Here is a 57,155-nt window from a genome sequence, read left to right on the forward strand (position 1 = left end):
CCAACGCCGGCGAGACGACCGAGCATCTGCGCGAGGACACGTCCATCGTGCCCGACCCGGCCGACCGCGCGACGATAGAAGAAGAACACGCGCTCGAGCTGCGCACGCGCGACCGCGAGCGCAAGCTGCTCAAGAAGGTCATGCAGTCGCTCGCGCGCCTCGACAGCGGCGAGTACGGCTACTGCGACGAGACCGGCGAGCCGATCGGCCTCGGCCGCCTGATCGCGCGCCCGACCGCGACGCTTTCGCTCGAGGCGCAGCAGCGCCGCGAGCTCAAGCAGAAGATGTTCGGGGACTGACCGTCCCGACCACCAGGCCAGCAACGATACGCAGCGCATGAGCGACAAGGACGGCAAGAACGAGAGCTTCTTCCGCAAGGTCGCGCGCTTCGTCGCGAACCCGACGACGGACTGGGCCGAGATCAACTCGCGCCAGGACGACCCGGAGAGCGACCTCGCCAAGGCCGAGCTGCGCGCGATGGTCGAGCGCAAGCGGCGCAACGACATCGTGCGCAAGCGCGAGCTCGACATGCTGCGCCGCATCCGCCGCGAGGGCCTGACGCCCGAGCAGCTCGCGGCCCTGTCCTCGTCGCCGTCCAAGATGGGCGATGACGAGCGCATCAGCGAGACCAGTTCCAAGCTCGACCTCGGCGTGAAGGCCAAGATCGACGAGATCGAGCAGCAGATGGTGGGCGAGAGCTTTGCGACGACGCAGGCCGTGCCCAAGCATCAGCCCGGCTTCTTCGAGACCAGCACGCGGCCCGTGGCCTTCTCCGCGACCGGCACGGCGCCGCTGCCCGTCGACTCGGCCAGCGGGCGTGTCAGCGAGTTCTCCACGCTGCGCGAGGTCCAGCGCCTTCAGGCGCCCACGCCGCCAGCCGCCGTGACCATGGGGGCGGCGCTCCCGCCGCTGTCCGACTCACCGCCCAGCCGCCTGCCCGATCTGCCGGCGCTGGACCTGCCGCTGTCCTTCACGCTGGCCGAGTCCACGCCAGAGGTCGAGGTGCAGGAGGTCGTGCACGACCCCGAGCTGGACGAGGCCGTCATCGCCTTCGCCAATGCCGACTACGAGACCAGCGAACGCGCGCTGACCGAGCTCGTGCGGCCCGGCGGCAGCCGCAACCTGCACGGCGAAACCTGGCTGGTGCTGTTCGACCATTACCGCGCCACCGGCGCCCAGGGCCGGTTCGAGGCGTTGGCCGTCGAGTACGCCCAGCAGTTCGGCCTGTCCGCACCGCAATGGTTTTCCATGCCCAAGCTGGTGGCCGAATCGGCGCGCCAGTCCGGCCGCTCGCCCATGGCCAAGGCCAGCGAGGTGAGCTGGACCGCGCCGGGCCTGCTGACGGCGGAGGACGTGGCCGTGCTGCAGAAGCGCTGCGAGACCTTGCCCATGCCCTGGGCCTTTGACTGGGGTGCGCTGGACGCCGTCGAGATCGAGGCGGCCATCCGATTGCGCCAGTTGTTCCGCACCTGGGCCCAGCAGCAGATCGACCAGCGCTGGATCGCAGGCGACCGCTTCCTGGGCCAGCTCAAGGAGATCGCCCCGGTCGGCGAGCGCGACACCGACCCCGCGCTGTGGATGCTGCGCCTGGAGGCGCTGCGCCTGGCCAACCGCCCCGACCAGTTCGACGAGGCCGCCATCGACTACTGCGTGACCTACGAGGTTTCGCCGCCGTCCTGGGAGCGCGCCAAATGCCGCGTTCGCATCGGCAGCGAGGGCATGTCGACGAACAGCTCGGTCACGAGCACCATGCCGAGCGAGGCCCAGTCCACCTTCCTGGACACCGGCCTGCCCGATCCGGCCAGCGTTGCGGCCCAGCTCGAGTTGATGGGCCAGCTCAACGGCGACATCTCCGACACGCTGCGTGCCATGGGCGGCGAGGTCGGCGAGTCCAGCCTCATCAACATCTCCTGCACCAAGCTGATCCGCCTGGACTTCATGGCCGCGGGCGACCTGCTGAACTGGGTGCTGCAACGCCGCAGCGAGAACCGCGCGGTGGTCTTCACCGATGCCCACCGTCTCGTCGCGCTGTTCTTTGGCGCGATGGGCATCAACGAGCACGCGAAGGTAAAAGTGCGGATCAACTGATCTTGCACCGCGGCTCCCGGCCCTTATCTGGAGCCTCTATGTCCTCTGATTCCTCTTCCGCCGTCTACCACGGCACCACCATCATCTCGGTGCGCCGCCAGACGGCTGCCGGCTGGCAGGTCGCCATCGGCGGCGATGGCCAGGTGACGCTGGGCAATACCGTCGTCAAGGCCAGCGCGCGCAAGGTGCGCAAGCTCTACCGCGACCAGGTGCTGGCCGGCTTCGCGGGCGCCACGGCCGACGCTTTCACGCTGTTCGAGCGCTTCGAGGCCAAGCTGGAGAAGCACCAGGGCCACCTGGTGCGCGCCGCCGTCGAGCTGACTCGCGACTGGCGCACCGACCGCGTGCTGCGCCGCCTGGAGGCCATGCTGGCCGTGGCCGACCGCAGCGCGTCGCTCATCATCACCGGTAACGGCGACGTGCTGGAGCCCGAGCAGGGCATCGTGGCCATCGGCTCGGGCGGGGCCTATGCGCAGGCCGCGGCCAAGGCGCTGCTGAACCACACCGAGCTGGGCGCGGCAGACATCGTCAAGCGTTCGCTGGAGATCGCCGGCGAGATCTGCATCTACACCAATCAGAACCACACGCTGGAAGTGCTGGAGCCCTGAGGCGGCGATGTGTTCAGCGATCGGATCCGGGCTGCGCCGTCAGGCTGACCCGCACGGCGTCGCCGTAGCTGAGGTCCGGCGCGGCCAGCGCGCCCGCGCCGGTGCCGATCAACGTGCCCCACAGCATGCCGGCAACGACGTTGAGGCTGGACATGATTTTGTGGCCGCTCTTGTTGTCCCGCTCGCGCTGGCGGTCGCCCACCGCGGCGCCCGCGAGGGCACCCACACCCGCGCCGATCAGCATGTTGCCGGCCCGGCTGCTGCGCGGCTCCACGACGGCCTCGCCCGCCCACTGCTTGTCGGCGCTCGTGCAGCGCAGCAGCAGCGGCTGGCTGTCCACGACCAACTGCACCGCGCCGGGCGCTGTCAGCTGCCATTCGCCGCTGCCGTTGCGCAACGTGCAGCTGGCGGCGTCCAGCGCTGCCCCCTTGTCGGTGACGACGCTGACCCTCAGCGTCTGCAGCTTGGCTGGCGCCGACAGCGTGGCGCAGGCGCTCAAGGCCGTGGCGACGGCGAGCATCGGCGCCAGGCGGCGCGCAATCCTGGCAATGCGAAGCATCGGAACTCCCTGAAATCCTTGTTCGAGCATCGGCGCCCGGTCGGGTGCGTGGGTCGGTGTTGTACCGGCAGGCTCGATCTCGATCTTCCACGAATACCCTAATGCCATGAGTAATATGACCCCCCAGGAAATCGTCTCCGAGCTGGACCGCCACATCGTCGGCCAGCAGGCCGCCAAGCGCGCCGTCGCCATCGCCATGCGCAATCGCTGGCGGCGCCAGCGGGTCGATGAGAAGCTGCGCGCGGAGATCACGCCCAAGAACATCCTGATGATCGGTCCGACCGGCGTCGGCAAGACCGAGATCGCCCGCCGCCTGGCCCGGCTGGCCGGCGCACCCTTCATCAAGGTCGAGGCGACCAAGTTCACCGAGGTGGGCTATGTCGGCAAGGACGTGGACTCCATCATCCGCGACCTCATCGAGGTGGCTGTCAAGCAGGAGCGCGAGGCAGCCATGCAGCGCTGCCAGACGCGCGCCGAGGATGCCGCCGAGGAGCGCATCCTCGATGTGCTGCTGCCCGGCTCCCGCACCGACAAGGACAGCGACAACCCGACGCGCCAGGCCTTCCGCAAGCGCCTGCGCGAGGGCCAGCTGGATGACAAGGACATCGAGCTGGACCTGCTCGCGCCCAGGCCCAGCCTGGAGGTGCTGACGCCCTTTGGCAACCAGCCCGGCATGGAGGACATGGCCGAGCAGCTCAAGGGCATGTTCAGCCAGTTCGGCGGCAACCAGAAGAAGACGCGCAAGCTCAAGATCGCGGAGGCAATGAAGCTGCTCATCGACGAGGAAGCCGCCAAGCTCGTCAACGAGGAGGAGATCCGCGCGACGGCGCTGACCAATGCTCAGGAGATGGGCATCGTCTTCATCGACGAGATCGACAAGGTCGCGTCACGCCAGGAGAACGGCGGGGCCGAGGTGTCGCGCCAGGGCGTGCAGCGCGACCTGCTGCCTCTGGTCGAGGGCACGACGGTGTCGACGAAGTACGGCCTCGTGAAGACCGATCACATCCTCTTCATCGCCAGTGGCGCCTTCCACCTCAGCAAACCCAGCGACCTCATCCCCGAGCTGCAGGGCCGGTTGCCTATACGCGTCGAGCTGGACTCGCTGTCCGTCGCCGACTTCGAGGCCATCCTGACGAGCACGCATGCCAGCCTCGTCAAGCAGTACCAGGCCCTGCTCGCGACCGAGGGTGTCACGCTGGACCTGCAGCCCGAGGCGATACGCCGCCTCGCGCAGATCGCCTTCGAGGTCAACGAGCGCACCGAGAACATCGGTGCGCGGCGGCTGGCGACGGTGATGGAGCGGCTGCTCGACGAGATCAGCTTCGACGCGCCGCGCAGCTCGGGCCAGACCGTGTCGCTGGACGCGGCGGCCGTGGATGCCAAGCTGGGCGCGCTGGCGGCCAACGAAGACCTGAGCCGCTTCATCCTCTGACGCGCCGCCCGGCGCGCGGCCGGATCAGGCCCGCGCCGAATGGATGGCCAGCAGGCCGTCGAAGATCAGCCCCTCGATCAGCTCGTGCGGCGCGTCCAGCGCCGGCGCCACCTTCCAGCCGGCACCGCCCGTCATCAGCACCAGCGGCTCGCGCCCCTCGCGCTTGGCCAGCAGCCGGTGCATGCGCTCGATGGCGCCGGTGATGGCGAAGGTGCCGCCGGTGGTGAGTGCGTCACTGGTGTTGGTGGGGAAGTCGCGCACCTCGCCAGTGGGCACGCGCAGGCCGGCCGTGCCGCCCTCCAGCGCGCGCAGCATGATGCCGTGGCCGGGCAGGATCAGGCCGCCGAGGAACTGGCCGTCGCCGGAGAGCGCGTCCACCGTCACCGCCGTGCCTACCATGACGGTCAGCACCGGCCCGTCGAAGCCGCGCTTGCGGGCATGGGCATGGGCGCCGATGACGGCCACCCAGCGGTCGGCGCCCAGGCGGGTCGGGTGGTCGTAGCCATTCCTGACGCCGGCGCACTCGGCGTCCGGCACGACCCAGCGGGCACTGAGGTCCCAATGCTCCATCTGCTCCTCGACGCGGCGGCGCACCGCATCGCCGGCGACGTTGCTGCCCAGGATGCGCACCGGCGCGGCCAGGCCCTGCCAGTCCTCGTCGGACAGGCGGTCGATGTTCTCCAGGAAGACGGCGCCATGCTGCTGCGGCTGGGTGCCGGGCTGGGCGTCGTCCGCGTAGACGGCCCACTTGAGCCGGGTGTTGCCGATGTCGATGGCCAGAAAGCTCATGGGGGGCTGTGGCGTGAACGATGCCGCGAGCCTACCAGCGCATTGGGATCTGCCCGTGCGGGTTTGTGCTTCGTCGGCCGACGACTGCCGGCCCCTTTCCACCAGGAGAAACTCACACCGCGACGCCTGCGACCGGCCGCAGCGGCCTGCGCTGGCAAGTAGACTGGGTTGCCCCTCTGCTCGATACCCTCCTCGCATGCAGTTTCAATGGCTGGCCCTGGCGGCATTTCTCCTCGTGATGATCGCGGACCACTTCATCGTGTGGCCTGCCTTCTCCCGCAGTGTCGAGCTCGACGGCGTGAGGGCTCGGCGCGCGCTCTGGGCGCGGTGGATGCTGATGTTGTGGGGCGCTTCCGCGCTCGTGCTGTGGCTGTGGATAGGCGGCGGCGTGCCGATGGCCTCGGTCGGTCTCGCGTGGCCCACGGGATGGCGGTTGTGGGCTCCTCTGGGCCTGGGCGCAGCGGTCATCGCGCTGCAGGTCCATGGCGCGATGAAGATCATCCGTCAACCCGAAAGGTCCGCGCAGTTGCGCGAACAGCTCGGTAGCACCGCGGCTGTTCTGCCCCATTTGGCGTCTGAGCTTCCGTGGTGGTTCGCTGCGTCGGTGACTGCCGGGTTCTGCGAGGAATTGCTGTTCCGCGGATTCCTGGTCTGGCTGCTGCAGCCGATGGTCGGCATATGGGTGGCGGCGATCCTCTCGGTCCTCGTATTCGTGCTGGGTCACGCGTACCAGGGCCGCGAGGGCATGCTTCGCACCGGGCTGCTCGGGCTCATCTTCACGGCGATCGTCCTGGTGACGGGATCGCTCTGGGTCGCCATCCTGCTGCACGCGGCCATCGATGTGATGGGTGGGCTGATCGGCTGGCTGATCCAGCGGGAACCCCCGTCGTCGATCGCCAGGCCCGCAGCGTCGACGCCCTGACTGCGACCGGCCCTGCGGGCGCTCTGCCGGATCGGCGCCGGGCGGATGACGTGGCTGCGGCGCCGGCAGGCGTGCGCCAGCGGCAAGCGCAGCCCCGGCCAGGAAAGCGGCAGGGGCGTGGTCATGCCCCAGGGGCCACGCTACCGGCGTGCCGTCAACCCACCTTCAGCGGCAGGTGCAACTCCACGGTGCCCGGCTGGCCTGGCGCGGACGTCGTCAGGTAGCGCGCATAGGGCGGTAGCTGCGGGTGCGGCTGGCGCTGCTCGACGCGCAGGCGCTGCATGGCCTGGTACCAGGCCATTTCCAGTGATTCGGGTGGGCCGTCCATGCGCACCAAGTAAGCGGCATGGGGCGGCTGTTCATACGGCTTGAGGCCAGCGGGCAGATCGATGGCTGCGGGCAGTTCTACGCCGACGCGGCACTCGACGGTGCGCAGCTTCAGGTGCGTCTTCAGGTAGTGGGCGACCGCCGTGCCGTCCGCCGGCAGGGCGGCACGGGCCAGTTCAGCGCGCACCTCGGCGATGCGCGGCGGCAGCTCGGCGGCCAGCGAGTCCAGCGGGCCGCGGTAGGGCTGCTGGGCGTACCGGCGCGCGGGCTGGTCCTGCACGCCGAGGTAGGCGAGGGCGTAGGGCGCCGGGTCGGCCTGCAGTGCCTCGGCCAGGCGGTCCAGGCCGAAGCGCAGGTCCAGCTGCGTCGCGCCCTGCACGGTCGCCGCAAACGCGCGCAGCGTGAAGGCGACGCGGCCCTTGAAGCGCCAGGTGACCTGGGTGCCGCCAGGCGCGGGGTCGAAGCGCCAGTCCGAGCGGCCCTTGCAGGCGAACGGCAGCCAGAACCGCAATCGTTGTCGCAGCGCCTGCGGTGCCGGCGCCTTCAGCGCGTGCACCTGGCCGCGGCCGACCTGGGGCATGTCCCAGGCCAGCGTGTCGCCCTCGACCGTGGCGCGGGCCTCGCGCGCGTGTTCGAGCCAGGGATTCCAGGCCTGCCACTGGGCGAGGTCGGCCACGCGGGCCCGCACGGCGTCGGGCGGCGCCGCGATGAAGCGCGTCGCCTCGGCGCGCACGCGGCCGCTGTAGCGGCCCATGTAGACCAGCAGCACCACCAGCAGCAAGGCCAGCGCGAAGAAGAGGGGGCTCATCGGTGAATGTCCAGATGGAAGAAAGCCCGGCCGAGGCCGGGCTTGGGAGAGGCGCTCAGGCGCGTATCAGAGCATGCCCATCATCTTGGGCACGACCAGCGTCAGCCATGGCCAGTAGGTGACGATGACGAGGAAGACGATCATCGTCAGCAGCCAGGGCATGACGGCCTTGGTCAGCTCCGTGATGCCGAGCTTGGAGATGCCCGACGCGACGTAGAGGTTCAGGCCCACCGGCGGGTGGCACAGGCCCACTTCCATGTTCACGTCGATCAGGATGCCGAAGTGAACCGGGTTCACGCCCAGCTGCATGGCGGCCGGGAAGAAGATCGGCGCCATGATCAGGATGATGGACGACGGGTCCATGAAGTTGCCGGCGCCCAGCAGCACCAGGTTGACGACGAACAGGAAGCCGTTCTGGCCCAGGTTCATCGACAGCAGCCAGTCGGCCAACTGGTGCGGCAGGTTCTCGTTGGTCAGCACGAAGGAGAACAGCACCGCGTTCGTGATGATGTAGAGCAGCATCGCGGACATGTTGGCCGAGTCCTTCAGCACCTTGGGCACGTCGCGCAGCTTCAGGTCCTTGTAGACGAAGATCGCCACGAAGAACGAGTACACCGCAGCCATCGCCGCCGCCTCGGTCGCCGTGAAGGCGCCCGACCAGATGCCGCCGACGATGATGACGACCAGCAGCAGGCCCCAGAAGCTCTTGCGGAAGGCGTGGAAACGGGCCATCCAGCCGGCCCTGGCCAGGCGCGGGTAGTTGTTCTTGCGGGCGATCCACCAGGTCACGGCGGCCAGCATCAGCGCCAGCATGATGCCGGGCAGCAGACCGGCGACGAACAGCGCACCGATGGAGGTGTTGGTCGAGATCGCGTAGATGACCTTCGGGATGGACGGCAGCATCAGGATGCCCAGCGAGCCGGCCGTGATGATGACGCCGGCGCCGAAGCGCATCGGGTAGCCGTGGGCCACCATGGCGGGCAGCACGATGGAGCCGATGGCGACGACCGTCGCGACCGAGGAGCCACAGACCAGCGCGAACATCGAGCAGGCCAGGATGGACGCCAGCGCCAGGCCGCCGTGGAAGTGCCCCACCATGCTGGTCGCGAAGTTGATCATCCGCCGCGCGACACCGCCGTGCGTCAGGAAGTTGCCGGCCAGGATGAAGAAGGGCACGGCCATGATTTCCCACTTCTCGATGCCCGTGAACAGCTTCAGGGCGACCGATTCGATGGGGACCTGGGTCATCGTGACGATGAAGGTCAGCACGGTCAGGCCCAGCGAGATGCTGATCGGCATGCCGGTCAGCATCAGCGCCAGCAACAGGCTGAAGATGATGAGTGCATTCATTTGCGGGCCTCCACGTCCAGCGGGGTCTGTTCATCCACGCCCTCGACGTGGGATTCGTCATGCTTGGGCAGTTCGCCGGTCTTCCAGAAGTTCCAGCAGACCTGCAGGAAGCGGTAGCACATCAGCGCCGAACCCAGCGGGATGGCGGAATAGACGATCCAGGTGGGCCATTCCAGGTCGGGCGTCGTCGGTCCCTCGAACACGTCGGGGTTGGGCTGGCCGATCAGTTGCAGGAAGGCGTAATGCGCGCCGTTGTCCCATACAAAGTTGCCGCCCATCACGGCAATGGTGCCGGTGAAGAACGCGCCGGCCAGCAGGCCGAAGATGACGAAGCGGCCGCGGTTCTTTGGCGTCATGCGGTTGATGACGACGTCCACGCCGACGTGGATGCCGGTGCGCACGCCGTAGGCGGCACCGAACTTGCACATCCAGACGAACAGGATGATGCACAGCTCCTGCGCCCAGCTCATGTGGATCTTGAGGGCGATGTCCTGGATGTAGGGTACGCCGGCTAGATAGCGGTGCACGACGGCGACAAAGATCACCAGCGTCGCCGCGGCCATCAGGAAGGAGATCAGCCACTCCTCCAGATGGTTCAGCGCTTTATTCAGCATTGTTCTTCTCCTTTCACGGGCAAAGCCGTGCCCCGCCGGAGGCCAGCGCCTCCGGGAGATGCACGGATGGTTCGTGGGTGGGGGGGGTTACTTCGGGGCGACGAAGCCGGCTGCCTTATAGGCGGCGTCGATGGTGGTCTTGCCCACGCGCGACTCCATCTCCTTGTGCACAGGCATCAGCGCCTTCTTCCACTCGTTGGTCTCGGCCGGCGTCGGCGTGTAGACGGTCACGCGGCCGCTGGCCTTGATGGCCTGCAGCGCGGTGGCGTTCTCGGTGGAGGCGATGGCGTTGGCGTAGGTCGTCGAGTCCTTGATCGCGCCTTCCAGCTGCGTGCGGATGTCGGCGGGCAGGCCGTCCCAGAACTTCTTGTTGACGATGACCGCGTAGGCCAGGTGGCCGTGGTTGGACAGCGTCATGTGCTTCTGCACTTCGTAGATCTTCTGCGTGTAGAAGTTGCTGGGCACGCCCTCGGTGCCGTCCACCACGCCGGTCTGCAGCGCCTGGTAGAGCTCGCTGAAGGCCATCACCTGCGGGATGGCACCCAGCGCGCGCATCTGCGCGTCCAGCACCTTGCTGGACTGGATGCGCATCTTCATGCCCTTGAAGTCCGCCACATGGTGCAGCGGCTTGTTGGCGCTCATGATGTGGAAGCCGTTGTCCCAGAAGGCCAGGCCCTTGATGCCCTTGGGCTCCAGCTTCTTGAACAGGTCGGCGCCGACCGGCCCGTCGGTGACGGCGCGGAAGGACTGGTCGTCCTTGAACAGATAGGGCAGGTCGAAGACCTCGAACTCCTTCACGCCCAGCGGGCCGAACTTGGCCAGCGACGGGGCCAGCATCTGGACCGAGCCCAGCTGCAGCGCCTCCATCTCTTCCTTGTCCTTGTAGAGCTGGCTGTTCGGGTAGACCTCGACCTTCACGCGGCCGTTGGTGCGCTGCTCGGCCAGTTCCTTGAAGCGCTGCGCGCCCTTGCCCTTGGGCGTGTCAGGCGCCACCACGTGGCTGAACTTGATGACGATGGGGGCCTGGGCGTGGGCGGCCAGAGGGAGCGTCAGCGCGGCGGCGAGCGCCAGTGCGGCGCGGCGGGTGAAGAGCTTCATGGTTTTTGTCTCCGTGGTTGTGAGAGCGATACGGGTTTGGATAGGGGTTGGGGCGGGCGGGATCCGCCGCGGCTCACTTCGCCGAGCCGGTGACCTGGTAGACGCGCTTCAGCAGGTCGCCGCCGATGCGGGATTCCATTTCCTTGTGCACGGGCCACAGCGTCTGGCGCCATTGCTCGCGCTCGGCGTCGGTGAGGTCGTGCACTTGCACGCGGCCGCTTTTGCGCAGCTCGGCCAGCGCGTCCTGGTTCTCCTGAGCGACCAGGTGGAACTCGTAGTCGGTGGCCTGCTTCATGGCCTCGGTCAGCGCCGCCTGGAGGTCGGCCGGCAGGCCGTCCCAGAACTTCTTGTTGACGATGGCGGCGTAGCCGGTGTGCGTGTGGTTGGTCAGCGTGATGTGCTTCTGCACCTCGTAGTACTTCTGCGAGGTGTAGCTGGACAGGACGTTCTCGGTGCCGTCGACGACGCCGGTCTGCAGCGCCTGGTAGACCTCCGAGAACGGCATGGTCTGCGGCAGCGCGCCCATCAGGCGCAGGCTGGCCTCCAGCACCTTGGAGCTGGGGATCCGCATCTTCAGGCCCTTCAGGTCCGCCGGCTTGAGCAGCGGCTTGTTGGCCGAGAACACGTGGAAGCCGCCGCTCCAGTACGCCAGCCCGTGGATGCCCTTGCTTTCCAGAGCACCCATCAGCTCCTGGCCGATCTTGCCGCCGGCGACCTGCACATACTGCTGCTCGGTCGTGAACAGGTAGGGCAGGTCGAAGATCTCGAACTGCTTGGCGCCCAGCGGCCCGAACTTGGACAGCGACGGCGCCAGCATCTGCACGGAGCCCAGCTGCAGCGCCTCCAGCTCTTCCTTGTCCTTGTAGAGCTGGCTGTTGGGGTAGACCTCGACCTTGACCCGGCCATGGCTGCGCTTCTCGGCCTCTTCCTTGAAGCGCAGCACGGCCCGGCCCTTGGGCGTGTCATTGGCCACCACGTGGCTGAACTTGATGACGATGGGCGTCTCGGCCAGGGCCGCAAAGGGCAAGGCTATTGCCGCGGCGAGCAGCAGGCGGCGGACCGCTTGGGCCATAGATCGTCTCCTAATAGGTATGCCGGAGATTTTTCCGGGCGGCAGCGGCGTGGGGTAGTTGTGGAGTTCCACATTTCTGCGCGTGCCCGCCGTTCTTAGACTCTGCCCATGACGCTGCGCGACCTGCCGTCCCGAAGTCTGTGGCTGCTGCCGCTCGGGTTATCCCTGATCTTTGTGCTGGGGGTGCTGGCCTGGGTGCGTGCCAACGAGGCCGACGAACTGGACCAGCAGCGCCAGACGCTGATCGCCGACGCGCTCAGCCTGGAGGCGCAACTGCGCGCCCGCATCGACATCGAGGCCGCGCAGCTGCGCCAGCTGGCGGCTGCGCTGGTGGGCGAGACGCCCAGCGAGGCGGCGCTGGCCGCCCATCCCGAGGTCAACGCCGGGCTGCACCGGCTGTGGCTGTCGGTCACCTGGCTGGACGCTCGCAACCGCGTGCTGGCCGAGGTGCCCAGCCGGCTGGAGGCCGGCCGCTACGAGGACGGCCTGTCGCTGCACCTGACCGCGGCGGTGGGGCACGACGAGGTGCTGGTGGTGCGCTATTCGCCCGCCGTGCTGCTCAAGCGCGGCGTGCCCTGGTGGCTGGCGCGCAAGTACGACGTGCAGTTGGTCGACAGCGCCGACCAGGTCATCGCGTCCAGCACCGAGTCGCCGCTGCGCGCCGCGCAGGCGTCGCGGCCCAGCTACCGCGTGGCGCTGCCGGGGCCGCTGCGCTCCAGCCCGCTGACGCAGCGCGCGCTGACCGACGCGGCGCTTGAGCTGACGCTGCGCGACCCCAGCGTCAACGGCACGCGCAGGCTGGGCTGGGTGCTGCTGGCCGGCTTCCTGCCGCTGATCGCCGTGGCCAGCCTGCTGATACGCCGCCAAATGCTTGCGGCCCAGCGCGCCGAGGACGCCTGGCGCACCGAGGCCGCGTGGCGTCGCGCGATGGAGGACTCCGCCGTCGTCGCGCTGCGCGCGCGCGACTTCGACGGCCGGCTGCTCTACGTCAACCGCACCTTCAGCGACATGGTGGGCCTGCCCGCCGAGCGGCTCGTGGGCCTGCTGCCGCCCATGCCCTACTGGCCGCTCGACGCGCTGGCAGAGGTGGCGGAGCGCAACCGCCGCAACCTCGCCGGCCAGGCGCCGCGCGAGGGCTACGAGACGCGCTGGCGGCACAGCTCCGGCCGCATGGTGGACGTGATGGTGTTCGAGTCGCCGCTGGTGGACGCGGGTGGCCGCCAGATCGGCTGGATGGGCTCCATCCTCGACATCACCGAGCGCAAGCGGCTCGAGGACCGCGAGCGCCGTCAGGTCGAGACGCTGGCGCACAACGCGCGGCTGACCATGCTGGGCGAGGTTGCCTCCACGCTGGCGCACGAGCTGAACCAGCCGCTGACCGCCATCGCCAGCTATGGCGCCGGCATTGCCAACTCGCTGGACAAGCTGGGCGTGCAGGACGAGCTGGTGCGCGGCGCGCTGGCGCGACTGGGCCAGCAGGCCGCGCAGGCGGGCCGCATCGTCGCGCGCATCCGTGAGTTCCTGACGCGCCGCGAGCCGCGCCACGAGCGCTGCGATCTGCACGAGGTCATCGTTGCCGCGCTGGACCTGCTGCGCCGCGACTGCCAGCGCCGCGGCGTCGCGCTGGACGTGACGCTGGCGCCCGGCGTGCCGGCCGTGACGGCCGACGCGGTGCTGATCGAGCAGGTCGTCATCAACCTGGTGCGCAACGCCGCCGACGCGCTGCAGGCGCGCGCCGACGGCCGGCGCATCGCCGTCAGCAGCCGCGTGGCGGGCGAGTTCGTGCGCGTGGACGTGCAGGACAACGGTCCCGGCCTGGTCGGCCGGCGCGTCGAGCAGCTGTGTGCACCGTTCTACTCCACCAAGGCCGACGGCATGGGCATGGGCCTGGCCATCTGCCGCTCCATCGTCGAGGCCCACCAGGGCGTGCTCGATGCCGATGAGGCGCCCGGTGGCGGCGCGCTGTTCTCGTTCAGTCTTCCCCTGACTTCGGAGTCCGCCCATGCCTGACCCCCTGCTGGGCAGCGTCCACCTCGTCGACGACGACCCCGGCGTGCGCGACGCGCTCGCCTTCCTGCTGCGCTCACGCGGCCTTGCCGTGCGTGCCTTCGATGGCGGCCCTGCGCTGCTGGCCGCACTGGACAGTGAGCCGCCGCCGCACGGCGTGTTCCTGCTGGATGTGCGCATGGAGCCCATGAGCGGCACGCGGCTGCACGACGAACTGCTGGCGCGCAGGCTGAAGAATCCGGTGCTGTTCCTGACCGGCCATGGTGACATCCCGATGGTCGTCGAGGCGCTGAAGAAGGGTGCCTTCGACTTTCTGGAGAAGCCCTATGGCGACAACGCGCTGGCCGACCGCATCGAGCAGGCGCTGGCGGTGGACGCCGCGATGCAGGCCGAGGGCGCGCAGGCGGCCGAACGCAGCGCGCGGCTGGCCAGCCTGACGGAGCGCGAGCGCGAGGTGATGACGCGCGTGGCTGCGGGCAAGCTCAACAAGGTCATCGCCGACGAACTGAACGTGTCGGTGCGGACGGTGGAGGTGCACCGGGCGCGCGTATTCGCCAAGCTGGGCGTGCGATCGGCCGCGGAGGTGGCGACCTTGCTGGCGGGCAAGCCTGGCTGAGGCCACGGCGCTGCCCCGTGCTCGGTCCGTGCGAAAGGCATGGGCCTTGGACGGAATCTCCTTCCGTTTTAGAATGGGGCCATGTTCAGCCGCGCCATCCCAGCCATGCTCGACCGCTTCGCCCAGAAGCAGGTCCTGGCTGCGCGCATGACGTCGACGCTTCAGACCGGCGATGACTGCGCCCGTCCTACGGACGCAGATTCCTAAGCCCGGCGATACCACTCCCCCTTTTTGCGCACCACTCCTATCGCCGGGCCCTCAGCTCGGCGCGACCGACGCTGCCCGCCGTCCGTGGCGGCGGCCGTCTCCAGGAGTCCCAATGCCTACCATCCTCAGCGGTGAGTTGCTACTCACCGAACTCGACCGCGCTCGTCTTCTGAAGCTCAACGGCGGCATGCTGCCCGAGTCGTTGCAGGAGCTGCTGGAGGACGCGAGCGTCGTCCCCTCGCAGGACATCCCGCAGCATGTCGTCACCATGTACAGCCAGGTCGCCGTGTCGCACAACGACGGCGATGCGTCGCAGAAGCTGACTCTCTGCTATCCCGGCGATGCGGAGCCCGTCGAAGGCTTCATCTCGGTGTTGTCTCCTGTCGGCGCGGCGCTGCTGGGCCGGGAGGCTGGCGCCACGGTCGAGTGGACCTCACCGGCTGGCGCGCGGCGGCGCATGACCATAGAAGCCATCCTGTTCCAGCCCGAGGCCACCGGCGACTACTCGACCTAGTCGCCCGGCATCCCACCTTCCCCCCGACCGTGCGGGCGCGCTCGCACGGAGGCATGGCTTCGTCTGGACCTGACCGTGACCATCAAATTTGTGCTGACCGTAGCGACGTTCTCCAGGGCATCGGAGAACGCCGTCGAGCGGGCCGCGGAGATCGCCGCCCGTCACTGCGCACTGCTCTATGTGGTGCAACGCCCTGGAGGCGATACAAGCCCTCTCGCCGATTTCGACGACCGCCTCGCGCAGCGGTCCGCGCAACTGGAGCGGCGGCATGGCATCGAAGTGCGCAACCCCGTCCTGAGTGAGCGGCAACTGCTGCAGATGCTGGAGCGGACTGCCCAGGACATCGTCGTGGTCGTCGACCGCGCGACCGCATGCCGGCTCACGGCCGGGCAGGGGTGGTTGAGCAACCTGGCCTCGGGCTTGCTCTGCGGAAGCAGCCTCCTGGACGTCCGGGCCTGTCCCATCCTGGTCGTCAACCGGCCCGGCGGAGAACCCTGCAAGGCGGCGCTGTTGCCCTACGAGACGGCGCAGGACGCCGAGCGCGCGGTGGCGCTGGCCCGGCAGATGTCGGCGGACACCGGGCGGGAGATGTTCTTCGTCGGGCCGCAGCGTGCGCCATGGCCGGCGGGCGCCTCCAGGTCCGAGCCGCTGCACCGCAGCGAATGGCCGCCGCCGGGCGCGGGCGCCTGGGCTTCGGAACGGGTCGTGCACTCGAACTACATGAGCACCCGCCAGAACCGGGCGATCGTGGCGTTCGACACCGCGAGCACGGCGCGCCGGATCCGGAACCAGGCCAGCTTCAGCGGCGCAGGCCTGGTGATCGTGCCCTATATCGGCACCACCTTCATGGAGCGGGCTCTGCGACGCTCGCTGCGCGAGCGCCTGACCCGAGAACTGGCCTGCGATCTGGCCTTCCTGCCCGACCCCGGCTGCCAGCGGACCGCCCCCATGGCCCGTGAACGCCTCGCGCGGCAGGGCCGGGTCGTCCTGCGACCCCTGGCCACCTCCCAGGAGAGCCGCCATGGCTGAGCTCGGTCGACAAACCCATGCGCAGGCGCCCGCCCTGCCCGAGGTGGCGCCATCGATGGAAGCACTTCCGCGTCTGGAGAACCAGGTCATCCTGGTGATCACCAGCCCCGGCGCGGAAGAGGGGGGCTACCTGGAGAAGATCGCCGCGCTGGCCCATCTCAGCGGCGCCCGGCTGCGTCTGGCCGACTGCTCGCTTCGGGCGTCGCATTTCGACCTGCCGCTGGCACGCCTGAAGCAGCGTGCCCGTCACCTGGGGCGGATGCTGGACCGGCCCGTCGAAACGGTGGATGTCGAGCTGCGGACCCCGGCGGACTTGCGCCGCCAGGTGGAGGACTGTGCGCTGGTCTGCATCGCCAGGTCGGCACGCGCCTGGCGGCCGGGGCCGAGGGGGCGGGATCTGCTGCGCGCCCTGATCGCGCTGAGCGCCCGCCCGGTCCTGGTCGTGGGCGACGGACAGCTGCGCGGCTATGCCAGCACGCTGGTGCCCGTGTCCCTGGGCCCGCAGTCGCCGGAGCTGTTGCGCTGGGCGCGCGCGATGGCGCCATACGCCCGCCTGGAGGTACTGCACGTGACCGAGATCCGGGAGCAGGCGCGGCCGAAGTCATGGGCGGCGCTGCGGCATCGATTGCGCGTGCTGGCCGAGGCGCTGGGGGAGGGCATGCAGGGCGTGACCCACACGCTGGTGCACGGCGTCGTGCCGGACTGCATCGGCCAGCGCCACGCCGGCCGATGTCACGACCTGGTGGTGGTGGGCATGGGTGCGCGCCGGCGCTGGCTGCCGCTGCCTTGGCCCATCCTGGCCCAGTACCTGGCTCGCTGGCTGAACGGTGACGTGCTCGTGATTCCGCAAGCACGGGCACGGACAAACACGCCCCCGAAGGGGCAATGGGGATTTTGGACATGATGAACACCCTCCGGGTCGATGTGGACCGCACGCTCATTCGCGCCAAGCGCCCGTGCAGCGATGGCTATCGATGGTTCCTGCGCCGCCAGGCGCCCATCAGCGACTACCAGACCCTGCTCGATGACCTGGTGGCGGCCGGGCGGGTGGGTGATGCCTGCTGGCTGCTGGACCAGCTGGGCGCGACCGACGAGGTCCTGCACGTCGACAACCTGGCTGCCGAGGCGCTGGTGTTCGCCGGCACCATCCATTGCCGCGGCCATGTCGAGGTTTCGGGGCTGCTGCGGACCGGTGGCGACCTGCATGTGGGTGGTGGCGCCCGGGTGGGCGGTGCGCTGCAGGTCGGGCGCGAGCTGAAGGTGGAAGGCGGCCTGCGTTGCGAGGGGCCGCTGGACCTGGGTTCGGGCGGCCGCGTGGGCTGGAGCCTGGAGGTGCTGCAGCGCCTGGCCTGCGGCGGCGAGCTCCGCGTCGGCGGCGCGCTGGGCGGAGGCGAGTCCGTGCAGGTGTCGGGCCAGCTCACGGTGGGCGGCGATGTCACGGCGCAGGGCGACCTGCATTGCGAGGCAGGGATGAAGCTCCAGGGCGACCTGCATGTCGCCGGTGATGCCTTCGTCGCGCGGGGCCTGGATGCAGCGGGCGCCGTCCAGTGCGACGGACATCTCCGCGCGGGATGGGGGGTGCGCGCCAGCGGCGACATCCGGGCGACTCGGGCGATCCGGGTCGGTGAGAGCCTGAATGCGGGAGGCGTCATCGAGGCCGGGCCCGACTACGGCATCTTTGCAGGTCTGGCCGTCCCGATGGGCAGCTGGCCGTCCTGCGCGTTCGTGAAGGCCGCCCAGCGCCCCGACAGGCTCATGAGCGGCGTCTGGAGCGACGCGTGAGGGGCACCGGCCGCCGCGCCATCGCGAGGCATGGCGGCGCGATGCGGGGCGGCCGGCACCGCGCCGGGGCGCGGGCGGCCGGAGAGCCGCCGCCGCCACCGCGCTTCAGGCTGGCATGCGGATTGCGTCAGGGAGCCTGCCGAGGCGACTGGCCTCGGGGCACCCAAGGACTCCCATGAAGACACGAACGCATCTGCGGCCCCTCACCCTGTCGGCCATCCTGCTTGCACTGACGACGCTCGCGAGCGCCCAGAAGCCCGCCAGGACCGCCGCGCCCGAGCGCGCCATGCTGCGCGGCGCCCAGGGCGAATACCTGCTGGAGGATGGCCGCACGCTGAAGGTCCATGTCGGCGCGCACCGCCTGGGCGTCAGCGTCGATGCGCGCCCGCTGGAGACCTGGCGCGCAGAGAGCGCCGCGCTGCTGGTCAGCCCCGACGGTCTGCGGCGCGTGCGCCTGTACCGCAATGGCGACGGCATGGTGGATCGCATCGCGTTCGAGACGGACAGGGCGCGCTGAGCCGCGGCGGGCACCCCCGGCCTAGCGCCGCGCCACGAAGCGGTATTCGTGCTGGGCGTCGCGCAGCACCAGCGTGGGCTGCGCGGCCTTGTCGTCGCGCACGAACTCGACGCCGGTGATGCCTGGGTCTATGGTCACATAGCTCTGCGTGCCGTCCTCGTTCTTGCGCAGCGCGACCTCGCTGCTCCAGTGATCGAACTGGAAGCGCACCTGCCGGCCCTTCTTGCTGACCTTGATGTGCCCGAGTTCGGGGCTGGCGTAGCTGGCCGCCAGCGGCTTGATGGCGTCGGCGGGGATGGGCAGCGTCAGCAGCTCGCGCTGCTTGGCCGCCTCGGCCCGGCGGTTGGCGATGGCGACCTTCAGTCGCTCGTCGGCCTCGGGCCGGCCGTCGAACACCACCTCCAGCAGCTTGCGCTGCAGCGGCCCGCGCAGCAGCACGCCGGCGTCGGAGTTCGTCAGTATGGTCACGCCCAGGCCGTGCTCGGGAAGCCAGATCATGTTGGAGTGAAAGCCCAGCATGTCGCCGCCATGCGAGGCGACAGTGATGCCGTACTGCCGGTCCACGATCAGGCCCATGCCGTAGTTGATGTCCTCGCTGACCATGACCTGGGGCTTGTAGCGCTCGGCCCAGTTGGCCTCGCCGATCAACGGCTGGCCCTCGGGCGTTCTGCCCTTGTTCAGCTCCATCAGCACCCAGCGGCTGAAGTCGTTGGGCGTCGTCCACACGGCGCCGGCGGGACGGGCGGGGAGGATGGTGTAGTTCAGGTCCATGCTGGCGCGACGCGTGCTGCCGTCCAGCGCATCGCCATGCGGCATCGCATGGTTGCCGCGCAGGGCCTTGGCGAAGTCGAAGGTCGTGCTCTTCATGCCCAGCGGGCCGAACAGCAGCTCCTGCATGGCCTCGTCGTAGGCCGCGCCGATCTCCTTGCCGGGCTTGAGAGCTGCCGCGGCGACATAGCCACCGGCGCCCACCATCAGGTTGCTGTACTGGAAGACCTCTCCGAACCTGCTGGTGGGCTTCATCGTGCCGAGCTGGTCGAAGGTCGACCGGGCCGGCGCTTTGCCGCTGGCGAACAGCCACTCCAGATCCTGGCGCGGCATGCCGGTGCAGGCGCAGACCAGGTGCTTGATCTGGACGCTCTGGGTCACCTCGGCGTCGGCCAGGCGGAAGCCCGGATAGGCCTCGGCGGCGGGCTGGTCCCAGCGCAGCTTGCCGGCGTCCACGGCGCGGGCGAGCAGGGCCGTCGTCATGGCCTTGGTGTTGCTGGCCGCCATGAACAGGGTGTCGGCGTCCACCTTCTCGGGCTTGCCCAGCTCGCGTTGCCCCAAGCCTCCGGCCCAGACCAGCTTGCCGCCGTCGATGAAGCTCAGGCCCACGCCCGGCACGTCGAGCTGCTTCATGCCGTCGGCGACGAAGGCCTTGAGCTGTTCCACGCGCTCCGGCGTCAGCGGCCTGGCCGCCTTGCCGGCAAAGCTCTCGCGCTCATAGCCCTTGGGCCGAAGGCTGGCAAAGAACTTGCCGATGGGCGCGCCGCGCTTTTCCAGCGTGGCGTCCGAGGCCTGCAGCAGCTGCACCATCCAGGCCTTGCCGTCGCCGGTGCTGGCGCGGCGCGCGACGGCCTGGATGGAGAGCTTCTCGTTGGGCGAGGTCTCGTACTCGAAGACCTGCTGGTCCAGCCAGCCATTGCGGGCCGGGCGCAGCGTGGCCAGGCGCAAGGTGCGCTTGAAGCCGGGCTGCGCCAGGGCCCAGGCCTGGGCGATGGCGTCCGCGGCATCCTTGGCCGACGCAAGGTCGACGGAGTAGATGCTGGCATCGCCCTCGGGCGCCGTGAACTTCAGGATGGCCCCGCCGCCGCTGGCCAGGAAGGCCTCGGGGGGCGAGTAACTATGGCCGGCGGAGGTGGTGTCGGCATGGGCAGCCCAAGGCGTGGCGAAGGCGGCGGCGAGCAGGGAGGTGATCAGCAGTCGGCGCATGCGGGGCTCCTGGATGGGGAGCCCCATGCTATGCCCGGGGTCAGTTGTTGCTGATGGTCACGGTGACCGTGCCCGTCGTCGTCTGGCCGAGATTGTCCTTCAGCGTGATGACGAGGCTGCTGCGGCCGGCGACCGGGTTGGCCCAGTTCACGGCGAGGCCGCTGCTGCTTGCCGAGAAGCCCATGCCGCTGGGGGCGCCACTGATGGTGATGCTCAGCGAGGTGGCGCCGGGCGCCGAGTAGCTGATGTTGCCGCTGAAGGCTTTGCCGGCGACGCCGCTCAGGCTGGTGGTCGTCAGTGCGGGCCTGCTGGCGGCGGTACCCGGCGTCGACCCGCCGCCGCTGACCGTCGTCGCGCCACTGAGGCTGGTCAGCAGGGCGCCGACATTGGGCGTGCCCCAGCCGGTGGGGGTGTCGTAGCCGACCTTGGCCGTGCAGCCGGCGCAACTGCCGTTGCTGCCGCTGACCACGTCCTTGAAGGCGCTGGCGTACTGGGTCGGCACGGCGCCGATCTGCAGATAGAGGGCGGCGTGGGGCTGGCCGAGCAGCGACTTGGACGAGGCGACGCGCATCGCGTTGGCGACGGCCAGCAGGCCGGCCCACTGCGGCGTGGCCAGGCTGGTGCCGCCGGCGCTGACCCAGCGCGTCGTCGTCGCGCCCGGGGCGATCAGGGCCACGTACTGGCCGGAGTAGGGGTCGGCGTTGAAGGCCACGTCGGCGACAGCGCGCCGGGCATAGCCGCCTATGGTGCCGCTCTGGTAGCTGGGCAGGGCCACATAGGCGCTGGTGCCGCCGCCGGTGCCGGACCAGGTCGTTTCGCTGCGCGCGCCGCTGCCGCTGTAGGTCAGCGTCGTGCCGCCGACGGCGACGACCTTGGTAGACACCGAGGGCCAGGAGACGGCGGCGCCGTTGTCGCCGGTGGCCGCCAGATAGCTCATGCCGGCGGTGGAGAAGCTGCCGTCGTAGCTCGCCGTCCAGTTGCCCTCGGGAGCGCCGAAGCTCATGGACACGACGCCCGGGCCCATCTTGTTGGCCAGCGCGACGGCGTTGGACAGGCTGCCCACGCCGGCGTCCGGAGCCTCGATGAGGACGAGTCGGGCCAGCGGCGCGGTGGCGTGGGCCCATTGCACGTCCAGCGCGATCTCGGTGGCCCAGCCGCTGTCGTAAGCGGGCGCGGCGGCGGCCAGGGCGCCGGCCGTCGTGCTGTAGGCGATGACCAGCTCGCAGCCGCTCGCCGAAGCGGCCGCCAGCGGAAGGCTGGCCGTGGCCGCGAGCGTGCGCGAGCTGCATGCCGGCAGGCCGAACTTGGCGTTGAAGGTGGCCAGCTCGGCGGCGATGTTGGGGTCGTGCTTGGCGTTGATGAGGTAGATGGTCTGGCCCGCGCCGAGCTGGGCGGCCTGTGCGGCGCTGAGGCCGGTCATGCTGGCCGGCAGGGCCGGCTGGCCGTATGCGGCGCGGATCTGGGCCGGCGTGTAGGTCGTGACCGCGGTGGACGCGGCCATGGGCGCGGCGCCGCCGCCCGAGGCCAGCGCGCGGGGGCGCAGCGCGTCGTCCAGGCGCTCGCGCGTCAGGCCCCGGGTGGAGACGCCGGACAGGGCCAGTGCCCGGTGAGGCGCGGCGCCGTTGTCGGGCTCGTCGAGGTCGACGGCGGCGGTGTGGAAGCTGGGCTGGGCGACGGTGGCCACGCCCGGGGCGAGGTCCACGTTCAGGCTGAAGGCCGAGGGGGCGGCGCTGGCCTGGGCGGTCGGGCTGTCGCCGCCGCCACCGCAGGCGGCCAGGGCCGCGGCGGTCAACAGGCTGAGGAGCCAGGAGAGAGGGCGTGTACTGCGCATGGCCGGGGTCTCTTCTCGCGAACGAGGGCCACGCCGATCAGGACTTGCCGGTCCTGGCGGCCCCGCTGCCGTGGCGCCTGCGATGCAGGCGCGGTAGGCCGGTGGCTTTGCGTCCCCGCCTTTCGACGGGTTTGCCCTCAGGGTTGATGAACCGGATCCAGTCTAGGCGCCAGGGCGTTCTTTCGCACGGGGGGTGGAAGGTGGCGCGTGACTTCTGCCGCGCGAGGCAGCGTGAACTTTGCATGCCGGCCCGGGCTGGATGCAGGCTCACGCGGGCTCGATCTCGACGGCCACGCCCGACAGCACCGCGTTGCCCGACAGCGGGTCGCGCGCCGCGTCGTCCAGCAGCGTGTTCATGTTGACGCCGGGCCGCTCGCGCGCAACGCCCAGTTGCACGCCGTCCAGGCCATGCCCCCAGCCATGTGGCAGGCTCACCACGCCGGGACTCATGTCGGCGCTGCGCTCTACGCGCGCGACCAGCGCGCCGGCCGAGCTCCTGACCCTGGCGAACTCGGCCAGGCCCAGGCGCTCGGCATCGCCGGGGTTGACGAGCAGCGTGCAGCGCTCCGGCCCCTTGGCGAGCACGGGCAGGTTGTGCATCCAGCTGTTGCCCGAGCGCGTGTCGCGCCGGCCGATGAGGCTGAAGGCGGGCGCCGGTTGGGCCTTCACGGCGGCCAGGTCGGCCAGGATGGGCGGCGGCGCCAGCTCGATCCTGCCGCTGGGCGTGCGCAGCAGCTCGGGGATGCGTGGCGTCAGCGCGCCGAGGTCGATGCCGCCGCCTTCGACCGTACTGGCGGCCTTGACCTTGGCGAGGTTCAGCCCTTCGGGCCGGCGGCCGAACTGGTCGCCATAGGGGCCCATGCGCAGCTGCAGGTCGATGAGGCGCTCGGGCCCGCGCCAGGGCCGCAGCGCGGCCAGCACGGCCGGCGCCTGGTCGCCGGCGAAGCGTTGCACGTCGGCGGCGATGGCCTCGTCGTCGAGCTGCTGCACGTCCACATCCAGGCCGCGGCCCTCGAGCAGCGCGCACAGGCGCAGCAGGGTCTGCCACTCCTGCGGCGTGCCGGGCGCGGCGTCGAACACCGGGCCGGAGATCCTGGCATGGTTGCGGTGGCTGAGCTGCGGGAAGGCGACGTCGAAATGCAGGTCTTCGAGCGGCGACAGCCCCGGCAGGATGACGTCGGCATGGCGGCTGGTCTCGTTGACGTAGATGTCCAGGCTCAGCATGAAGTCCAGGCCTTCGAGGGCCTTGGCGATGCGCGGGCCGCCGGGGGCCGACAGCACAGGGTTGCTGGCGATGGCGATCAAGGCCTTGACCTGCCCCGGGCCCGGTGTTTCCATCTCCTCGGCCATGACGGTGATGGGCAGCTCGCCGAAGACCTCGGGTGCGCCGGACACGCGGCTCCTGCGACGGCCGGTGGACACGCCCTTGCCGCTGCCGGGCCTGCCCTGCGTGTTGGGTGCAAACGCCGCAGCCTTCGCGAACATCGCGCCGCCTTCGCGGTCGAGGTTGCCGGTCAGCACGTTGATGAGGTCCACCAGCCAGGAGTTCACCGTGCCGAAGCGAGTCGTGCAGGTGCCGATGCGGCCGTAGACGGCGGCGTGCGGTGCGGCGGCCAGTTCGCGCGCAAGGCGGCGCTGCGTGTCGGCCGGGATGCCGCAGCCGTCGGCCGTGAGCTCGGGTGCGAAGGGCTGCAGCGCGGCGCGGGCCTCTTCGAGGCCGTTGACATGGGCTTGCAGCCGGCCGAGCTTGACAAGGTCCTCGGCGAACAGCGTGTGCGCGATGCCGGCCAGCAGCAGCGCGTCGCCGCCGGGGCGGATGGCGAGATGCTCGTCGGCCGCCGCGGCCGTCTCGCTACGGCGCGGGTCGACGACGACGATGCGCCCGCCGCGCGCCCGCAAGGCCTTGGCCTTGCCGCGGTAGTCGGGCACGGTCCACAGGCTGCCGTTGCTGATCATGGGGTTGGCGCCCAGGATGAGCAGATAGTCGCAGCGCTCGATGTCTGGCAGCGGGATGCTGAGCCAGTGCCCGAACATCAGGCCGGCGCTGAGCTGCTTGGGCATCTGGTCCAGCGTGGAGGCGCTGAAGAAGTTGCCTGTGGCCAGCGCCTTCACCAGGCGCGGGATGTAGGCCAGCAGGCTGACCTTGTGTGCGGACGGATTGCCTATGGTCAGGGCCACCGAATCCGGCCCGTGTTCACGCCGGATGGGCAGCAGGCGCCTCTCGATCTCGGCGAATGCCTCGTCCCAGCTTGCCTCGACGAAGACGCCGTCGCGCTTGATCAGCGGCCTGCGCAGGCGGTCGGGGTCTTCGTGCAAGTCCTTCAGGCTCACACCCTTGGGGCAGAGGTAGCCGTGGCTGAAGACGTCGTTGTCAGCGCCGCGGATGGCGACGACCTTGGGGCCATCGGTCTTTACCTCCAACCCGCAGCAGGCTTCGCACAGCGGGCAGATGCGGTAGTGGGTCTCGGGCATGGGGGTCTCCGGTCAGGCCGCTGATTCTGCGGGCGGAGCGGGAGGCATGCTCGTCGCGGAGGTGACGGTTGCCGACATGGTGATGTCATGGCCTGGGAGCGCGCATGTCCGGCAGGAGCTCCGGTGCTAGGGTGTCTGCCACCCCAAGTATTGCCTCGCCGAAGACGGCTTGCCGCTGGTGGCGCGTCTGTGGCGGGGCTGGCGCCGATGTCGCGCGTGCAGGGATGAGCGGCGACTACATCTGCCGGAACAGATGCGCGCAGCTCTCCGCCACCAGCAGCATCTCGCTGCCATGCTTGAGTTTGATCTGCATGCGCCCACGGAAGTCCCGGCTCACGCTCGCGATGGCATTCACGTTGACCAGCGTGGAGCGGTGGATCTGCCAGAACTGCTGCGCGTCCAGCTCGTCGATGAGTTCCTTCAGCGGCTTGCGGATCAGTGCCTCGCCGTCCTTCAGCGCCAGCCGCGTGTACTTGTTGTCGCTCTGGAAGAACATCACCTCGTCGACCGTGATGAGGCGCAGCGTCTGGCCCACCGAGGCATTGATCCAGCGTAGCGGCGCGCGCGCCGCCGAGGGCGCGGCGGCTGCGGGTCGGGAGCCCAACTGGTCCAGCACGCCGCCCAGCGCGGCCGGGGCCTGCCCCAGCCGCGCCTTCAGCCGCGAGATGGCCGTGAACAGCCGCGCGCCAGCCAGCGGCTTGAGCAGGTAGTCCACCGCGCCCTGGTCGAAGGCGGCGATGGCGTACTGGTCGTAGGCAGTCACGAAGACGATATGGGCGCGGCCGCCCACCTGGCGGGCCACGTCGATGCCGGTGGCGCCGGGCATCTCGATGTCCAGGAACAGGATGTCGGGCTGGTGCCGGTCCAGCAGGCGCAGGGCTTCCAGGCCGTCGGCGGCCTCGCCGACGATGCTGAGCTCGGGCCAGAGCCTGCCGAGCTGCTCGACCAGTTCACCGCGCAGCGCGGCCTCGTCTTCGGCGACCACCGCAGTGGGGGCAATCAGGCTCATGTCAGCGGCTCCGGGCTGCCCGGAGGCGCTGACGCGCCCCCCGGTGGGGCAATGGGCAAGGCGAGCAGGGAAACGTGATCATGGCAGTTCCAGCGTGAATTCGGTGCGGCCGTCGCCGCTGTGGCAGGCGAGCTTCGCGTCCAGCACGTCCAGGCGCTCGCGCAGCGCTGCGAGATCGGCGTCCTCGTTGCACAGGCCTTCCTGGTCGAAGCCCAGCGTGATGCGGCCGTCGGCCTTGAGCCAGCAGCGCTGCGCCTCGCCCAGCCGTACGGCGCGCTGCACCAGCGGCAGCAGCAGCATGGGCGGCAGCGGCGTGGCGCCACGCGCGCCCAGCGCGCACTCGAAGGCGGGCGGCGTACCGCCGAGGTCGCGCAGCAGGTCGAGGTAGCTGGCGATCAGCTCGGCCTCGCTGCCCAGCGTCGCACCGGCGTCACGCAACCGCGGCAGCGCCACGCGCAGATGGCGGATCAGGCGCTCCAGCCGCGCGCTGGCGCCCGGATCCTGACGGCCATAGGCCTGCTCGACGGCGACCAGCGCGTCGAACAGCAACGCTGGATCGACCTGGGCCTGCAGCGCGGCCAGGCGGGCCGCCAGCGCATGGCGGCGCAGTTGGCTGTGCTCGCGCAGCAGATCCTGGGCGGCCTGGTCCTGGCGGCGGCGCAGGTTGCGGAACTCCAGCATGCCGACGAGCATCAGCGCCGGCATGAAGATCCACAGCGTGTCGCCGATGACGGCGGTCGGGCGGAACATCGTGCAGCGCGGCTTGCCATGTGCCTGGGCGTAGAGGTCGCAAAGCGACGGCCAGGGCAGGGCGGCGGCCAGCGGGTAGATGACGGCCATGGCCAGGGCCGAGCCGACCAGCGTGGCAGCCACCAGGCGCCACCGCCGCCGTGGGTGGGTCGGGCTGCTGCGCGTGGCCGGCAGCCAGCACAGCAGCAGCACGGCGCAGCTGACCAGCGGCAGGCTCAGTTGACGGGCCAGCACCTGGGGTAGTTGGTTGCCTGCGCGCAGCTCCAGCAGCGAGGTCAGGTCGATGGCGCCGAACAGCAGCGCCGCACTGACGAAGACCAGGGCCTCGCTCGCGCGCAGCGAGCGCCAGGACCGCAGCACATGGTGCAGGAAGTTCATGCCAGAGCCTCGGCCGGCAGGCGCACGCGCGCGACGACGCCATGCGGCTGGGCGGCCTCCAGCTCCAGCGCGGCCGCGTCGCCGAAGCGGGCCGCCAGCCGTGCCCGCGTGTTGGCGAGGCCCACGCCGGCGCCGCCGCTGGCCGAACCGAAGCCCTGGCCGTTGTCTGCCACCTCGACGGTGAGGCCGCCGCCTGCTGCATGGCCGGCGCGGATCTCGATGTGCCCGCCTTCGGGCAGCGGCGACAGGCCGTGCTTGATCGCGTTCTCCACCAGCGTCGGCAGCACCAGCGTGGGCAGGCGGGCCTCCAGCAGCTCGGGCGGCGCGGCGATGTCGAAGGACAGGCGCTCGCCCATGCGCATCTGCAGGATGGCGAGGTAGTGGCGCACCAGCTCCAGCTCGTCGGCCAGCGTGGACTCGTGGCGGCGCATGCCGGGCAGGGCGGCGCGCAGGTAGGCGATCAGCGCCACCAGCATGTCGCGGCCGCGCTCCGGCTGGGTCTCGTACAGGCGCTTGACGTTGGCCAGCGTGTTGAACAGGAAATGCGGCTCGATCTGCGCGTTCAGCGCCGACAGCTGGGCCTCGGTCTGCTGGGTCTTGAGCGCCTCGCGCTCGCGGAACAGCCGGGTCAGCTCGTCGCGGCCGGCGCGCTGGGCGCGACTGACCAGCAGCAGCGCGTAGGCCATGCCGCCCAGCAAGGCCCACAGCGCGATGGTGGAGACCATCCAGCCGGGCTTGAGCTTCAGGCCGGGGTCGTCCATGGCCGCCACCACGTAGCGCAACAGTGTGCCGAGCGCCGCGCCCAGCCCCACGGCACCGGCCCGCACCGTCAGCGCGGCGGGCAGCCGCCAGCGCCGCCCGGCCAGCAAGGCCTCGGTCAGGGCCACCATCACGAGCAGCGATACGCCGGTGAGCAGGCATTGGCGGCTGAAGCGGACCAGATCGAACAGCGCGTCGCGCAGGCCGCCGTCGCCCTCGCCGTACCAGGTCAACGCGCGCGAGATGGCGTAGAGCAGGCAGAAGTAGTAGACGCCCGCCAGCATGCGCAGATTGCAGACGCGGCGAAAGGCTTGCAGCGGGCTGAGGTCCTCCATCCCGGGCATTCTCGGCGGGCCGCCGTCCGCAGGGGCGGGATGCGACGAAGCGGGCCTAGGCCGCGCTGGCCGCGGCAATCAGCGCCTTGAGTTCGCGTTCCGAGGCCGCCGGGTCCCCCAGGTTGACCTCGATGAGGCGGCGCAGATGGGTGATGGATTCGAGGTCGATGCTGCGGCACAGCACGCCGGCCAGGGAGCCCTCGACATGGGCCAGCTCGCCAGCCATCGCGATGACCGGGGCGTCCGGCGCGCCGCTGGCCAGCGGCAGCTTGACGAGGCAGGGCATGCCGATCTGGGGCGTCGTGCCCTCTGGCAGCTGCAGCAGCGCACCCTTGAGCGAGATGTCTAGAACTTGGCAGCCCAGATGCTCCTGGGTGGTGATCAGTTCGGCGCCGGAGGCGAAGGCGACACGGGCGAATTGGCGGCGTTCGGTGCTGATGATGGTCTCCGGCGGGCTGACCGGGCGGTCGGCCCTATCCTAGACGAAGGGTTCCAGCTCGGCGCCGCTGCTGAACACGGTGCTGTGCTCGACGGCCTGCTGCAGCCGCTCGGGCGCCAGCGAGGCCAGGCCCATGGCCTCCAGCATGAACCAGGAGGCGCGCAGGAACGCGATGGTCTCCTCGCGCGTGCCGTCGGGGCTGACCGGTGTGCCGTCCCAGTCGCGCTCGGGAGCCGCGCGCGGCGCGACGACGGCCGGCCGGTGCGCGCGGGCCACGCGGGCCAGCAGCTCGCGCGTGTCCACCGTGGCGCTGGGCGCGTCGATGAGGCGCACCAGGTCGCCCAGCTGCTGCTCGGCCGCGGCCGCCAGCAGCCGCGCGGCCTGGTCGGCGCCGCCAGCGAGATACAGGCCGGCCGCGAGGTCGACGTATTCGAGGGCGGCCGACAGCCGCTGCAGGTCAGGATTCGACATGGCGGCCAAGTCTAGGTTGTGTACAGGGGCAACGGGCGGCCAAACTTCACGCTGCATTGTTTATGCTGGCCCCACAAGGAGTGACCATCATGCTTGATCGCCGCCACCACCTGCAGCAGCTCGCTGCCCTCGCCGCCGCTGCCTCCCTGCCCGCCCTCGCGGCGGACGACAAGGAGAGCACCTACGACGAGGAATCCATCCTCAAGGCCGCCACCGACTTCTTCGGCCAGACCACCGAAGGCCTGGCCAAGGTCGTCGAGAAGGCCTTCAAGGAGCAGGGGCGTCCCAATGCCTATGTGAAGGGCGAGGAGGCGTCGGCCGCCATCACCGTGGGCCTGCGCTACGGCGAGGGCGAGTTGCTGATGAAGGGCGGCGGTGCGTCCAAGGTCTACTGGGCCGGCCCGTCCATAGGTTTCGACCTGGGCGCCAACGCGTCCAAGGTCTTCACGCTGGTCTATCACCTGCCCAAGCCCAGTGCCATCTACCAGCGCTTCCCCGGCGTGGACGGCAGCCTTTACTACATCGGCGGCGCGGGCATCAACTACCAGCGTCTCAAGGGGATCACGCTGGCACCCATCCGCCTGGGCGTGGGCCTGCGCGCGGGCGCGAGCGTGGGCTACATCCACTACCGCCGCGAGAAGAGCATCAATCCCTTCTGATGCCCCGTGGGGCCGCCGCAGCGCCCGGTGTCTGCGTTCCGTCAAGGCGGGCCGCCAGACCGGCTGGCAGGTTCACCTTGCGCCGTGAGAAAGGCGTAGACTGTGGATTCATCCAGTATTTGGGGGCCATCTTGAGTACAACCGCGGACCTGCCCCTGCAGGACATCTCCAGTGAAGTCCTGATCGAGAAGTACGCCAAGGGCGGCGAGCTGCACGCCGACGAGCTGCGCGAGCGCGTCGCCCATGCCCTGGCCCAGGCCGAGAAGCCGGCCGAGCGGGCGCGCTGGGCGGCGGCCTTTCTCGTCGCGCAGCAGTGTGGCTTCGTGCCTGCCGGCCGCATCATGTCGGCCGCCGGCACCGAGCTGTCGGCCACGCTGATCAACTGCTTCGTGCAGCCGGTGGGCGACTCCATCGCGACGCCCGAGGACGGCGTGCCCGGCATCTACACCGCCTTGACCGAGGCCGCCGAGACCATGCGCCGCGGTGGCGGCGTGGGCTACGACTTCAGCCGCATCCGCCCGGCCGGCGCCTGGGTGGGCTCCACGCGCAGCCATGCCTCAGGTCCGATCAGCTACATGCGCGTGTTCGACCGCAGCTGCGAGACGGTGGAGAGCGCCGGCAGCCGCCGTGGCGCGCAGATGGGCGTGCTGCGCTGCGACCACCCCGACATCGAGGCCTTCATCCATGCCAAGGACGAGGGCGACCTGCGCAACTTCAACATCTCCATCGGCGTGACCGACGCCTTCATGGAGGCTGTGCAGGCGGACGGCATGGTCGAGCTGGCGCATCGCGCCAAGCCCAGCGCCGAGCAGATCGCGGCCGGTGCCTACCAGCGCGGCGATGGCCAGTGGGTCTACCGCAAGGTGCGCGCCCGCTCGCTGTGGGACCAGGTCATGCGTTCCACCTACGACCATGCCGAGCCGGGCGTGCTGTTCCTGGACCGCATCAACGCCGACAACAACCTGCATTACTGCGAGACCATCGCGGCGACCAATCCCTGCGTGACGGCCGACACCTGGACGATGACCGGCGAAGGTCCGCGCCAGGTCAAGGCGCTGATCGGCCGGCCCTTCCTTGCCGTCGTCGACGGCAAGGCCTACGCCACAGAATCACAGGGCTTCTTTGCCACGGGCGTGAAGCCCGTGCTGCGATTGACCACCCGGGAAGGCCATGCGCTGCGCCTGACCGGTGACCACCCCGTGCGCCGCGTGACGCGCAAGACGCGCTTTTGCGTCGAGGCTGAATGGGTGCCGGCCACGGACCTTGAGCCGGGCGATGAGTTGATGCTGCACGACCACCGTGCCCTGCACGGATGGGAAGGCCCGCATAGCGAGGCCGAAGGCTATCTGCTGGGCCTGCTGATCGGTAGCGGCACGCTGACGGCCGACAGGGCCGTGTTGTCTGTCCGGGCGCCCGAGTTCAAGGCTGTCGGCAGCGACGTGAGCCACCGCCCGGCGAGTGTCGAGAGCATCATGCGGGCGGCCGAGGAGGCCGTGCACGCAGCCATCGTCAGCCGCGCGGACTCCCAGGGCTGGCAGCGGCCCGGGGCGGGCGCTGGCGAGTTCAGGCTCGCCTCCACCGGGCTGCGCGACCTGGCGCAGCAGATGGGCGCGGTACCGGGCGAAAGGCACATTACGCCGGCCATGGAGGCCACGTCCTCCGACTTCCATCGCGGCCTGCTGCGTGGCATTTTTGATGCCTACGGCTCGGTGCATGGCCATGAGAAGGGCTTCAGCGTGCGCCTGACCCAGGCCGACCCAGAGCAACTGCAAGCCGTGCAGCGCATGCTGCTGAGGCTGGGCATTGCGTCGACCCTCTATCGCGAGCGCAGGGCCGCGGGAGCGCAGCATCTGTCCGACGGCCGTGGCGGCGAGCGCTGCTACCACGAGCGCCGCGCGGTGCATGAGCTGGTCATCAGCGGCGACAACCTGCGCCGCTATGCCGAGCAGGTGGGCTTCGAGGACAGCGCCAAGCAATCGCGGCTGGACGAGCTGTTGGCAAACTGCCGACGCGAGTCGGACCGGGAGCGCTTCACGGCGACGGTCGAGGCTATCGAGCCAGCCGGAGTTGAAGAGGTCTACGACGTCACCGTCGAGCATGTCCATGCCTTCGACGCGAACGGCCTGTATGTTCACAACTGCGCTGAGCAGCCACTTCCGCCCTATGGCTGCTGCTGCCTCGGCTCCATCGACCTGACGCGTTTCGTGCGCGCCCCTTTCTCGCCCGAGCCCACGTTCGACGAGGCCGGCTTCGCCGAGGTCGTGGCCGTGGCCACGCGCATGCTGGACAACGTGCTGGACGTGACGCCCTGGCCGCTGCCGGCGCAAGCCGCAGAGGCCGCGAACAAGCGCCGCGTGGGCCTGGGCTTCACGGGCCTGGGCGATGCCCTCGTCATGCTCAACCTGCGCTACGACACGCAGGACGCGCGCGACATGGCCGGCCGCATCAGCGAGGTCATGCGCGACGCGGCCTATGCGGCAAGCAGCGACCTGGCCGCGGAGCGCGGCAGCTTCCCCCTCTTCAATGCCGACCTCTACCTGTCCGGCGGCAGCTTCGCATCGCGACTGCCGCCTGGGCTGAAGGACAAGATCCGCAGCCAGGGCCTGCGCAACTCCCACCTGCTGTCCATCGCGCCCACCGGCACCATCAGTCTGGCCTTTGCCGACAATGCGTCAAACGGCATCGAGCCGGCGTTCTCGTGGACTTACACGCGCAAGAAGCGCCTGCCGCAGACCGAAGGCGGCGGCTTCAAGGAATACCAGGTCGAGGACCATGCCTGGCGCCTTTATCGCCACCTGTTCGGCACCGACGCACCTCTGTCCGACGCCTTTGTCACCGCGCTGGAGCTGAGCGCGGCCGACCATGCCGCCATGGTCGCGGCCGTCGCGCCCTACATCGACACGTCGATCAGCAAGACCGTCAATGTGCCGGCCGACTATCCCTACGAGGACTTCCAGGACCTCTACGTCCAGGCCTGGCAGAGCAAGCTCAAGGGGCTGGCCACGTACAGGCCCAACAGCGTGCTGGGCTCGGTGCTCAGCGTGGCGCCGGAGGTCAAGCAGCCCGAGCCGCTGCGGGCCGACATGGCGGGCGCCAACCAGCGCCTGCGTGTGGAACGTCTGCCCAACGCCGTGGTCGCCTCGCTGCGCTGGCCCAGCCGCCCCGAGATGCCCGGCGGCAATCCGGCCTGGAGCTATCTGATCCAGCATCCGCACGGCGACTTCGCGCTGTTCATCGGCGAGCTGCCGCTGGACGGCCCCGACGGCGGCCTGTTTGGCCGCAACCTGCCGTTCGAGGTCTGGGTCAATGGCGCCGAGCAGCCGCGTGGCCTCGCGGCACTGGCCAAGACCTTGTCCACCGACCTGCGCACCAATGATGCTGCCTGGCTGCGCCTCAAGCTCGACGCGTTGGCCACCGTGGCCGAGGAGCGCGCCTTCGAGATGCCGATGCCGCCCGGCGGCGAGAAGCGCCTGTTCCCCGGCGTCGTCGCCGCGACGGCGGCCGTCATCCGCTGGCGCTGCGAGCAGCTCGGCGCTTTGGGCGAGGGTGGCCCCACGCCGGTCGTGGACGCGATGTTCAGCCGCAACGAGCCGCGCACCGGCACCTCCGGCACGCTGGCCTGGGCCGTGGATGTGGACAACCCGGCGACGAACGAGCAGTTCACGCTGACGCTGAAGGAGGTCGTGCTGCCCACGCCGGACGGCGGCAGCGTCACCCGCCCCTGCGCGATGGGCTTCTCCGGCAACTACCCCAAGGCGCTGGACGGCCTGGCCCGCCTGCTGAGCCTGGACATGCGCGTGATGGACCCGGGCTGGATCGCGATGAAGCTGCGCAAGCTGCTCAACGTCGGCGAGCCGCTGGGCCACTTCATGGCGCCGGTACCGTCGCTGAACGGCGAACGCCGCCAGCAGGTCTGGCCGTCGACCGTGGCCTATGTCGCGCGGCTCGTCATCCACCGCTACGCGATGCTGGGCATCCTCGACGAGGCCGGCCAGCCGCTGACCGACATGGGCCTGCTGCAGACGCCGGCCCCAAAGCTCGCCGCCGCGGCCGGCACGCTGCAGGTCCAGGCCGGCAAGCCCTGCCCGGAGTGCGGCAACGCGACCATGATCCACAAGGATGGCTGCGATTTCTGCACTGCGTGCGGGTATGTCGGGCAGTGCGGGTGACCTTCTTGGTCCAGTTGCGCGACTACCGAAGCATATGTGGGGGCGCTCATAACGTGCGAACAGGAGCACATAAGCTGCAACTGCAGAACTGGCGCCCGACGAGGATCAACGTTGGAGAGGATATTGCGTGATCGGGGCTGGCAGTTAAAGCTGTTCGCAAGCCGCCGGTCCGGCTCGACAAGGCCTTTCGAGTTCTGCTGAGCCATGAACTGGCCCAGTCGCACCCCCGAGCGATAAGGCGGCTCGCGAAAGATCTGCCGACTGTCCCGTCGTTGGAGGACGCACACGCCACGCTGCAGATCGGTTCCGCGACAAGACGATCCGCGAGCGGCGCGAAGAGACCTTGGCTCGCAAGGCCAAGGGCGAATAGTCGAGTGCTTTCCCCCGCGATCGGCTTTTCAGAACCACGAGTTGCGGACGCGCCGGGTCTGCCGTACCACCCGGTGGACGGCACGAGAGTCAGTCTCCGGAGTCATGGTGAACTACTGCACAACCCTCTGTCAAAGGCAGCCGGTCAGTGGCGTCCTGGCACTCAAGCTGCGCGGAGTGACTGAGCAAGGACAACAGCAACATGGGTCAACCGCGGGAAACGCAGTTCGACGCCGACGGTCCAGGCGACATCAAACGGAAGTGCCTCGCTGAGGCAGGGCTGAATCTGTATTCCGATGGGCCGGTGATGTTCCGCCCGTCGGACATCTACCGACTCGGCAAGGATCCCGGTTTCCGGGAGGCGCTGCGGGGCTCCAACATCTACCTCATCTGCCGGCGCCACCGGATTTCCGTCGATCCAGTCACGCTGAAGGTGAAGGGCGGCGACCTCTACGGCGACTTCCTGGTCCATGGCGAGGGCTACCAGGAGTGGCAGCGTGAGCCGTTCATCTTGACGCCGTCGCAGCTTGGCCGCACAAGCCCGCCGGCCCCTTTCCAGGCAGTGCGTCCCGACGGTGGGGCTGACGCGACAGCATTGGTGATGGCCGACTCAAGGGCTTCCATCTCAACGGGGTGTTCTTCAAACCGGCGGCAGCCCACGGCCCCGAACCAGCCCGCCACCACATCAGTACTTCGGCCCATCCGTGATGAATGGCCCGCCTTGATACAAGGCTGACTGGTCGGCCGGGTCAGGCCGGGCTGCAGTCGGCGGGAACAGATGGCTGTACTCGCGCGAGCTGTCGACCGGCGCGTATCCCAGGTGCGCGGCCTCACGGTTGTCCCACCAGGAGGCGGCGTTGTCCGAAGTCCCGAACGCGATCGTGTGGTCGACGCGCGGCGTGAACAGGCTGCAGCGCACCAGTTCAATCAGATCGCGGTAGCTCAGATAGGTCGTCATCATGCGGGCCGTCTTGGGCTGCGGATGGCTGGAGCCGATGCGCAGGCAGACGGTTTCGATGCCGAAACGATCAAAGTAGTAGCGCGATAGCGCCTCGCCGAAGCACTTCGACACGCCGTAAAAACCATCCGGACGAAGCGGCATGGAGGCATCGACCCGTTCGGTGGTGCGGTAGAAACCGACCGTGTGGCTGGAGCTGGCATAGATGACCCGCTTGACACCGGCCTGATGGACGCTCGCATACAAGTTGTACACGCCCAGGATGTTGGCCTGCATGATCGGCTCGAAGCGATCGTCCGTGGAGATGCCGCCGAAATGCAGCACGGCATCCACCCCCTCGACCAGGGCGCGCACGGCGGCGCCGTCGGCGAGGTCGCATTGCATGACCTCCTCGCCCTCACGCGCCGGGCCCAGGTCAGCGATGTCGCTGACCCTGAGGATCTCCGTCCAGGGTTTGATGGCATCGCGCAGCACCCTGCCGACGCCGCCGGCAGCGCCCGTCAGCAGCAGGCGTTGAAATGGTTTGGAAGTCATCTGTCTTCTCGTGTCTGGGCGTGCGGTCTTCAGCGAACCATGCAAGGGCGCTTGTTGTTGAAGGTCCAGCCGGGAATCAAGTACTGCATCGCGACGGCGTCGTCGCGAGCACCCAGGCCCATGGAGCAGTACACCTGGTGCGCCTGTTCCAGTTGGTCGAGGTCGATCTCGATGCCCAGACCCGGCTTGTCTGGCACGGTCACCTGGCCGTTCTTGATCTGAAGCGGCTCCTTGGTCAGACGCTGGCCGTCTTGCCAGATCCAGTGCGTGTCGATGGCCGTGACCTTTCCCGGCGCAGCCGCGCCAACGTGGGTGAACATGGCCAGCGAGATGTCGAAATGGTTGTTGGAATGCGAGCCCCAGGTCAGGCCAAACATCTGGCACAGCTGGGCCACACGGACCGAGCCCTGCATGGTCCAGAAATGCGGGTCGGCCAAGGGGATGTCGACCGACTGCAGCTGGATCGAATGGGCCATCTGGCGCCAGTCCGTCGCCACCATGTTGGTGGCCGTCAGCAGGCCGGTTGCGCGGCGGAATTCGGCCATCACCTCGCGGCCGGAGAAGCCGTTCTCTGCGCCACAGGGGTCTTCCGCGTAGGCCAGCACCTCGTGCTTGTCACGGCAGACGCGGATCGCCTCCTCCAGTGACCAGCAACCATTCGGATCGAGCGTGATGCGTGCTTGCGGAAAGCGCTCGTGCAACGCCGTGACCGCTTCCATTTCTGCGTCCGGCGACAGGACGCCGCCCTTGAGCTTGAAGTCATTGAAGCCGTAACGCGAATGTGCAGCCTCGGCCAGACGGACCACAGCTTCCGGGCCCAAGGCGGCCCTGTTGCGCAGGCGGTACCAGGCATCGGCGCTGTCCCCTTCATCGCGATAGGGCAAGGCCGTACGGTGGCGATCGCCGATGAAGAACAGATAGCCCAGCATGTCGACCTTGTCGCGCTGCTGACCCTCGCCCAGCAGGGCGGCCACCGGAACACCGAGATATTGCCCGAGCAAGTCGAGCAAGGCCGACTCGATCGCGGTGACCGCATGGATGGTGACGCGTAGATCAAAGGTTTGCAGCCCGCGCTCGCCGCTATCACGGTCGGTGAAAGCCTCGCGCATGCGGTTCAAGATCCGATTCCAGGCCCCGATCGGCTGGCCGATCAGCAGGGGCCGCGCGTCCTCGAGCACCTGCCGGATCTTCTCCCCACCGGGTACCTCGCCCAAGCCGGTGTTCCCGGCGCTGTCCTTGACGAGCACCACATTGCGGGTGAACAGCGGGCCGTGGGCTCCGCTGAGGTTCAGCAGCATGCTGTCCTGGCCGGCCACCGGGACCACGCGCAATTCTGTGATCAGTGGGCTGGCATTCCGCGCGCTCGTTACGGACGTATCGATCATGGGTAGTCTCTGGAGGTGTTCTATGGATATCCCCGTGTCTTCGGTCATCGAGTGACGAGCCACGGGCGGAAGGGAGGTCAGGCTCGAAACGGCGTCTCTGGCATGCCTTGCACGCCGGGATCCAGGGTGATGACGGCGCCGGCCCACAAGTCGTCGTCACGTCGGTTTGCAGCGATCGAGGTCACCAGCAGCACGTCGCGGTCGAGGCCGCCAAAGGCGCACATGGAGGGTTTGGCCATCGGCACGGACAGGCTGCGATCCAGCTTGCCCTGCGGCGTGAAGCGCAGCACAGCCCCACCATCATTGGCACATGTCCAGTAACAGCCATCGACGTCCATCGCCGCGCCATCCGGACGTCCCGGCCCATGCATGCGCATGTCGGCGAAGATGCGCGCATTGCTGGGTACGCCGTCATCGGGATCGAAGTCGTATTCCCAGATCAGGCGCCGTCTTGGATGGGAATCCGACAGATACATGGTTCGCCCATCCGGCGACCAGGCAAGGCCGTTCTGGACGATGAGGTTGTCCACGAAAGGCGTCAGCGTGTCCTGGGCACCGCTGTAACGGTACAAGCGGCCGACCGCCAGCTCCGCGGCCATGTCCGTGAACATGGAGCCGCACCAGAATCGCCCTTGACGGTCGCAGCGTCCATCGTTGAAGCGCATCGGGCTGCGGGCGTGATTGACGGGCACCAGCCGGGTCACCTCCGCCTGCTCGCCGGTGCCCAGCGCCAGGCGGAAGATGCCGCTCTGCATGCCGGCAATCATGCCGCCGTCGGCCGCCAGCGTGATACAGGCCACCATCTCCGGCGCATGCCAGCAGCGCAGCGCGCCGCCGGCCGGTTGATGGCGCCAGATGGCGCGGCCCTCGATGTCAACCCAGTACCAAGCCTGTTCAGCCTCCGACCACAAGGGGCTTTCGCCAACCTCGCACACGAGCGAGCCGATGCGCTGGAACTCCATCGTCAGCCCGCGATGTGCAACTCACCATCGATCAGGCGCGGGATGCCGAGCGGATTGCCGGCCTGCAGGGCCAGTGGCAGCAGGTCTTCCGGCACATCCTGATAGCAGACCGGGCGAAGGAAACGCTCGATGGCGTTTGCTCCCACCGAGGTGGAGCGGCTGTCCGAGGTGGACGGGAAGGGCCCGCCATGCACCATCGCATGGGACACCTCCACGCCCGTGGGAAAGCCGTTGAACACAAGCCGCCCAGCCTTGCGCTCCAGCACCGGCAACAGTGCCGCTGCGTAGGCATGGTCGCTGGGCGCCGCGTGCATGGTTGCCGTCAACTGCCCTTCGACGTGCTGTGCCACGCGCCGCATGTCATCCAGGTCCCGGCAGCGCACGATGAGAGAGGCCGGGCCGAACAGTTCGGCCTCCAGTGTGGGATCGGACAGGAAAATCTCGGCCTCGACCTGATACAGCGCAGCCCGGGCGGCGCAGCCCCCCGAACTCGACTGCCCCTCTGCCAGCGTGACGACACCGGCGGCCTGCGCCAGCTGCTCGACACCGGCCGCGTAGGCTTGGTGGATGCCGGGCGTCAGCATGGTGGCGGCGGGCTTGGCGTTCAGCGCGGCAGCGGCCTGCGCCAGGAAGGCATCCAGGTCCGGCCCGGCAATGGCGATCAACAGGCCGGGATTGGTGCAGAACTGGCCGGCGCCGAGGGTGAGAGAGTCGACATAGCCCTGCGCCAGCGCAGGTCCCGAGCGAGCGAGCGCGCCGGGCAGCATGAACACGGGGTTGATGCTGCTCATCTCGGCATACACCGGGATGGGCACAGGGCGCTCTGCGGCGGTCCGGACCAGCGCCATCCCGCCGGCCCGCGAACCGGTGAAGCCGACTGCACCGATGCGCGGGTCGCTGACCAGCATCTGGCCAATGGTGCGGCCGGCGCCGATCAGCATCGAGAAGACGCCTTCATGCAAGCCGCATGCAGCCACGGCGCGCTGCACCGCCTTGGCGACCAGTTCCGAGGTGCCCGGGTGGGCCGCATGCGCCTTGACCACGACCGGGCAGCCGGCGGCGAAGGCCGAGGCCGTGTCGCCCCCGGCTACCGAGAACGCCAGCGGGAAATTGCTGGCGCCGAAGACCGCGACAGGTCCGAGGGGGATCTTGCGCAGGCGCAGGTCGGCACGCGGCGGGGTCCGGTCCGGCAGCGCGGAGTCCAGCGTGGCGGCCAACCAGCGCCCCGCACGGACCACTTGCGCGAACAGGCGCAACTGATTGCAGGTGCGTCCACGTTCGCCTTCCAGCCGTGCCCGCGGCAAGCCGGTTTCCTGCATCGCGCGCTCAATCAAGGCTGGGCCGATAGCCATGATCTCGTCCGCGATCCGTTCCAGGAAGGCGGCGCGCTGGGCCAGCGTGGTCTCTCGATAGCTGTCGAACGCTGCCTCCGCCAACGCGCAAGCACGCTCGACATCGTCCGGCCCGCATTGGCCAAAGGGCGGCTCGATCTCCGTCAGCAGCGCCGGATCGACGGCGCGCGCCTGACCGTGGCGGCCGACGACTTTGCCGGCGCCGATGACCATCTCGCCCCTGACCTCCGTGAGACTCATCGTCGATTCCTTGCTGGCGTCCATGTCAGCGCACGTTCTGCTTGGAGATCAGCGCCTGCAGCATGGCCGACTCTTCCTCGGTGAGGTCGGTCAGCGGGCTGCGCACGGGGCCGGCGTCATGGCCGACCAGGCGCGCGCCGGCCTTGACGATGGACACGGCGTAGCCAGGCTTGCGATTGCGGATTTCAAGATAGGGCAGGAAGAAGTCATCCAGCAGTCGATTGGTCGTCGTGCGATCGTCTGCCGCGACCGCGTTGTAGAAGTCCATCGCCAGCTGCGGCATGAAGTTGAAGACGGCCGAGGAATAGACAGGCACGCCCAGCGCCTTATAGGCCGCCGCGTAGACCTCCGCGGTCGGCAGCCCGCCCAGGTAGCTAAAGCGGTCGCCCAGGCGCCGCCAGATCTGGACCATCAGTTCGATGTCGCCCAGGCCATCCTTGAACCCGATCAGGTTGGGGCACCTGTCGGCCAGCGTGGCCAGCGAGTCGGCCGTCAAGCGGCACAGATTGCGGTTGTAGACCACGACGCCGATCTTGACGGAGCGGCAGACGGCGGCCACGTGCTCGATCAGGCCGTCCTGCGAAGCCTCCGTCAGGTAGTGAGGCAGCAGCAGGATGCCCTGCGCGCCCTGGCGCTCCGCCTCTTGGGCGTAGGCGATCGCTCCGCGGGTGGAGCCGCCGGCGCCAGCCAGGATGGGGACCTTGCCACGGCAGGTGTCGACGGCAACCTTGATCACTTGGGAGAACTCGGCCGGCTCCAGCGAGAAGAGCTCGCCGGTGCCCCCCGCCGCGAACAGCGCGCTGGCGCCGTGAGGCGCGAGCCACTCGAGGCGCTTGGCGTAGGTGCTGGGACGGAAGTTGCCTTCGGCGTCAAAGTCCGTGATCGGGAAGGACAGAAGGCCGGATGACAGGATTTGCTTGAGTTCGAGGGGGTGCATGACGGTTCCGGTTGAGAAAGGCCGGAGAAGTGGCCTGTTGCCTGTCATCGTACAACTTAACTCGACAGCAAGCAAGCGCGGTGGCGTGCCTTCCCGCCCGAGTGCGCTCCTTAAGCTTGCGCGAGGCTTGCTTCGAGGGTTTCCTGTGCCTGGCGCAGGCGTTCCCGGCTGTTGCTCAGGTGGGTGCGCATGGCGGCGCGCGACGCCTCCGGATCCTGGCGCTCGATGGCATTGAAGATGTCATCGTGTTCGCGCGCGACGCGCTCGTGGAAGCTGGCGGGGTCGACGTTGGCCAGGTGAACGGTGTTCAGCCGGGCGCGCGGGATGATGGCGTTGCCCAGGTCGCGCAGGATCTCTTCGAAGTAGCGGTTGCCGGTGGCCTGTGCGATCAACTGGTGGAAGCGCACGTCGGCCTCCACGGCCTCCGGGCCGCTCTCACCGTGATGGGCCCGCATCGCATCCAGGGACTGGCGCAGTTCCCGCACCTGTTCCGGCGTGCGGCGCGAGGCCGCCAACCATGCGGCCTCGGTTTCCAGGCTGATGCGCAGCTCAAGCACGGCCAGCACGTCCCGGATGGTCATGACGGTGTTGGCGCCCAGGCTGAGTGTGGTCGCGGGCTCCAGCACGAAGGTGCCGATGCCGTGTCGAGTTTGCACGAGCTTGTTGGCTTGCAGATGGGAGATCGCCTCACGCACCACGGTCCGGCTCACGCCGTGCTTGGCCATGATGAGGGATTCCGACGGCAGCTTTTCCCCGGGCTTGAGCGTGCCGGCCTGGATCTCGCTCGTGATCGCCTCGACCAGCGCTTGGGCCAGGTTGCGAGGACGACGCAGCAGAGGGGGGCTGGAGGCAAGCGTTTCGGACATGGCGCTGGTCGACAGGGGCGTAAGTCCACTATATCAGCACAAAACCCCCTCGTCTGACATCCTACAGAAGACGGACGTCAGGCGCCGGTGCGGTATTGCTGTGCAAGACAGGGCGGCGCGGCGCACGCAAAGAAACCGGGCGCCCCAGCGGTTTCCCGATTGCCGCGCTCGCCGCGCCGCGGCCATGATTACATGACAACTGACAACAGCAATCCGCTTGCAGGTATGTAAACCATCTTGTACGATGACCGACAATTCTTTGCGCGGCATCAGACCGCAACAGGACTGCGTTCGACAGTTTCAAACCAAAAACCGGAGACAACCTCTATGAGTCATAGAAGCCGATTTGCGCTCACCGCCTTTGCGGTCGCGGCGTGTACCCTGGCGGACCAGGCGGTGGCGCAAGCGCCTGTGGCGCCAGCCGCCGCTGCCTCGGCTCCGGCGCTGCAGCGCGTCGAGATCACGGGCTCATCGATCCGCCGGCTGGAGGCCGAGACCGCGCTGCCGGTGACGGTGATGACCGCCGCAGACATGGAGGACCGAGGCTACAGCACGATTGCAGACGCGCTCAACTCGCTGACCGTGGCACAGAACGTGATCCCCGGCGGCAACAGCTCGGGCTCGGTCATGAACATGCGTGGCGTCGGCGTGACTCGCACGCTGACCATCATGAACGGCCAGCGCCTGCCCTACGAGCCGACCATGGCGGCCTTTGTCAACATGGACCTGATCCCGCGCAACGCGATCGAGCGGGTCGAGGTGCTGCGCGACGGCGCCTCTTCGATCTACGGCTCGGACGCCGTCGGCGGTGTAGTCAACTTCATCACCCGCAAGCAGTACAAAGGGACTCAGCTCAAGGCCCAGACGGTGCAGCCGCAGATGAAGGGTGGCGCCCGCGAGGTGCGTCTGAGCCTGCTGACCGGCACCGGCGACCTGGTCGAGGATGGCTGGACCATCTATACCTCGGCGGACTTCCAGCGCCGAACTGCCCTGAAGGCCAGCGACAGGCCTGAGCTCGCGACGCTGTACACGCTGACCGCGCTGGGCATCGCCCCGACGCAATCGCCGGGTGACTACGCGTCGCCGGCGAATATCACCAAGCCGGCCCTGGGCAATCCCTACTACGCCAAGGGCTGCAACCCGCCGTTCTCGCTGCCGGCTCCACAGAACACCTGTGCGTCCAACAACTATCCCAACTACGCGCTGCTGCTGCCCGAGAACGGCCAGGCCTCCAGCTTCACGCGCGGCGCCATCACGCTCGGCCGCAACAACACCCTGTCCTTCGAGGCAGCATTCACGACCGAGTACATCAACCTCAGCAAGTCGACGGCCCTCACCAGCAAGGGCAAGTCCTCCGGTAGCGGTGGCACACCGGTCCTGACCATCACTTCGGCCAGCCCCTACTACCCGGGCGGCAGTGCAGGCGTGCCTGCCATGCCGGGCGTGACCGGCCAGGCCCTGCAACTGGCCTGGCAAGTCGACGAGCTCGGCCCGGCCACGCTGCGCAACCGTCAGAACCTCAAGCGCATCGTGATTACCGACGAGGGCAGCTGGGATGGCTGGGACTACCGTGTCAACCTGCTGCACAGCACAAACGACGAGTACACCGCCTATCTGACCGGCTATATCGACACGCCCAAGTTGTACGCGGGCGTTCTCGACGGCACGCTGAACCCCTTCGGCGCACAGACCGCCGCGGGCCTGGAGTACCTCAAGAGCATCTCGGTCACCGGACAGAAGTCGCGCATCTCCGGCACGCGTTACAGCGCGGCGAACTTCACCATCAACCGCGACCTGATGGAACTTCCTGGCGGCACGATGGCGATGGCGTTTGGCGGCGACATCCACTATGAAACGGCCCGCGACATGGTGCCGGACACCAACGTGAACGTGCCATTCGACGGCCGCACGCCGTATGACCTCGGCTCCTCACGCCGCGTGAAGTCGCTGTTCGCCGAGGTCGACATTCCGGTCACCAAGACCCTCACGCTGGACCTGTCGGTGCGCTCGGACAGATACCACGACGTCGGCAGTACCGTGAACCCGAAGGTCAGCTTCCGCTACCAGCCCGTCAAGAGCCTATTGTTCCGCGGTTCCTACAACACGGGCTTCCATGCGCCCAGCCTGATGGAGCGTTACGGCAGCACCCGGACTGGCATCAGCAACACCAAGGACAACTACGACGACCCGGTGCTGTGCCCGGGTGGCAAACCCGGCACCGCAGGCGGTGGCACGGCACTGCCGGGCTACAGCTCGTTGGTGGTTTGCAATGCCAAGCAGCCGCACATCGTCGGCGCAAATCCCGAGCTGGCACCGGAAACCTCGTCCAGCGTCACCTTTGGTATGGCCGTCGAGCCGATCAAGAATTTCAGCGTCACGCTGGACTTCTGGAAGATTCACGTTAAGGGCACCATCGGTACCTTGTCCGACGGCGTGATCTTCAGCGACCCGACGCGTTACGCGGCCTTCTTCGTCCGCGATGCCGACAAAAACCTGCTGTACGTGAACGCGCAGTCGCACAACCTGGGTGACACCATCACTCGCGGCCAGGACATCGCCGCAAACTGGGTCATCCCGACCGAGGCCCTGGGCAAGTTCACCTTGGGTCTCGACGGCACCTACACCAACTACTACAACTATCAGAACGAACCGGGTGGTGAATGGAACCACAACACCGGCGGCTTTGGCGGCCTGGCCAACGGCGCGGTCTCCGGCGACAAGATCATGAGCTTCCGCTGGCGCCACAGTCTGCGTGCCGGTTGGTCTTACGGTTCCTGGCGCGCCCAGGTCACCCAGGCCTACACCTCGGGCTACCATGACGGCAAGACGGTTCCGCAGATCTACTGGCGCGACATCCACCCCTATTCGGTGGTCAACCTGACCATGGGCTACTCGGGCTTCAAGAACCTGATGCTCAACGCTGGCATGAGCAACGCGTTCAACGTCAAGCCGCCGCTGACCAACACCACGTCCGTCGGCTATCTGCGATCCTACGCCAGCCCGATCGGCCGCAGCTTTTCTCTGACCGCCACCTACAAGTTCGGAGGCTAGAGGTTGACTCGACCGACTCGGAGGTGAAAGTCTCCTGCTCACCTGGCCGCGGGGAAAAGTTAGCTGAACGGCCAGGGTGTCGCGGGCGACTGCGAATCTGAAGGGGAAGGAAGCCGAAGGCAAAGCGCTGGCCTGACGAACAGGAAGCGGATGGAGGCGGCGCAGCGGAACCGCCCGGTGCGGACCCGCATGCCCGGCGGTGTGGGAGGGGCGGAACCGACAGTGGCTCCCTTTCCCGATCAGCGTCGAAACTGAGTTGGTTGTGGGAGAGCGGTGACGGCAGCAAAAGCACGGCGACGGGCGAAACGCCCGCCGCCGTTCAGGACCGCTCAGACCGCGATGCCGTGCGCTTGCAGAAAGGCCTTGCTGATGGCGGCCGACTGCTTGGGATGGCCGCCCTTGTCGGGCACGCGGTCGAGTTCGATGACGGCCCAGCCCTTGAAGCCGACCTTGTCTAGCGCCGCAAAGATGGCGGCGAGGTCGACGCGGCCACGGCCGAGTTCGACAAACTGGAAGGGGTACTTCGCCTTGGGGTCACCGGTCAGGTCGCGCAAGTCCTTCAGGTGCAGGAAGGCCAAACGCTCCTGATAACGATCCACCAGTTGGGCGGGGTCGGCCCCGCCGGCCAGCGCGTGAGCCGTGTCGAGCTCGAACTTGACGTAGCGCGGGTCGCTCGCTGCGAGCACAGCCTCCAGCCCTGCCGGCGACTCGCTCAAGGTATTGAGGTGGTTGTGATAAGCGACCGTGACGCCGAGGGGAGTGCAGGCCTTGCCGATCCGGGTCAGCAAGTCCCCCAGGCGCGCGCAGGCTGGCGCGTCGAATGGGCGGCCGTAGCCCGTCAGTTTGTCGAGCAGCTGCAGATACTGCCCCCCCGCCGCCTGCAGGAAGCGCGCGTTGGCGAGGTGACGCTCGATCTCGTCCGCCGGCTTGGCGTCGATGTCGACCACGCCGCTCGACAGGGCCGTGAATGCCAGCCCCTTCTTCTGCAGCAGTGCGCGCAGTTCGGCCGGCTGGAAGTTCTGGACCACGCTGGCGCGGAATTGCACTCCCTTGTAGCCGAGCTCTGCGATGTCCTCGATGGCCTGGCGCTCATCCTCGCCCCAGGTCATGGCTGTGTAGCCGATGCGCACGTCAGCCAGGGCCGCGTGCGCGCGTGACGGCGACCCGGCTGCGACCAGCAGGCCGATCGCACCCAGGGCATGGCGGCGCGACACGGAAACAGGGTTCATGGCCCGCATCCTCATTCGTAGGCGTTGGGGGGTGGCGGTGCCTTCGACGAGGGCACGGGCTTGCCATCCACGGTATGCGGCTCCATCACTTCGACGCGGCTGCCGTCCGGATCAAAGATGTTGACCTGGCGCTTGCCGTTGCGGCCGACCTGCACCGCCAATGGCTTGGCGTAATCGGAGAATGCCGTGCGCCCTTGCAGCGTGGCGACGACGGCGGCCGCATCGGGCACTTCGAGCGCGACATGATTCTTGGTGCCGTACTGATCCGGCCTGAGTGGTGCGCGATACAGCATCAGCTCGATGTAATCCACGCCGTCGGGCACGCGCAGATTGATCCAGCTCAGCTCATCGGGGTTGGAGCCGCCGCGCCAGGTTTCCTGGAAGCCGAGGATGCGGCCGTAGAAGTCCATGGACTTCTTGCTGTTGCCCACCGTGAAGCCGACGTGATAGATCTGCGACGACACGCGGCTGGGCGGCGCGAACTTGCCGGCCGCCTTGGCCTCAACACCATCCGGCAGGGTCTGCACGAACTCCACCAGCATCCCGTCCGGATCCTTGACCATGAACGCATAGTCACCGGCCCTGGTCTTGCTGCCGGTGCTGTCGGCCACCGGAACGTCTTGCGAGCGCAGGTAGGCGCGCATGCCTTCGATGTCATCGGTGGAGAAGCAGACATGCGCCAGCATGTTCGGCGTACGCGGCGAAGGCTCGTTGAACAGCTCGACATGCTGTCGGTCGTTCACCTTGAAGAAGGCGATGCGAGTCCCGCTGCCGTCCTTCTTGGGCAGGCTGAAGTACTGCTCGAAGCCCAGTTGGTCGCGCCAGAAATGCTGCGCCTTTGCCAGGTCGGAGACGTGGAAGGCCACATGTGAGATGCCGGTGATCTTCGGTCGCCGCGGTGCAGCGTCACCGCTCTGGGCACAAGCGGGTAGGGAGACGACCAGCGCGCCGCATGCGAGCGTCAGCTGGGCCAACAGCTTGGAAAGCAGTTTCATGATTTGTGTGACCTCAAGAAAAAAGGACGGCTGTCGGCCGTCCTCGTGAATCAATCAGGGTTTGGCGGGGCGCGGAGGTAGCCCGATATTTCCCATCCCGGCGTGGGTCAGCGTTTCCCAGTTCATCATGTGATTGACGCCGGTGGGACGCGATCCTTGCAGCACCTTGCCCATCAGAGGCAACGGCAGGCCCAGGCGATCGTGGTAATGGTTGTAGGCCATTTCCCAAGTCGGGTGCAGATTGAATTCCAGATGCTCCGGGGGCGGCGTGTTGTTCGGCGGCAGGTACTGGGCATTGAACTCCAACGCGGCGACAAGGCGCTTGGCCTGCTCGCCATAGAGATCGACGCCTTGCTGGAGGGCCGTCTCTGCCGCACCGGCCATCGCCGCCAGTGCCAGAGCCGCATGGCCGGAATCGCGGGCCGTCTCCTGCTGCAGGCCGTCCACCAGCTTCGGGATGAAGCCCTTGTTGCCCCAGATGGCCGGGCCCCACCTTGGCGGCTGCAGCGGGGCCGCGCCGTCGCTTGTCAGATAGATCGTCGCCGGGGTGCGCCCGCGCCACATGTCCAGGCCCGCGTTGAAGGTCGCGCGGTCGTCGTTGAAGACGCCGATGTTGATCAAGGCCTCGCTCTGCGCCAGTTCCTTGTTGCCGTTCTCGCCACTGCCTTGCAACAGGATGGGAACGTACTGCGTCCTCAGCAGTGCCTGGAACTTGCCCACCTCGGCCGCCGACCAGCCGGGGTAGGACGCGCGGATGATCTCGGCGGCCCGTGGCCAGACTGCGCCGGTCCAAGCCGCCTGCACCGGACCGTTGGCGTTGGTGTGGCCGCCGGTCAGCGTGTTGGCCCACGCGTTCATGATCTTGATGGCGTTCTCGGCATAGGCCTTGTTGCCGGTGACGTACCACAGCAGCGCCTGCGCATAGGCGGCTTCGCTGTCCGCCTGCTCGGCCTTGCAGCCGATGTCCGGCTTCGAATACGGGCCACATTCGACGGTGGGCACGGGGCTCGGCGCGTAGTCGAGCGCACCCAGCCGGTGTGCCCGCAGCGCAGCGAACGCCGTCTTCTGGGGCTCGATGCCGGCTGCGACGCGGCGCTTGATTTCATCGAGCTGCCCGCGGTTGACGATGACGCCCGGGTGCACGAAGGGGCCGCTGGTGTTGGCGGGCGCCACCTCGACGACCTTGCCGCCGGGGATCAGGCCCTGGGGTGCCTTGGATTCCTTGCCTCCCTTCGCCCCGCCCTTGCGAGCCGGCTTGTCAGACTTTTCGGTCTTCCCGGCCTCGTCGGCCTTCTCGGCCGGTGCCGCCTGCTCAGCCTTGTCGTCGTCCTTCTGCTTCTTGCCCTTCTTCTTGGGCTCCTGGAAGGCCTCCGCCCCTTGGCCGGTGCCGGGCATCTCCTTTTCTTCCACCCAGACGTTGCGGAACTGGACGGGCATGCCATGCTCCTGCAGGTACAGCGGCCCCTTAGGCGCCTCGCCCAGCCGCTCGGCGGCGCCCTTGATCGGCCGCACGACCTGGCGGTCATAGAGCTTGACGCCGTTCAGATACAGAGTGACCCAGGCATCTTCTATCTTCTGGCCAGCGGCATTGAAGCGCGGGGCATGGAAGTCGATGTCGTAGGTGTTCCATTCGAGAACCGGACGCGTCGGGCGCACGCGCGGCAGCGTTTCGGGTGGCGTGCAATTGCCGAGATTGCCGTTCAGGCTGCCTTCGAGCTTGCCGTAGGTCTCGTTGATGTCCGCCTCGTAGCGCGCCTGGATGAACACACCGCTGTTGCTGGGTGCGCCCAGGGTGCGGAACTCCACGTGGATGCGCGCGTCGCCGAACTGCTTGCGCGAGATCAGCCCACCGCCCGAGCCGGGAATGACTTCCAGGGCGCCATCGACGATCTTGGCGTTCGCGGGGCCGGGCGCCTCTTTCAGCCAATCCTTGCCATCCTTGGTCGCGAGGGCGTCCAGGTTGCGGCCATCGAAGAGGATCACGGCGCCCGGCGGCGGCTTGGCCCCCATGGTCGGCGACACGCGTGTCACATGCTGCAGTTCGGCCTGTTGGTTCGGCCCTTTCAGCGTCAGCTTGCCGTTGGCGATCACGCCGCTCCAGCCGTCGCCGTTGAGGGACAGGGTCTGGTCGGACCGGGTGCCGAGCAGCGCCACAACCGCCTTGGCGTCCGGCTGGTCGAAAGCGGTCAGGATGTTGGCGCGGTACTTGCCGCCGTCTGTGGGGTAAACCTGGGCCACCAGCCCGCCGCTGCCTTGGTAGTCGCCCCGGAAGGGGTCGGCCTGGGCACGGACGAAACGCGAGTCGATGGGCTCCTCGACCGCGGCGATGACGCCGCAGGCCGCGACCAGCGCAGCGCACAGCACGAGGGCCCGCGAGACCCTTGAGGACTTCAGTTGCACGAAAGCTCCTTGAGAATTTGAAATCGTGGTCGACACGCCACCGCGGGCTCATCCGGCCCGCGACGGCAATAGGGCGTCAGGCGGTCTGGCGCGCCAGCTCGGCACGCAGTTCCTGCAGGAAGGCAGGCACCAGCTTGAGTGGTTCGTACGGTTCAGAGCCGCCGCGCTGCGACAAGGTCTCGATCGGCAGATAGCCCCGGTAGCCGGAGTCGAGCACGATCTTCATCAGGCGCTTGATGTCGATGGGGTGGGTCTTCTCGTTCTCCACGCCGTTCGGGCTCTGCTTGATCTGCCAGTTGACGGCATAGGGTGCGGCCTTGACCATTTCGGCGTACGGATCCGGTGCGCGGTAGTAGCCGGTGTCGACGATGGCGCCACACCAGGGCGAGTCGACCCGCTTGATCAGGCTGATCTGGTCGTCCGCGGTCTTCAGGAAATCGCCATGGTTCTGGACGCCGATGAAGACGCCGAACTTGGCCGCGTGATTGGCGCACTCGCGGATGTCGTTGGCGATCCATTCCTCGACCTGGTCGCGCGTGGCGCCCTTGGACACGGACTGCCAAGTCTCAGCTCGCATCTGCGTGTCCGCGAACACGCGCAGCACCGGTGCGCCCAGCTTGTGCGCGACTTCGACCCAGGCCTTGATGCGCTGCACGTCGCGGGCCCGGCCCGCCTTGTCGGCGGTAGTGAAATTGTTGCCGACGCCGGTGCCGCTGATGCCCAGGCCCAGATTGAAGGCGTGACGCTTCAGTTCGTAGATGTATTGGTCCGTGGGGACGCCGACGCCATCCTTCTCATAGCCAGGGAAGTAGTAGCCGGTGGCGTCGAAGGCGTCGAAGTTCACCTTGGCGCAGAAGTCGGCGAGATCGAATAGCGAGAAGCTGCCCTTGCCCTTGGCCTGTCCACCCAGCATTCGGGCGAACGAGTAGGCATTGCAGGAGAACTTGATGGAGGGACCGCCCACCCGTTTGACGGGTGTGATGGCCGCCGCCGCGGTCTGTGAGGCCAGCAGACTGCCTAGCCCGACGCTGGCGGCCAGCGAGCCCAGCGGCGTGAGGGTCGCCGTTTTCAGCAGGTTGCGACGAGATGCTTCGAACATGTCAGGTCTCCTATGGGTTTGATTGTTGTCGGTCATCGTACAAATAAGCAAATGGGCACGCAAGCCGGGGGGCGGGCTGATTACGCATCTTTACGGCCACTTCTCAGTGACGGGTGTGTCGGCTTGCGTGGGCAATGCCCTTCTTATATGATGACATACAACTATAGCGACATCGCGCTCGATCATGGGTCATCTCTCTTCTCTGCCGCCTCTGCGCTTCGGTGTGGTCGGCATCGATCATCGACACAGCTATGACCAAGTGCGTGGCCTGCTCGATACCGGCGCCGAGTGCGTCGGCTATTGGACGGCGCCAGGTGCGGTCACCGAATCCGGCTTCCAGGAGCGCTTCCCTGGCATTCCCAAGGTGGCCGATCGGCGACAGTTGCTGGAAGATCCCAGCATCGGCCTGATCACCTGCGCCGCGATCCCCCGGGATCGCGCCGAGCACGCGCTCGAGGCCATGCGCCATGGCAAGGACTTCATGGCCGACAAGCCCGGCGTGATCTCGCTGGCGCAGCTCGACCAGGTGCGTGCCGTCCAGCGCGAGACCGGCCGTATCTTCTCTGTCAACTTCACCGAGCGTTTTGAGGTGCGCGCCGTGACTAAGGCCACGGAGCTGGTTCGCGCGGGCGCGATCGGGCGTGTGCTGCAAACGGTCGGCCTCGGGCCGCACCGCCTCAACCGCCACCTGCGTCCTGCCTGGTTCTTCGACTCCGCAGCCTACGGCGGCATCCTGACCGACATTGCGTCCCATCAGATTGATCAGTTCCTGCACTTCACCGGCGCCAACGATGCCAAGATCGAGATGGCCCGCTGCGGCAACATCGGCCATCCCGAAGATCCCGGCCTGCAGGACTTCGGCGAGATCGTCCTGTCCCACGGCAGCGCCAGCGGCTACATCAGGGTCGACTGGTTCACGCCCGACGGCCTGGCGACCTGGGGCGATGGACGGCTGACCATCCTCGGCAGGGATGGCTACATCGAGCTGCGCAAGTACATCGACATTGCCGGGCGCCCGGCAAAGGATCACCTGTTCCTGGTGAACCAAGAGGGCACGCAGTACATCGACTGCTCGCAGGAGCCGCTGCCCTACTACGGCGCCCTGAGGCACGACATCGCGGCCCGTACCGAAACCGCGATGCGCCAGGAGCATTGCTTCAAGGTCTGCGAGCTGGCGTTGCTGGCGCAGGCCACTGCCCAACGCATCGATCACAACGGCGCCCAGCAATGAGCAACGCAGCCCCCATCGGCTTCGGCATCGTCGGAGTCGGCATGATCGCCGCCTACCACGCCCGCGCCATTCGCGCAGCTTCCGAAGCGCATCACCTGCATCTTGCCGGCGTCACCGGACTGGACGCCGAAAGCGTGCGGTCTTTTGCGGCCAAGCACGACGTGCCCTTCCACGCCACCGACATCGATGCCCTGTTGGCACGGCCCGATGTCCAGGTGGTGTGCATCGCCACGCCGAGCGGCGCCCACCTCGAGCCCGCCCTGAAGGCGATAGCGGCGGGCAAGCACGTGATCATCGAAAAGCCGATCGAGATCACGGTGCAACGTGCAGACGAACTGATCGCAGCCGCACGTGCGCGCGGTGTCCAGCTCTCGGCGATCTTTCAGGCTCGCTACGGTGCCGGTGCGCGCCTGGTTAAGCAGACCCTCGACAGCGGCCGGCTGGGCCGATTGAGCCTGGCCAGCGCCTATGTCAAATGGCATCGCAAGCCCGAGTACTACCGTGGCTGGAAAGGCACGCTGGCGCTGGACGGCGGCGGTGCGGTCATGAACCAGGCCATTCACGCGGTCAATCTGCTCCACTGGTTCGCGGGCATGCCCACCGAGGTCCATGGCCGCACGACACGTGTCGTGCACCAAGGCATCGAGGCCGAGGACACCGCATGCGCGAGCTTCCGCTTCCCTTCGGGCGCGCTCGGCGTGCTGGAGGCCACCACGGCCGCCTTTCCGGGCTGGGAGCGGCGCATCGAGCTTTGTGGCGAGTTCGGCTCGATCGCCTTAGAGGACGACCGCATCGTGCGTTGGGACTTCGCCAACGAGCAGCCCGATGACGAGGCGATTCGCGCCCGAGCAGCACAGCAGCAAGCCGCCTCGGGGGCAGGAGCTCCCGACCAGATCAACTTCGACGGCCACCAGCGCCAGATCGTCGAGATGGCGGACGCCATCCGCAGCGGCGTGCCCTTGCCCACACCCGTTGAAGAAGCGCGCAACACCGTGGCCCTGGTGTGCGCGCTGTACGAGTCGGCGCGAACCGGGCTGCCGGTCCAGCTGTCCGGCCGATAAGTGCATACCCATAACGACACGGAGACAAACGCATGGCATCTGAGAACGCAATACCGCAGGGCCGCATGGCCGAAGCCCCGTGGTGGAGGTTGCTGGACCGCAACCAATGGCTGATCTTTGCGGTCGCATCGCTGTCCTGGCTGATCGACTGCTTCGATCAGCAGATCTTCAACCTGGCGCGCGACGGCGCCATCGAGCACCTGATCGGCAAGGCGCTGGCGACTGAGTACGCGCCCTACACCACCTCGGTGTTCCTGGTCGGCTGGGCGATCGGCGGCCTGACCCTGGGCGCCCTGGGCGACCGCTTCGGGCGCGTCAAGATGCTGACGGTCGCGATCCTGCTGTATGCGGTCTGCACCGGTCTGTCGGCGTTCTCGACCGGCTTCTGGGACTTCTGCCTGTACCGGCTGCTGACGGGCGTCGGCGTGGGCGGCGTGTTCGGCCTGGCGGTCGCGCTGGTTTCTGACACGGTGCCGGACCGCAGCCGCGCGCCGGCGCTCGGGATGCTGCAGTCGCTGTCCTCGGTCGGCAACATCGCGGCCGGCCTCACCGGGATCGGCATCGGCGCACTCGCGCTGCGTGGCCTGCTGCCGCTGAACCTGCAGACTTGGCAGGTGCTGTTCATGATCGGTGCGCTGCCGGCGCTGTTCCTGGTGCCCGTTTTTCTGCGCATGAAGGAGCCGCAGAAGTGGGTGGATGCCAAGGCGGAGGGCGCGCGTAAGGGTGTCCAGTTCGGCTCCTACCGCAACCTGCTCGGTCATCCGACCTGGCGCCGCCATGCCTGGCTCGGCCTGGTGCTGTGCAGCGCCGGCATCATCGGCCTCTGGGGCATCGGCAACTTCCACCCGAAGATCATCCGCTCCATCATCGACGCCCACCTCGCAGGCGCCGGGCTGGGCGCCGAGCAGATCGCCAGCGAGAAGTCGTACTGGAGTGGGGTGGGGTTGCTGCTGCAGAACCTCGGCGGCTTCTGCGGCATGCTGGCGCTGGCCAAGTTCGCCCAGTTCGCGGGTCGCAAGAAAGCCTTCGCCCTCGCGCTGTCGCTGTCCTTCCTGAGCACCGTGATGGTGTTCCAGTATCTGCGCGAGATCGATCAGATCTACTGGATGCTGCCGCTGATGGGCTTCGGTCAGTACTCCGTGTTCGCCGTGTATGCCATCTACTTGCCGGAGTTGTTCCCGACCAGCCTGCGCAGCACCGGCACCAGCTTCTGCTACAACTTCGGCCGCCTGGTCGCGGCGACGGCGCCGTTCACGATCGGCCAGGTCACCCGCAGCCTGGGCGGCAATATCGAAGGCTTCCGCACCGCCGGCGTCACCGTCAGCGTCGTGCTGTTGATTGGCCTCGTGGTGCTGCCCTTCCTGCCGGAGACCAAGGACAAGCCGCTACCGAGCGACTGAACCCTTCGAAGCCGAAGAACAGATGGCGGCCCATGGCCGCCATTTTTCGCCGCCATCGTTTGCGCCCGCCTGGCATGGCGTGGATGCTCACGCCACCGGGGCGATCATTGGGAGGCCGCCGCTGCGCTGGCCGCCGGCAGCGGCTTCGGCTGCGTGACCGTGACCTCGCCCTGCCCCTGGCGGACCGACTTGTAGGCCGATCGCTCGATCGTCTCCATCAGTTTGCCCATCAGTTGCTCCTTGGACATCTGCTGGGCCACATCCAAGGCGGCAGACATCGGATCGGCGTACTTGGTGTTGGAGAAAAATCGCTGCCGCTTGACCAACTGCAAGGTCTTGGCGTCATAGCTGAAGCGCTCGAAGTACATGAACGGTGCCACGTAGACCGAGGAATTGCCCCGCTCACCGGTGTTGGGGTTGATCGTGCGGTAGTCGCCGTCAGTGTCGCTGAGCGTGATGGTGTCGCCCATGCCGGAGATTTCCGCGCTCTGGCTGGCCAGTGGCTGGACATAGACACCGACGCCTGACAGCTTCGTGCCCATGCCTGTGACCGGCGCGTAGGTATACGCCGGTACCAGCAGCTCGATCCGATCCCACTCAGCGCGCTCCGGCATACGCCGCAGATGCCCCAGCACCTCGTCCAGCACCAGCGCCTGCCGGTCCGCACCGCGTGTGGACTCCATGCGCTCGGTCAGGGTCGCCGGCATGTTCCAGCGCAGCAGCACGAGGCGGTCCTGCGGCTCCTCCTCTGCCATCGCCTTCTCAAGACCGCGCAGTGCTGCAACGTTGAGGGCTTGCCCCTGCACTTGGAGCACCCTGCGCGTGAAGGGCTCGAGATGGCTGCCGACCTGCTGTCGCTGGCGCACGACCTCTATGCGGTCACCCACAGCGGCCATTAGCGCAACGACCGGTTGCGATGGCGGAGGCGGCTGCTGCGCGTATGTGCTGCTCAGTACGGAGGACAGCAGCAACCCGGTGGCGATCTTCATTGAACTCCTCGTTTGAGGGATGCGCGGTGTCGGTTGCAGGATATTGCAACCCCTACCGGATCAGTTGGTACAACGACACGCGGGCAGAACTGCTTCTGCCCGCGATCGGGAAACATCCAGCGGGAAAATGGGCTGCGCCGCTTTCCCTTTTGCCGTCCTATGCCCTGCTGCTCACTTCACGCAGGTCACGTAGTACAGATTCGTCCCGACGGCCGAGCGTGGCGTGTTTGTACCGAAGTTCACGTTGTAGTAGTTGTTCGTTCCCGAGCCGATGTCCGAGGCCCAGTAGAAGGAGCTGCTGACCGGCCAGCCCACACCCTTCAGAAAGCCGTTGCTGGTGGCGATGGCGGCCTGCGCACTCAGCATCGCCTGAGCCTCGGCAACGCTTGGCAGGCGCCAGCCCGTCGTGCCGTTCACGGTGCCGGCGCAAAGAGCTTCCGCGTCGACGTGCGTGTAGGTCTTGGTGGAATCCGGCGCCGACCAAGTCAGGCCCCCGAACAGCAGATAGCCGACGGGCAGGCTCGTCAGCTGGAATTGACTGCTGACGGTTGCCGCAGCCCCGTCCGTGACCGCCACCGTGTACTTGGCCGATGCCACGACGGGCCCCGTCGTGCCGCTGAGAAAGCCGGTGGCCGCGTCGTAGTTCAGGCCCGTCAGGGACAAGGCCAGCGTCGGGCTGCTCAAGGCGTAGGCATAGGGCGCCGTGCCGCCGGAGGCCATCACCGGAACGACGGAAGTCAGCGCCGCATTTGGGCTGACCGAGACCATCGGTACGACTGCTGTAGCCGCCAACTGGCCGGTTTGCACCGTCAGGCTGAAGCTGGCACTGGCTGTCTTGGCGGCTGCGTCGGTCACCGTCACGGTGTAGGTCCGCGTCGCCGCGTCGGCCGTTGGTGTGCCGCTGACGACGCCGGTGGAGCTGTTCATGACCAGTCCCGCCGGCAGGGCTGGCGAGACGGCATAGGACAGCGGCGTCGTGCCGCCGGAGCCGGCCACCGGTGTGAACGGCGGGACCGGCACGCCCTTGGGCAGCGTCGTGGGGGCAGAAGAATTGACGGAAACGACAAGTGGCGTGACGGGGGCGATCACCGACAACGTGAAGGTGCTGCTGGCGGTGCCCGCCTTCGCATCAGTGACCGTGATGGTGTACGTCGTTTGCGGCGTGCCTTGCAGCGCCGAGCCGCTGATGACTCCCGTGCTGGCATTTAGCGTCAAGCCCGCGGGCAGCGCAGGACTCACCTTGTAGGTGTAGGGCGCGGTGCCGTTGGCGGCCGTGACCGGTGTGAAGGGCGTGACTGCAACGTTGGTCGTGGCGGTGACGGAAGCCACTGCCGTACTGGCCGACACGGCGGGCGTGATGGTCAACGTGAACGTGCTGCTGCCAGACAGCTTCAGCGAATCGGTCACGCTGACCGTGTAAGTGGTCTGCGCCTGCGCCGCGGTAGGTGTCCCGCTGATCGCGCCGGTGCTGCTGGCCATGCTCAGGCCGGCAGGCAGGGCCGGGCTCACGCTGTAGCTGAAGGGTTGCATGCCGCCGACGCTCACCGTGACGGGCGTAAACGGGGCCACAGCCGAGTTCGCCACGACGGTGGCCGAGGTGACAACGGTGGTGGGCACGGGGGGCGGTACGGTCGGGTCTGCGCCGCCACCGCAGCCGCCCAGCGTGGTTGCCACCAAAACCATGGCCAGCAAGCCGCACCGCAGTGTGGATTGCCGGCTGAAGCGCTGATTGCTCATTTGTCTCTTCCTGTTATGTGATTCAAAGGGTGGGGCGCAGCCTTGCTCTAAGCGGCCAGGGCTTCTTTGGATCATATAAAGTAAACAGACATCAGACAACATACGTTATGCCCGATCGGCAGCGGCAGCCTTGCTTCGAAGTTTCAGCGCTGGGTGGTGTCCTTGGCGGACGTCGTACAACGATGGCGCGCCTGAAACGGTCGTGACACCTATTCGCCAGTCGGCTTCTCAAGACGGCCGGACCGGCCTGGTCGGGTCAGACAACGAATGGGTGACTACCCTGCAAAACCGGGCATGCCGTGAAGACGCGCCATGAGTCTGAAACTCGGCGCGTCTTGCGATGCCGCTTTCAGTCGCCCGTCGAGCGCGAGCGTCAGGCAGCAGTGACGCCGTCGATCAGCTGCCTCAGCTTCGGCCGCAGTGCCAACAGCACCACGCCGGTGGCGAGGCTCCCCACCGCCAACTGCGTGAACAGCGTCGCATAGGCCGCATTGGTCGTCAGCGGCGAGCCGTCCACTGGCTGCGCGACGACGCCGGAGAAGTCGCCGGCGAACAGCGAGGCCAGCCCGGTAACCAGCATCCAGCTGCCCATCATGACGCCCTGGTACTGCCTGGGTGCCAGCCGCCCGATCATGGCGTAGCCCACCGGCGAGATCAGCAGCTCGCCGACGCTCTGCAGCACATAGCTCAGGAACAGCCAGGAAAAGTCCGCGCGGCCTGAGGCCGGGTCGGCGAGATGGATGCCCAGCGGCAGTGCGAGAAAGCCCAGGCCCAT

The 57,155-nt window shown here is 68.0% G+C and carries 48 protein-coding genes and 1 riboswitch (1 of these 49 running past the window's edge); of the genes, 20 read left to right on the forward strand and 28 right to left on the reverse strand.

The genetic code is table 11. From position 1 onward, the window contains the following. The 3 genes from dksA to hslV all read left to right on the forward strand — a co-directional run. The coding region (gene dksA, locus JOY88_RS19425) for an RNA polymerase-binding protein DksA (RefSeq protein WP_293504290.1) at positions 1-299 on the forward strand (299 nt) is incomplete at its 5' end. Positions 300-336: 37 nt separating this feature from the next. After that, positions 337-2,088 carry a hypothetical protein gene (locus tag JOY88_RS19430; protein WP_293504291.1) on the forward strand — a complete coding sequence of 584 codons (1,752 nt, stop codon included), beginning with the start codon at positions 337-339 and terminating at the stop codon, positions 2,086-2,088. 38 nt (positions 2,089-2,126) lie between these two features. Further along, a complete protein-coding gene (hslV, locus tag JOY88_RS19435) occupies positions 2,127-2,696 on the forward strand; it encodes an ATP-dependent protease subunit HslV (protein WP_293504292.1) in 570 nt (189 codons plus the stop codon). A gap of 13 nt (positions 2,697-2,709) precedes the next feature. Here hslV and JOY88_RS19440 read toward each other — a convergent pair whose 3' ends face one another. After that, positions 2,710-3,255, reverse strand: coding sequence for a hypothetical protein (locus tag JOY88_RS19440; RefSeq protein ID WP_293504293.1), 546 nt, complete (start codon positions 3,253-3,255; stop codon positions 2,710-2,712). A 106-nt stretch (positions 3,256-3,361) separates the two neighbouring features. Between JOY88_RS19440 and hslU the strand changes: the two genes are divergently transcribed. Further along, entirely contained in the window at positions 3,362-4,687 is a 1,326-nt protein-coding gene (gene hslU / locus JOY88_RS19445) for an ATP-dependent protease ATPase subunit HslU (protein WP_293504294.1), read from the forward strand. 24 nt (positions 4,688-4,711) lie between these two features. Here the strand turns inward: hslU and JOY88_RS19450 are convergent, their stop codons facing one another. Further along, positions 4,712-5,476 carry a type III pantothenate kinase gene (locus JOY88_RS19450; protein WP_293504295.1) on the reverse strand — a complete coding sequence of 255 codons (765 nt, stop codon included), beginning with the start codon at positions 5,474-5,476 and terminating at the stop codon, positions 4,712-4,714. A gap of 196 nt (positions 5,477-5,672) precedes the next feature. Between JOY88_RS19450 and JOY88_RS19455 the strand changes: the two genes are divergently transcribed. Continuing rightward, a complete protein-coding gene (locus JOY88_RS19455; RefSeq protein ID WP_293504296.1) occupies positions 5,673-6,398 on the forward strand; it encodes a CPBP family intramembrane glutamic endopeptidase in 726 nt (241 codons plus the stop codon). A 154-nt stretch (positions 6,399-6,552) separates the two neighbouring features. On the opposite strand, the gene JOY88_RS19460 is transcribed toward JOY88_RS19455, so the two are convergent. From JOY88_RS19460 to JOY88_RS19480, 5 genes are all read right to left on the reverse strand, one after another. Then, a complete protein-coding gene (locus JOY88_RS19460) occupies positions 6,553-7,533 on the reverse strand; it encodes an SRPBCC family protein (RefSeq protein ID WP_293504297.1) in 981 nt (326 codons plus the stop codon). Between the two features lie 66 nt (positions 7,534-7,599). Next, positions 7,600-8,883, reverse strand: coding sequence for a TRAP transporter large permease (locus JOY88_RS19465; protein WP_293504298.1), 1,284 nt, complete (start codon positions 8,881-8,883; stop codon positions 7,600-7,602). Further along, a complete protein-coding gene (locus tag JOY88_RS19470; RefSeq protein ID WP_293504299.1) occupies positions 8,880-9,497 on the reverse strand; it encodes a TRAP transporter small permease in 618 nt (205 codons plus the stop codon). The genes JOY88_RS19465 and JOY88_RS19470 overlap by 4 nt, the downstream gene beginning before the upstream one ends. A gap of 87 nt (positions 9,498-9,584) precedes the next feature. Continuing rightward, the gene (locus tag JOY88_RS19475) at positions 9,585-10,595 is read right to left on the reverse strand and encodes a TRAP transporter substrate-binding protein (protein ID WP_293504300.1); all 1,011 of its coding nucleotides are present in this window, start codon (positions 10,593-10,595) and stop codon (positions 9,585-9,587) included. Between the two features lie 73 nt (positions 10,596-10,668). Further along, positions 10,669-11,667, reverse strand: a complete 999-nt coding sequence (locus tag JOY88_RS19480) for a TRAP transporter substrate-binding protein (RefSeq protein WP_293504301.1) — start codon at positions 11,665-11,667, stop codon at positions 10,669-10,671. 108 nt (positions 11,668-11,775) lie between these two features. On the opposite strand from JOY88_RS19480, the gene JOY88_RS19485 reads away from it, so the two are divergent. The 8 genes from JOY88_RS19485 to JOY88_RS19520 all read left to right on the forward strand — a co-directional run bounded on the left by JOY88_RS19485 (position 11,776) and on the right by JOY88_RS19520 (position 18,339). Continuing rightward, the gene (locus JOY88_RS19485; RefSeq protein ID WP_293504302.1) at positions 11,776-13,677 is read left to right on the forward strand and encodes a sensor histidine kinase; all 1,902 of its coding nucleotides are present in this window, start codon (positions 11,776-11,778) and stop codon (positions 13,675-13,677) included. Further along, positions 13,670-14,290: a response regulator transcription factor gene (locus JOY88_RS19490; protein ID WP_293504303.1), complete on the forward strand. Its 621-nt coding sequence runs from the start codon at positions 13,670-13,672 to the stop codon at positions 14,288-14,290. Before JOY88_RS19485 ends, JOY88_RS19490 begins: the two co-directional genes overlap by 8 nt. Before the next feature lie 81 nt (positions 14,291-14,371). Beyond that, the gene (locus JOY88_RS19495) at positions 14,372-14,497 is read left to right on the forward strand and encodes a hypothetical protein (protein WP_293504304.1); all 126 of its coding nucleotides are present in this window, start codon (positions 14,372-14,374) and stop codon (positions 14,495-14,497) included. 112 nt (positions 14,498-14,609) lie between these two features. Then, positions 14,610-15,011, forward strand: a complete 402-nt coding sequence (locus tag JOY88_RS19500) for a GreA/GreB family elongation factor (RefSeq protein WP_293504305.1) — start codon at positions 14,610-14,612, stop codon at positions 15,009-15,011. A 75-nt stretch (positions 15,012-15,086) separates the two neighbouring features. Further along, on the forward strand, positions 15,087-16,040 hold the full coding sequence (locus JOY88_RS19505) for a putative universal stress family protein (protein WP_293504306.1): 954 nt from the start codon (positions 15,087-15,089) through the stop codon (positions 16,038-16,040). Beyond that, positions 16,033-16,944 (forward strand): adenine nucleotide alpha hydrolase family protein, encoded by a 912-nt coding sequence (locus JOY88_RS19510; RefSeq protein WP_293504307.1) that lies wholly within the window; start codon positions 16,033-16,035, stop codon positions 16,942-16,944. Before JOY88_RS19505 ends, JOY88_RS19510 begins: the two co-directional genes overlap by 8 nt. Next, positions 16,941-17,822 carry a hypothetical protein gene (locus JOY88_RS19515; protein ID WP_293504308.1) on the forward strand — a complete coding sequence of 294 codons (882 nt, stop codon included), beginning with the start codon at positions 16,941-16,943 and terminating at the stop codon, positions 17,820-17,822. Before JOY88_RS19510 ends, JOY88_RS19515 begins: the two co-directional genes overlap by 4 nt. A gap of 175 nt (positions 17,823-17,997) precedes the next feature. Further along, positions 17,998-18,339: a hypothetical protein gene (locus tag JOY88_RS19520; protein ID WP_293504309.1), complete on the forward strand. Its 342-nt coding sequence runs from the start codon at positions 17,998-18,000 to the stop codon at positions 18,337-18,339. A 21-nt stretch (positions 18,340-18,360) separates the two neighbouring features. On the opposite strand, the gene JOY88_RS19525 is transcribed toward JOY88_RS19520, so the two are convergent. The 8 genes from JOY88_RS19525 to JOY88_RS19560 all read right to left on the reverse strand — a co-directional run bounded on the left by JOY88_RS19525 (position 18,361) and on the right by JOY88_RS19560 (position 28,757). Beyond that, a complete protein-coding gene (locus JOY88_RS19525) occupies positions 18,361-20,313 on the reverse strand; it encodes a serine hydrolase domain-containing protein (RefSeq protein ID WP_293504310.1) in 1,953 nt (650 codons plus the stop codon). Positions 20,314-20,353: 40 nt separating this feature from the next. Then, entirely contained in the window at positions 20,354-22,144 is a 1,791-nt protein-coding gene (locus JOY88_RS19530; protein ID WP_293504311.1) for a S53 family peptidase, read from the reverse strand. Positions 22,145-22,196: 52 nt separating this feature from the next. Continuing rightward, a riboswitch (cyclic di-GMP riboswitch) is annotated at positions 22,197-22,290 on the reverse strand. Positions 22,291-22,411: 121 nt separating this feature from the next. Further along, a complete protein-coding gene (locus JOY88_RS19535; RefSeq protein WP_293504312.1) occupies positions 22,412-24,616 on the reverse strand; it encodes a molybdopterin-dependent oxidoreductase in 2,205 nt (734 codons plus the stop codon). A 235-nt stretch (positions 24,617-24,851) separates the two neighbouring features. Beyond that, complete coding sequence (locus tag JOY88_RS19540; protein WP_293504313.1) at positions 24,852-25,625, reverse strand: LytR/AlgR family response regulator transcription factor; 774 nt, start codon at positions 25,623-25,625, stop codon at positions 24,852-24,854. A 78-nt stretch (positions 25,626-25,703) separates the two neighbouring features. After that, a complete protein-coding gene (locus JOY88_RS19545) occupies positions 25,704-26,753 on the reverse strand; it encodes a histidine kinase (RefSeq protein WP_293504314.1) in 1,050 nt (349 codons plus the stop codon). Beyond that, positions 26,750-27,847 carry a sensor histidine kinase gene (locus tag JOY88_RS19550; protein WP_293504315.1) on the reverse strand — a complete coding sequence of 366 codons (1,098 nt, stop codon included), beginning with the start codon at positions 27,845-27,847 and terminating at the stop codon, positions 26,750-26,752. Before JOY88_RS19550 ends, JOY88_RS19545 begins: the two co-directional genes overlap by 4 nt. Positions 27,848-27,902: 55 nt before the next feature. Next, positions 27,903-28,289: a PilZ domain-containing protein gene (locus JOY88_RS19555; RefSeq protein ID WP_367269825.1), complete on the reverse strand. Its 387-nt coding sequence runs from the start codon at positions 28,287-28,289 to the stop codon at positions 27,903-27,905. Positions 28,290-28,325: 36 nt separating this feature from the next. Further along, the gene (locus JOY88_RS19560; RefSeq protein WP_293504316.1) at positions 28,326-28,757 is read right to left on the reverse strand and encodes a hypothetical protein; all 432 of its coding nucleotides are present in this window, start codon (positions 28,755-28,757) and stop codon (positions 28,326-28,328) included. 89 nt (positions 28,758-28,846) lie between these two features. Between JOY88_RS19560 and JOY88_RS19565 the strand changes: the two genes are divergently transcribed. The 3 genes from JOY88_RS19565 (at position 28,847) to JOY88_RS19575 (ending at position 34,690) form a co-directional block, all read left to right on the forward strand. After that, complete coding sequence (locus tag JOY88_RS19565; RefSeq protein ID WP_293504317.1) at positions 28,847-29,416, forward strand: DUF1134 domain-containing protein; 570 nt, start codon at positions 28,847-28,849, stop codon at positions 29,414-29,416. A gap of 131 nt (positions 29,417-29,547) precedes the next feature. After that, complete coding sequence (locus JOY88_RS19570) at positions 29,548-33,585, forward strand: ribonucleotide reductase barrel domain-containing protein (protein WP_293504318.1); 4,038 nt, start codon at positions 29,548-29,550, stop codon at positions 33,583-33,585. Between the two features lie 571 nt (positions 33,586-34,156). Beyond that, entirely contained in the window at positions 34,157-34,690 is a 534-nt protein-coding gene (locus tag JOY88_RS19575) for a hypothetical protein (RefSeq protein ID WP_293504319.1), read from the forward strand. On the opposite strand, the gene JOY88_RS19580 is transcribed toward JOY88_RS19575, so the two are convergent. The 6 genes from JOY88_RS19580 to JOY88_RS19605 all read right to left on the reverse strand — a co-directional run bounded on the left by JOY88_RS19580 (position 34,640) and on the right by JOY88_RS19605 (position 41,188). Beyond that, positions 34,640-35,446 (reverse strand): NAD-dependent epimerase/dehydratase family protein, encoded by an 807-nt coding sequence (locus tag JOY88_RS19580; RefSeq protein ID WP_293504320.1) that lies wholly within the window; start codon positions 35,444-35,446, stop codon positions 34,640-34,642. The genes JOY88_RS19575 and JOY88_RS19580 overlap by 51 nt on opposite strands. Positions 35,447-35,475: 29 nt before the next feature. Beyond that, on the reverse strand, positions 35,476-36,831 hold the full coding sequence (gudD, locus tag JOY88_RS19585; protein WP_293504321.1) for a glucarate dehydratase: 1,356 nt from the start codon (positions 36,829-36,831) through the stop codon (positions 35,476-35,478). Between the two features lie 77 nt (positions 36,832-36,908). Continuing rightward, the gene (locus JOY88_RS19590) at positions 36,909-37,793 is read right to left on the reverse strand and encodes an SMP-30/gluconolactonase/LRE family protein (RefSeq protein ID WP_293504322.1); all 885 of its coding nucleotides are present in this window, start codon (positions 37,791-37,793) and stop codon (positions 36,909-36,911) included. A 2-nt stretch (positions 37,794-37,795) separates the two neighbouring features. Then, positions 37,796-39,409: an aldehyde dehydrogenase (NADP(+)) gene (locus tag JOY88_RS19595; protein WP_293504323.1), complete on the reverse strand. Its 1,614-nt coding sequence runs from the start codon at positions 39,407-39,409 to the stop codon at positions 37,796-37,798. 1 nt (position 39,410) lies between these two features. Continuing rightward, positions 39,411-40,322 (reverse strand): 5-dehydro-4-deoxyglucarate dehydratase, encoded by a 912-nt coding sequence (gene kdgD / locus JOY88_RS19600; RefSeq protein WP_293504324.1) that lies wholly within the window; start codon positions 40,320-40,322, stop codon positions 39,411-39,413. Between the two features lie 110 nt (positions 40,323-40,432). Further along, complete coding sequence (locus JOY88_RS19605; RefSeq protein WP_293504325.1) at positions 40,433-41,188, reverse strand: FadR/GntR family transcriptional regulator; 756 nt, start codon at positions 41,186-41,188, stop codon at positions 40,433-40,435. Between the two features lie 396 nt (positions 41,189-41,584). On the opposite strand from JOY88_RS19605, the gene JOY88_RS19610 reads away from it, so the two are divergent. After that, positions 41,585-44,239: a TonB-dependent receptor plug domain-containing protein gene (locus JOY88_RS19610; protein ID WP_293504326.1), complete on the forward strand. Its 2,655-nt coding sequence runs from the start codon at positions 41,585-41,587 to the stop codon at positions 44,237-44,239. Between the two features lie 329 nt (positions 44,240-44,568). On the opposite strand, the gene JOY88_RS19615 is transcribed toward JOY88_RS19610, so the two are convergent. From JOY88_RS19615 to JOY88_RS19630, 4 genes are all read right to left on the reverse strand, one after another. Next, on the reverse strand, positions 44,569-45,453 hold the full coding sequence (locus JOY88_RS19615; protein ID WP_293504327.1) for a sugar phosphate isomerase/epimerase family protein: 885 nt from the start codon (positions 45,451-45,453) through the stop codon (positions 44,569-44,571). Between the two features lie 26 nt (positions 45,454-45,479). Further along, positions 45,480-46,517 carry a VOC family protein gene (locus tag JOY88_RS19620; RefSeq protein ID WP_293504328.1) on the reverse strand — a complete coding sequence of 346 codons (1,038 nt, stop codon included), beginning with the start codon at positions 46,515-46,517 and terminating at the stop codon, positions 45,480-45,482. Further along, on the reverse strand, positions 46,518-48,863 hold the full coding sequence (locus JOY88_RS19625; RefSeq protein ID WP_293504329.1) for a 3-keto-alpha-glucoside-1,2-lyase-like domain-containing protein: 2,346 nt from the start codon (positions 48,861-48,863) through the stop codon (positions 46,518-46,520). It lies immediately after the preceding gene. A 76-nt stretch (positions 48,864-48,939) separates the two neighbouring features. Continuing rightward, entirely contained in the window at positions 48,940-49,962 is a 1,023-nt protein-coding gene (locus tag JOY88_RS19630) for a sugar phosphate isomerase/epimerase family protein (RefSeq protein WP_293504330.1), read from the reverse strand. Positions 49,963-50,146: 184 nt separating this feature from the next. Here JOY88_RS19630 and JOY88_RS19635 point away from each other — a divergent pair, with 184 nt between their 5' ends. Genes JOY88_RS19635 through JOY88_RS19645 form a run of 3 tightly spaced genes read left to right on the forward strand, consistent with a single transcriptional unit; the run spans position 50,147 to position 53,654 of the window. Further along, positions 50,147-51,193 (forward strand): Gfo/Idh/MocA family protein, encoded by a 1,047-nt coding sequence (locus JOY88_RS19635; protein ID WP_293504331.1) that lies wholly within the window; start codon positions 50,147-50,149, stop codon positions 51,191-51,193. Continuing rightward, a complete protein-coding gene (locus JOY88_RS19640) occupies positions 51,190-52,254 on the forward strand; it encodes a Gfo/Idh/MocA family protein (RefSeq protein WP_293504332.1) in 1,065 nt (354 codons plus the stop codon). The genes JOY88_RS19635 and JOY88_RS19640 overlap by 4 nt, the downstream gene beginning before the upstream one ends. Positions 52,255-52,286: 32 nt before the next feature. Next, a complete protein-coding gene (locus tag JOY88_RS19645) occupies positions 52,287-53,654 on the forward strand; it encodes an MFS transporter (RefSeq protein ID WP_293504333.1) in 1,368 nt (455 codons plus the stop codon). 104 nt (positions 53,655-53,758) lie between these two features. Here JOY88_RS19645 and JOY88_RS19650 read toward each other — a convergent pair whose 3' ends face one another. The 3 genes from JOY88_RS19650 to JOY88_RS19660 form a co-directional block, all read right to left on the reverse strand. Beyond that, the gene (locus JOY88_RS19650) at positions 53,759-54,643 is read right to left on the reverse strand and encodes a hypothetical protein (RefSeq protein ID WP_293504334.1); all 885 of its coding nucleotides are present in this window, start codon (positions 54,641-54,643) and stop codon (positions 53,759-53,761) included. Between the two features lie 171 nt (positions 54,644-54,814). Further along, entirely contained in the window at positions 54,815-56,380 is a 1,566-nt protein-coding gene (locus tag JOY88_RS19655) for a putative Ig domain-containing protein (protein WP_293504335.1), read from the reverse strand. A 373-nt stretch (positions 56,381-56,753) separates the two neighbouring features. Then, a protein-coding gene (locus JOY88_RS19660; protein ID WP_293504336.1) for a peptide MFS transporter crosses the window boundary here: on the reverse strand, positions 56,754-57,155 show its 3' portion. It continues 1,065 nt past the right edge of the window; the window shows 402 of its 1,467 coding nt (coding positions 1,066-1,467); its start codon lies off the right edge, out of view — the gene reads right to left on this strand; it ends in the stop codon at positions 56,754-56,756.

Origin of the sequence: Roseateles sp., assembly GCF_019237615.1 — a bacterium.
GTDB lineage: Bacteria > Pseudomonadota > Gammaproteobacteria > Burkholderiales > Burkholderiaceae_C > Pelomonas.

Excerpts from the sequence above, each read along its gene's own strand:
- JOY88_RS19520 (WP_293504309.1), top strand. The coding sequence starts at position 17,998 with ATGAAGACACGAACGCATCTGCGGCCCCTCACCCTGTCGGCCATCCTG.
- JOY88_RS19440 (WP_293504293.1), bottom strand. The coding sequence starts at position 3,255 with ATGCTTCGCATTGCCAGGATTGCGCGCCGCCTGGCGCCGATGCTCGCC.
- JOY88_RS19480 (WP_293504301.1), bottom strand. The coding sequence starts at position 11,667 with ATGGCCCAAGCGGTCCGCCGCCTGCTGCTCGCCGCGGCAATAGCCTTG.
- JOY88_RS19455 (WP_293504296.1), top strand. The coding sequence starts at position 5,673 with ATGCAGTTTCAATGGCTGGCCCTGGCGGCATTTCTCCTCGTGATGATC.
- JOY88_RS19430 (WP_293504291.1), top strand. The coding sequence starts at position 337 with ATGAGCGACAAGGACGGCAAGAACGAGAGCTTCTTCCGCAAGGTCGCG.
- hslU (WP_293504294.1), top strand. The coding sequence starts at position 3,362 with ATGAGTAATATGACCCCCCAGGAAATCGTCTCCGAGCTGGACCGCCAC.
- JOY88_RS19515 (WP_293504308.1), top strand. The coding sequence starts at position 16,941 with ATGATGAACACCCTCCGGGTCGATGTGGACCGCACGCTCATTCGCGCC.
- JOY88_RS19590 (WP_293504322.1), bottom strand. The coding sequence starts at position 37,793 with ATGGAGTTCCAGCGCATCGGCTCGCTCGTGTGCGAGGTTGGCGAAAGC.
- JOY88_RS19650 (WP_293504334.1), bottom strand. The coding sequence starts at position 54,643 with ATGAAGATCGCCACCGGGTTGCTGCTGTCCTCCGTACTGAGCAGCACA.
- JOY88_RS19575 (WP_293504319.1), top strand. The coding sequence starts at position 34,157 with ATGGGTCAACCGCGGGAAACGCAGTTCGACGCCGACGGTCCAGGCGAC.
- JOY88_RS19500 (WP_293504305.1), top strand. The coding sequence starts at position 14,610 with ATGCCTACCATCCTCAGCGGTGAGTTGCTACTCACCGAACTCGACCGC.
- JOY88_RS19475 (WP_293504300.1), bottom strand. The coding sequence starts at position 10,595 with ATGAAGCTCTTCACCCGCCGCGCCGCACTGGCGCTCGCCGCCGCGCTG.
- hslV (WP_293504292.1), top strand. The coding sequence starts at position 2,127 with ATGTCCTCTGATTCCTCTTCCGCCGTCTACCACGGCACCACCATCATC.
- JOY88_RS19560 (WP_293504316.1), bottom strand. The coding sequence starts at position 28,757 with ATGTCGAATCCTGACCTGCAGCGGCTGTCGGCCGCCCTCGAATACGTC.
- JOY88_RS19580 (WP_293504320.1), bottom strand. The coding sequence starts at position 35,446 with ATGACTTCCAAACCATTTCAACGCCTGCTGCTGACGGGCGCTGCCGGC.
- JOY88_RS19495 (WP_293504304.1), top strand. The coding sequence starts at position 14,372 with ATGTTCAGCCGCGCCATCCCAGCCATGCTCGACCGCTTCGCCCAGAAG.
- JOY88_RS19490 (WP_293504303.1), top strand. The coding sequence starts at position 13,670 with ATGCCTGACCCCCTGCTGGGCAGCGTCCACCTCGTCGACGACGACCCC.
- JOY88_RS19595 (WP_293504323.1), bottom strand. The coding sequence starts at position 39,409 with ATGGACGCCAGCAAGGAATCGACGATGAGTCTCACGGAGGTCAGGGGC.
- JOY88_RS19510 (WP_293504307.1), top strand. The coding sequence starts at position 16,033 with ATGGCTGAGCTCGGTCGACAAACCCATGCGCAGGCGCCCGCCCTGCCC.
- JOY88_RS19450 (WP_293504295.1), bottom strand. The coding sequence starts at position 5,476 with ATGAGCTTTCTGGCCATCGACATCGGCAACACCCGGCTCAAGTGGGCC.
- JOY88_RS19470 (WP_293504299.1), bottom strand. The coding sequence starts at position 9,497 with ATGCTGAATAAAGCGCTGAACCATCTGGAGGAGTGGCTGATCTCCTTC.
- JOY88_RS19640 (WP_293504332.1), top strand. The coding sequence starts at position 51,190 with ATGAGCAACGCAGCCCCCATCGGCTTCGGCATCGTCGGAGTCGGCATG.
- JOY88_RS19465 (WP_293504298.1), bottom strand. The coding sequence starts at position 8,883 with ATGAATGCACTCATCATCTTCAGCCTGTTGCTGGCGCTGATGCTGACC.
- JOY88_RS19525 (WP_293504310.1), bottom strand. The coding sequence starts at position 20,313 with ATGCGCCGACTGCTGATCACCTCCCTGCTCGCCGCCGCCTTCGCCACG.
- JOY88_RS19460 (WP_293504297.1), bottom strand. The coding sequence starts at position 7,533 with ATGAGCCCCCTCTTCTTCGCGCTGGCCTTGCTGCTGGTGGTGCTGCTG.
- JOY88_RS19530 (WP_293504311.1), bottom strand. The coding sequence starts at position 22,144 with ATGCGCAGTACACGCCCTCTCTCCTGGCTCCTCAGCCTGTTGACCGCC.
- JOY88_RS19655 (WP_293504335.1), bottom strand. The coding sequence starts at position 56,380 with ATGAGCAATCAGCGCTTCAGCCGGCAATCCACACTGCGGTGCGGCTTG.
- kdgD (WP_293504324.1), bottom strand. The coding sequence starts at position 40,322 with ATGCACCCCCTCGAACTCAAGCAAATCCTGTCATCCGGCCTTCTGTCC.
- JOY88_RS19535 (WP_293504312.1), bottom strand. The coding sequence starts at position 24,616 with ATGCCCGAGACCCACTACCGCATCTGCCCGCTGTGCGAAGCCTGCTGC.
- JOY88_RS19630 (WP_293504330.1), bottom strand. The coding sequence starts at position 49,962 with ATGTTCGAAGCATCTCGTCGCAACCTGCTGAAAACGGCGACCCTCACG.
- JOY88_RS19550 (WP_293504315.1), bottom strand. The coding sequence starts at position 27,847 with ATGGAGGACCTCAGCCCGCTGCAAGCCTTTCGCCGCGTCTGCAATCTG.
- gudD (WP_293504321.1), bottom strand. The coding sequence starts at position 36,831 with ATGATCGATACGTCCGTAACGAGCGCGCGGAATGCCAGCCCACTGATC.
- JOY88_RS19565 (WP_293504317.1), top strand. The coding sequence starts at position 28,847 with ATGCTTGATCGCCGCCACCACCTGCAGCAGCTCGCTGCCCTCGCCGCC.
- JOY88_RS19545 (WP_293504314.1), bottom strand. The coding sequence starts at position 26,753 with ATGAACTTCCTGCACCATGTGCTGCGGTCCTGGCGCTCGCTGCGCGCG.
- JOY88_RS19605 (WP_293504325.1), bottom strand. The coding sequence starts at position 41,188 with ATGTCCGAAACGCTTGCCTCCAGCCCCCCTCTGCTGCGTCGTCCTCGC.
- JOY88_RS19485 (WP_293504302.1), top strand. The coding sequence starts at position 11,776 with ATGACGCTGCGCGACCTGCCGTCCCGAAGTCTGTGGCTGCTGCCGCTC.
- JOY88_RS19540 (WP_293504313.1), bottom strand. The coding sequence starts at position 25,625 with ATGAGCCTGATTGCCCCCACTGCGGTGGTCGCCGAAGACGAGGCCGCG.
- JOY88_RS19645 (WP_293504333.1), top strand. The coding sequence starts at position 52,287 with ATGGCATCTGAGAACGCAATACCGCAGGGCCGCATGGCCGAAGCCCCG.
- JOY88_RS19635 (WP_293504331.1), top strand. The coding sequence starts at position 50,147 with ATGGGTCATCTCTCTTCTCTGCCGCCTCTGCGCTTCGGTGTGGTCGGC.